The sequence below is a fragment of the Pedobacter sp. SYP-B3415 genome (assembly GCF_004138205.1).
Classification (GTDB): Bacteria; Bacteroidota; Bacteroidia; order Sphingobacteriales; family Sphingobacteriaceae; genus Pedobacter.
This window is the reverse complement of sequence record NZ_RXNQ01000036.1, coordinates 57,672-115,342: the sequence shown is the minus strand read 5'-3', so window position 1 is coordinate 115,342 and position 57,671 is coordinate 57,672. Positions and strand designations below refer to the sequence as shown.

Below are 57,671 nucleotides of genomic sequence, written 5' to 3'. Positions count from 1 at the left end.
GCCACTCATCACTGATGAAGGGTGCTACACTCGATTTTGACATGAAATCGGCGCCGAACAAACAGCGCGGAACAACAAAAGCAGACTTCCCTTATTCGATGTCTGACGGTAAATAACCCCACCTATTCACATAGACAGAAGCCCCTGAGATTTGATATTCAGGGGCTTTTTATTTAAAATTATGAACGAAATTTTACTCAAAATCGAACAAGGCAGCAGATCGCAGGTAAGTCTGAAATTCCAACTCGAGGCACACTACTTAAACGAAGACTGGATCGCAGAAAACGTAAACTCTCCGCTGCTAGAAAAACAGGTGTTAGAAGCGCTCAATGAAAATGAAGAGTTTTGGCATAATAAACTTAATTTACATCATCTGTCTGGAATCGTAAAAGGTGTACGGCTGGATATGGAAGAAATTGTAGCTTATAAAACCCCTGTAAATATCTTGTACGCGGAAATTGAATTTTCCTTTCTGTTTGATGTTGGTTATCCTGGTCCGGTTAGACGATGGGATGCAACCTATCCGGGTTCAGTAGTTTTGGCAATCCGCGTACAAAATAAAAGATTGATATCAGAGGGGATCAAATCGATATTTATTAAGATAGATACCTAAGATATTATTTGCGTACATCGCTTATTTAGATGTCGTCGGTCTACAAAAAACAGAAGTCCCGACCATATGCTGAAACAAATTGGACATAATTGACCGCCTAAAGATTCAATGGTAATATGTCTATAAGAGATAAAGTCTATTCTATGAAAGAGAGACTTCGCCTACGTGAAGCTTCATCGATCGACTGACCTTTATGTATTCTGTTCCTTTAACGTGCACTGGACTTATGGATATCTTATATCAGCCGCTATCTTTTTCATTAAGCGTGAAGAGGATAGTAGTTACTTAATAACCTCACTTACCAAAATTACCGGGGCGATATTTGTGTAATTCGCGAAGTCTGCCCGTATAGCATCTCTATGCGGGGCTATGGCAGCCTGGTAATCGCCTAAATTTTTCACATAAAACGTTCCGATGGCAGTAAACGGTAGCGGCTGATTCGGAATGCCGCTTGCGATGCCCTTTTCGATAGTATATCTGACAAGATTGTTTCCCAGATACCCGGCTACCATAGGCATATGTTTGCTTTGATAATAATTTATGTTGAAGGTTTTTCCCTCAGCATAGGGATACAGGACAGTGATTTTGATCAAACCTTTTTCAGCCGTCCTACCGGTGGGATTCTTTTGACTGAATGCCGCGAACGAAAGCGTTAAGAACAGGGCTGATAAAATGAATTTTTGTTTCATATCTGGGTGGTTTAAATAATGAAATGATTAATTTAAGTAAGACTTACTCAAATATTGGCATATCATGAGGGAAAGCAAAACGCTATTTTTCGATGATATCCATCGAAAAAACCGATTAATAAGCATGGAGCTGAGGCAGCTGAAATACTTTCTTAGAGCGAAGGAATTATTAAATTTCACTGAGGCTGCAAAAAGCCTGAACATTAGCCAGCGCACGCTTTCGCAGCAAATCGGGCAACTGGAAGCAGAGCTTGATGTTCCCTTATTTAACCGGGTTGGAAAAAGAATAACATTGACCGAGGCGGGGCATCTGTTTAGTGATTATGCGTTACAAAGTATAAGCCGGGCTAACGAGGGGTACCTGGTATTAAAGGATCTTAAGAACCTAAATACATGGAATCTTACAATCGGTGTGATTTACTCAATGCGTATTTTGTTCGCGAAAACGCTTATAGAATTTGCTGCACGCTTTCCTAAAATTAAGATCCGGGTCGTTTTTGGTACCACGAAAGATCTGCTGGAGAAACTCCAGTCGCATCAGTTTGATTTTATTCTGACTTTCCTGGGAGCGACAGAAGACCTGCATCTAAATATCAGACATTACTGCAGTCAAACATGGTCCTTGTTACGGCAAGAGATTCGGAGCTGGCAAGCCGCAAGCATATTTCGCTCGATGAGGTGGCTGGTTTGCCGCTGGCCCTGCCTTTTAGCGGCCAAAACAGTGTACAGTTTTTTGAGGAATCGTTTAGTCAGAGAAAGCTCTCGCCCAACATTTGCATGGAAATAAATGATATTTCGACATTATTCGAAATGGTCAGGAGCAGGCATTGGCATACCATATTAAGCGATACAAGTGTGAATGACCCCGAGGTTGTGGCTATCCCGATAGAAGGGGATAACATGAGACGGACTATCGTCATCATCTCCCTGAAACATGCCTATGAAAAACGCGCCATGAAGAAGTTTTGTGAGATGCTTGCTGCTGTTCAGGTGTAAAGCCAAGGAAATCGTACTGCTTCATCACGATTAAACGACAAAGGGTGAAACTCGCAACAGAGGTTTGCTGGACCAGGCTTAGAAAAGCTGTATGCGTAAAAAAGCCACTCACATAATTTTGTAAGTGGCTTTTTTTGTGTGGAGGATAACGGATTCGAACCGATGGCCTCTTGCATGCCATGCAAGCGCTCTACCAGCTGAGCTAATCCCCCTTTTCTGGTCACCGAAAGGAAGATCCTTTCAGGGTGGCAAAACTACTAAAAGATTCTTCAATTCAAAATTCCGGGATGAAAATTGTGAAAATAGGATCGCGGCCGGTTACAAAGATAGAAGTGAGCGATATTCTTTGAGAGGTGTTACAGCCCCTGATCAGATATATTTACAACTTTTGATCTTACCCAGACACACTGCGACTCCTGCAAAGTTGGTAACCTTTTGCAAAGTTACCAACTTTAAGTTAAAAAATAAATTAAAACGAAATAAAGTTATCATTTTAATAGTTGGTTGATCGGCGTTTGATTCTGCAAATATGCCGTGGGTGTAAGGCCGGTAAACCCCTTGAAATCGCGGATAAAATGCGACTGGTCAAAATAACCACAACTGTAGGCAATCGCCGTTAACGAATGTGAAGGATTGTTCAGCATCTTAAGACTCTGCTGAAAACGGTTGATCTTATCTAAAACTTTTGGCGACAGCCCGGTATGCTGATGAAGCAGCCGTTGCAGGTACCTCATTGTGATTCCGTGACGGCTGGCGATCTGGCTGATCCTACCCGTATTCAGATCGCCCATTAGACTATTCAGAATATCTGCAACCTTATCAATATTACTTGAGAAATTCTGCTGCTGCCGTAAACGCTGCAGGAGAAATGCTTCGATCAGAAAAATGCGTCGGGTGGTTTCTGGCGTGTCAAGAAGCCTTTGGTGCAGCGATTGTGCCGAGTGGCCAAGCACGTCTGTCAAATCAGTCACCACATTGTTAAAAGCTGCAATCTGATCCCGGAAGAAATAGGAAGCCGAATGCGTCAAAAAACGAATGCCAAGCATGACTTGGCAGCCCGCAGACCGAATGGCAAGCGGCGCGGTAATCTGACCCCATAATTCTATCGCCGGTGTTTTTTCGTATTGCCCGTTCACCATCCTTTCCCAGGTGCCGGAACCAAGATTGAAGATCACCTCCATTTCTCCACTCGGAAATACCACGTCATTGAAGGCTGTTCCTGCGATCGATCTGAATAAGAAATAATGCTTTACATAAGATTTAAGCGGTAGTGAAGGTTCAATAAAGCTGAATTCCATATAATCTGGCATCAGGTAGTATGCACCACAAACCTACCAGGGTGTAAGAGCAAAATATAGTATAAAAACGACATCAGCCAAAAAGCTCTTGCGTGACGAAGCGCCGGGCCTTCCCGCTAAAAATGAAGCATAATGTGAATGATCAGTAAAAAGTGCCAAATTTGGCGCGTAAAACACCAGAATTGCGTGGGTTTAATCAGTAACTTTGTACAATGAAAGTGCAGATTCCAAACTATGACATCAGTCATTTCGATGAGTACCGGCAGGATGGCCTGCTGGTAAGCAGGTTTGGGAGTTATGCACGCCGGCATCAGCATCTGCATCAGGCGCACCGGCATTCGTTTTATCATCTTGTTTTTTTTACCAGGGCATCCGGAAGCCATACGATAGATTTTGTAAACTATCCACTTAGCGATGGTGTTGTCTATTTTATGGCCCCCGGACAGGTGCATAGCTGGTCATTTGACGGTGAACCCGAAGGGTTTATTGTTAATTTTGCCTCAGATTATTACAGTCGTTTTTTGCAGAATCCGGCGTATCTCGAAAACTTCGGGATCTTCGATCCCGGTTCGGGTAAACAAGTTGTCGAAACCGACGAGGCGTTACGCAATAAACTGACAGTACTGTTCGAACAGATGTTGGACGAGTCAAAAGATACGCAGGTTTTTCATGCTGATCTTGTTCGTCTCCTGCTTCTTGAGATCTGTATCTGGGTATCGCGCGCGGCGGGTGCTGCGGTAGAGAACAACCCGTCTTACGGACAGCGGTTATTGAAAAACTTTCGTCAGTTAATTGATGCACATTTCCGTGAGCAGAAATTTCCGCATCAGTATGCGGCGCAACTTTATATTACGCCAAATCATCTCAATGCACTTTGTAATGAGCTGACCGGAAAATCTGCGGGTACGTTGATCCGCGAGCGTTGTCTGCTCGAAGCAAAACGTATGCTCGTTAATGCCGACTTAAGTATAGCAGGCATAGCTGCCGAATTACACTTCGCAGATCAGTCTTACTTTGGCCGTTTCTTCAAAAGACATGAAGGCGTTTCGCCAGAAAAATTCAGAAAACACTTACAACAACAAACCCATGGATAAGCAAACAGCAAAACCTCAACTTCATATATCGCAATGGTACGGCTTCCGGAACGCAAAGTGTCCGCGATGCAGGCGTGGAAATATATTTGAAGGCGCTGCCTATAGCTTCAAGGCACAAAAAATGAATGAGTTCTGCCCGCACTGCGGCCTTAAATTCGAACGTGAGCCGGGTTATTTTTATGTTTCCATGTTCGTCAGTTATGCCATGAGCGTAGCCGAGATCATTACCCTGTCTGTTGCATCTTATGTGCTCGGGCTGCGCCTCGAATATGAAAACCTCTGGTACTTCATCGGCATTATTCTTACCGGCGTATTGTTATTGTCGCCGTTTAATTTCAGGTATTCAAGGGTGATTTTACTATACTGGTTATCGCCGGGGCTTCATTACAATCCCGAGAAAAGTGCTGATCGCGAAGATCAGTCAGCTAAACAGACTGTGCACCGGTAAGGTTTCGCTACAGTTTGCTGTAACATATCGATGTCATACTTTGGTATGAAAGTTGAGCACGCCATATCTTTCGATTTAAATACTATCTTTGAATATGGTTAAAAGAATACATGTACTGGAAGATGACATTGATATCAGGTATATCATTGAATATCTTCTGAAAGACGAGGGATATGAATTGCAGCTTTCTTCGAACGTAGAGGAACTGAAACAAAAGCTTAACGATTCACTGCCCGACTTATTCATTATCGACGTGATGTTGCCTGACGGCAACGGGATCGATATCTGCAGGGACCTGAAAGAAGACATCTTTACCAAACATATTCCTGTAATTGTAATGTCTGCAAATCCGAGAAGTAAGGAGCTTAGCGTTGATGCTTATGCGGATGACTATATCAGCAAACCTTTTGATTTGGATTATGTTGTATCGCGTATCGATAAGCAGCTAAATAAAAACAAGGTTAAATAACATTCATCATCCGATGAAAAAACCGCATTCCATCCCGGATGCGGTTTTTTTGTGTTCAAAATGCTGAAAGGCCTTTTAAAAGATTATGTCCGTACTGGTTACCGTTCGTAGGCGTCCGGATTGACGAGATAGGGCAGGCGTTCATTCTTTCGGGCGGCGATGAGGTTCTGCACACAAAGCCCGGCCATACGTTTCCGCGTTTCGATAGTAGCTGAACCGATATGGGGTAATACCGCTACGTTTTCCATAAATAACAAAGGGTTTGTTGCATCCATGGGCTCTGGATTTGTGACGTCCAGGCCGGCTCCCCAGATCTGTCCCGACTCAAGGGCAGATGTCAATGCTTTTTCATCATGCATGGCACCTCTGGCGGTGTTAATGAAGATCGCATCTGGTTTCATCTTTCCAAACGCATCTGCATCAAACTTACCGGTTGTTTCCGTGGTTAGCGCAGCATGCAGCGAAAGAACATCGCTTTGCTGGAGCAATTCTTCAAATGAAACCCACCTCGCGCCAAGTTCCTCTTCCGCCTCTGGTTTTCGGTTTCGGTTATGATAGATAATGTGCATGCCAAAGGCGGCTTTGCAGCGCCTGGCCAGTTCGATGCCGATCTTACCCATACCAAAGATACCCAGGGTATTGCCGTCCAACTCCCGGCCGAGGTTAGCCATCGGCTCGAAAAAATTCCAGGAATTTTCAAGTATGCGCCTATAGTGAAAAAATGCTTTTCTTGATACCGAAAGCATAAGCAAAAAGGCCGTATCTGCAGTCGCCTTACTCAATACATCAGGTGTATTTCCTACCGGGATGCCGAGGTTGCTTGCAGCCGTTATGTCTACATGATCAAAACCTACCGAATGCAGAACAACAGCTTTCAGGTGGGGGCAAGACTCGAAGAATTGCTTATCAAGTTTCTGACCGCCAATACTCAACAATGCGTTATGGCTTTGGCAGTGGTTAATAAGTTCATCCCTGCTTAAACCGCGGCGTTCCTTCCAGATCGTTACCTCAATGCCTTCGCGTTCAAGTTCCTCGATTGCAGCAGCAAAAATTTTACGGGTCGCGAATACTCTCATGAAGGCGGATGCTTAGGGTGCTACGGTCTCAATTCCATGACCAGAGTCATCTTTTTTGCTTGTTTCTTCGTTTTCCGTATCCTGTTGCTGGCCTTCTTCGTCTGATTTCTGAGCATCATCAGCATTGTCAGACGTTGTGTTTTCAGATGCTTCATCTCCCGCCTTTTCCTCCTGGCTGATCTCGACCGCTTCGCGTTCTGATTTTTCGGGCCGCTCTGCTTCGGTTCCGGCAGAAGTCGGTGCTTCGCCCGCGCTTCCCGCATCTCGAGCTACACCCTTACTATGATCATCAGGTACGACCGTTTCAATTTCCAGCTGAAGGTCGTCAGACGGGTCAGGGTTCTTGAAAGGTTCCTCGACAGGGTGTTGCCCGTCTGTAGGGACATTATTTTCCTTACCGCTCAGTGAGTCGTTGTTTTCCGGGCTTGTATGCTGATCCTGGTTTTCCATTGTATGCAAGATTTGTTGTTACATACAAGTCGATGAGGCACTTTTTTGTTTTGATTAAGGGAAAAACGCCGATTAATAGACCTTATTTTATGTAAGATGTGCAAGAATATGCGCTGATATTTAAGAAGGGCAGCCGTGCAGGGCCTATTCTCATTCAACTAAATCAGCAAATGAAAACTGGTTTCAAAGTGGGAACCGGGACCGGGAAATATGCAAAAGTGTAACCAGCGACGACTCAGCACCAGGGAGGTGCTTTTAACCAACCGTATGGAAGCAGACCCTGCACCTCGGTTCATAACTTTCTTTTTCACCAAGCATAACCCTGGCATCATTTGCCACTTTACGGAATGAGTACATGGCCGGACTACCACAGCAGACACAGACGGCGTGAACCTTGGTTACGTGTTCGGCGATGGCCATAAGCGCGGGCACCGGACCAAACGGCTTGCCCTGAAAGTCCATGTCTAAGCCGGCAACGATAACACGTACGCCTTTTTGCGCGAGTTTGTTACACACATCAGGCAAATCAGCATCAAAAAACTGTGCCTCATCGATTCCGACGACCTGTGTATTTGCACCAAGCAATAGAATGGCCTGCGAATTCTGAACCGGCGTGGATTGAATAGAATTAAGGTCATGTGAAACCACGGCAATATCGTCATACCGCGTGTCTGTACTCGGCTTGAAGATTTCGACTTCCAGGCGTGCAATCTGGGCCCGCTTGAGGCGACGCAGCAGTTCTTCAGTCTTGCCTGAAAACATTGAACCGCAGATGACTTCAATGTTGCCGGTAAATTCCCCTCTTCTGGATTTCTGTTCGCTGAATAACATGAGTAGTGCCTGGTTCCGGCGGACAAATTTCGGAATTTTGTGCTATTTTTGGATAGCAAGTTACCAACAAATAAGGCCTACAGACGTTTATATATCATGATGAACCAACAGGAAATTTTTAGAAAACTCGGAACAATTCTCGACGAACTTAATGATCAATATGCGTACCTGGCTGAAAACCCTGATAAGCTGAGCGGGTTGGAAACAGAACTGTTTCTTGCAAACGCTGATTTCCTGGCTGATCACGCGGCAATCATTAAAAAAATGAACGAGAAAACCGCTGGTTCAGACATAGATCCGGCTGATAGGGCGCCGGTCGTATCGCGCCCGGAATCAGTTCCAGCACAGCTTGCCGATCCCGTTGTAACTGCTGCGGCCGTTCCTTTAGAACCTGAAACTGCTGCTCCCGGTAGCCGCTTCACAAGGGAAGAAAGTTCAGAAGCAGCTGATGAAATTCCTGCAGTAAGGGGAGAGTTTGAGCGTGACATCTTCAAACCGGATGATTCTAACCAGTCTTTCGAATTTATCATTAACGAACGCGAAGAGCGGGAGCAGACAACGGAAAACGACTGGCAACAGGATATTGAAGAGGAAGACGAGCAACTTGCAGACATAGCTACGGCTGAAGAAGATGAAGCGCGTATCGACATAGATCCGGAATTCGAAACAGATGCTGAAACAACTCAGCCGCAACCGACTGTTGAAAGAGTTCCTGAAGGCTGGGACACAGAGCCTGAAACATCAGAAGATGAAGACGAGATTGGTCCTGAGCCATTCCTGGTTGAAGGGGATAGTACGTCGCAGCAGAGCTGGCCTGAGCAACAAGAACCACTTAAAGGCGCTGATCTGAGAGGCGAAAGACAAGACAGTCTGCACGTACAGTCTGCACCGGCAAAGGGTCCGGTCGAGCTGACTCCTGAGCCTGCCCGTCAGGCTGAACGCCCGGACGCCGCCGCCGCCCCGATGCACACTAACATAACAGAACCTATAACAGCGCCAACCGAAGAAAAGAAACTGAATATTAACGAACTGTTTGCGCGCAACAGGGAAGCTGGGGAAAAGCAACAGGAGGGAGGCCAGGCGCCCATTTCTGATCTGAAACAAGCCATCAGTTTGAATGACAAGCTGCTGTTTATACGGGAGCTTTTCAACGGTTACAACCTTGCTTATTCTGAAGCGATCGATCTTACCAATAAGATGAACACTTTTGACCAGGCAGACGCATTTCTGCAAAAGAATTACGCTGCAAAAAATAACTGGGGTTCTAAACAGCTTACCGTAGATAAACTTTACGAACTGCTTCGGCGGCGGTTCCCCGCGTAAGGGCCCGGAAGAACCAGGGCGTTTGCGGGGGACTAACGTTGACAGGTGTACAGGTTAGGCCGGCTAAACCCGATGATCGTGGCAGCCCGGAGGAACGACGGCTATAACAGACAGCGGGACCGGAGCCATCCGAAGGTATGATGTCAGCGCTTTCCTTACAGGCTGCGTATTTCTCAGGCGAGCTCCGGGTTAGATAAAACCCATGCGGTTGGAGTCCAGTTTTAGGAAAATAAAAAGCAGGATTGTAAAGCTCCAAAGTGAGGAGCCTCCATAACTTATAAACGGCAGTGGTATACCAATCACCGGAACAATGCCGATCGTCATCCCGATGTTAATGAACACGTGAAAGAAGAAAATACAGGCAACGCCATAACCATATACACGGGAGAATGTTGACCGCTGTCTTTCGGCCAGATTTACCAGCCTTAGAAGCAGGAAGCAATAGAGCAGCAAAACAACGGTGCAGCCGGCAAATCCCCACTCTTCACCTACTGTCGAAAATATAAAATCGGTGCTTTTGGCCGGTACGTAACCATACTTGGCCTGTGTGCCCTGAAGAAAGCCGCGGCCCAGGGCCTGGCCCGAACCGATTGCAATCTTTGACTGAATAACGTTGTAACCAACACCTTTCGGATCGGTCTTTAAACCGAGTATAATTTCAATCCTTGAGCGCTGATGTGGCAAAAGGACATGGTCAAAGGCAAGCTTGACGAGGAACAGATAGGCTATAGCAACGAGCGTTACCAATATACCTGCAACCATGTTTTTTGGCCGCTTTCGGTTGAAGTATACAAATGCTGCCCCCGCCGCCACGATAATCGGAATCAGCACATTGGCGGACACCAGGAAATCTGCAACAAACAAGACAATCATCCCCAGGAAAACGAGAAGAAAATAGCCGGATAAGCCTTCCCTATACAGCGGGAACATAAAGGCCAGGAAAACGAGCGCAGAACCGGTATCAGGCTGCTTCATGATAAGCAGCAAAGGCAGTCCTACAATTGCAGCTGCAATGGCAATTGATTTCAGATCCCGGAATTTTGGGCTGAACGTGCTTATATACCTTGCGAGAAGCAGGGCGGTACCAAATTTAGCAAACTCTGAAGGCTGCAGCCTGAACGAGCCAATTGGGATCCATGCCTGGTTCCCGCCTACATTGCGGCCTACGAACAGAACGAGAATGAGCAAAATAATGGTGACCCCGTAAATAACAGGCGAAAAGATGTTAAAAAACTTACCGTCAAACAACAGGAGCGAAAATCCAAGGACAAGTCCGGAAATGATAAAGATGAGCTGGCGCCCGTAATTCGTTGTGAAATCGAAAACACCGGCTTTTTCCTCGTCATATACAGCTGCATAGATACTCACCCAGCCAATTGCACAAAGGGCCAGATAAAGTAAAACTGTTATCCAGTCTACATTAAAGAAAAACCGGTTTCCCTGCTGCGTTTTCATGGTTTTACTGCGACTATTTTTGGCTGTATACTTCTTTTTTGTGGAACTGTATCGGGCTTTTTGCCCGCGGTATCGATCTTTTTCTTCAGCGTGTCATGCCTGGCCGGTTTTGTTCTGCTTTTCAGTACTGGCAACAGGTTTTGTTCCATCATCCATTGCGCCTGAGCTTTCCTGCCGGGAGATATGCTGTCGGTCAGGTATTGTTCAACCATATAACTGGCTACCGGGGCAGCGTAAGAACCACCGTATCCGGCATTCTCAACCACTACTGCAATGGCGATCTTGGGATTATCACGGGGGGCAAAACCAATAAAAACAGCATGATTTTTTCCATGCGGATTTTGTACCGTACCCGTTTTACCGCATAACAATACATTTGGCACCCGAGATGCATAAGCAGTTCCGTATCCGGCATTAACGGCATCCTGCATGCCATCTATAACCGGCTCATAATACCGCGCATCTACGCCTGCGAAGTTTTTTGTCCGGTACTTTTCATCGATTGGCTGGCCATCGCCCACACCTTTAATAATATGCGGCTTATAATAATAACCGCGATTTGCAATGATTGCCATGGCGTTCGCCATCTGAAGCGGTGTAGAAGTAATCTCCCCCTGACCAATGGCAAGTGAGATCACCGTTGTATAACCCCATCGTTTGCCCCAGCGTTTGTTATATTCCTCTTCAGTGTAAAATATGCCGTTTTTTTCCCAGGGAAGGTCAATTTCAAGCTTATGCCCGAAACCGAACTTCCGGATCTTTTCCTCCCAGTCGCCATACATGGCACGCTGGTTTTTCATGCCTTTGCGCGTTAGCAGCTTCTGGAAGATATAACAGGCATATGTGTTACAACTGCGGGCCAGTCCGCGCCTGAGATTCGTGTTACCATCTACGTGTTCGCATCGTACCTTGTGGTTTCCGGCCTGATAGAAACCGGGACAGAAAAACGTAGTGTTCGGATCGATCACACCTTCCTGCATGCCGATGAGTGCATCGATAGGCTTGAATGCCGAGCCGGGCGAATACATGCCCTGGATAGGACGGCTGTTGAAAATACGGTAAGGGTTGGCGAACAGTTTCATGTAATTGTTGCCCCAGTCGCGGCCAACGGTAAGGTTCGGGTCATATGAGGGGCTGCTTACAAAGGCCAGGATCTCACCGGTTCCGGGCTCAAGCGCCACAATGGCACCAACCTTATTCTGCATGAGTTTTTCACCAAGTTTCTGCAATTTAATGTCGATGCCTGAGATAAGCTGGGCTCCCGATACGGCAAGGGTATCGAATTCACCGTTTGCATAACTTCCCTGTGCTACGTTCCGCGCATCGTAAATCATGCGCGTAATGCCGCGCTGACCACGAAGTACTTCTTCATAACTCATTTCCAGGCCGCTCTTACCGATATAATCACCCATACGGTAATAACCTGACGATTTTTCAATATCCTTTTCGCTTACCTCTTTTACATAGCCAAACAGCTGACCGCCTACACTGTCGGGATATTGTCTTACCGTACGTTTCTGAACGCGGAATCCGCGGTAGCGGCCCAGCTTTTCCTGTAGCCGGGCATAAACCTGCACCGAAAGTTGTTTTTCGAAGACGCTTTCGCGATACCTGCTTTGCGCCATTGCCTTACGCCAGCTCTTGTAAAAGCGTTTTTTATCAATACCAATGGTGCGGCACAGATCGAGCGTGTCAAAAGGTTTGACCTCGTTCGGCGTTACCATCAGATCATAAACCGGTTCGTTCTGAACGAGTACATGACCGTTGCGATCAAGAATGGCGCCCCGGGCGGGGTAGGTAAATATGTTTCGCAGGACGTTACTGTTGGCCGATATAAAATATTTATCGCTGGCTATCTGGATATAAAAAAGTTTGGCAACAAGGATCAACAGCACGACGATAAAGACACCTTGTACGATGTATTTCCTGTTGAAAAGATTATTCATTTACCGGGACTTTCTTTTATAAAAAATGAACTGGGCAAGAAGCACCAGGAATAAGGTAAATATACAACTTAACAGACATCTTACCAGCGTGTAACCGATCTCGTTGAGTCTGAAGGCTTCAAGAAAAAACACAACCAGATGATGAAAGAATATGCATAAGAGTGAATACAGCACGAACCATTTAAAGCCCATGCCGCTTAGTGATGGTTCTGGCTCATCAAAGCCGTCGCGGTTTACCGTAACCGAAATGAACGAGATGCGTACAAATGCCAGGACCGCGCAGGCGGTAGCGTGCACGCCAAGTGTATCATAAAATGCATCCATGACGATACCCGTGCCGAATGCCAGGATGTACAACAGGAGGTTTGGAATCCCGAAGGGAAGCGCCAGCACGAACAAAACATAAATAAACGGAGCAGACAGGTTGTAGAAACCTATGTTACGCAACAGGAAAACCTGCACAAAAAAAAGCAGTACCCAGCGTACAATATTTGAGATCACAACCCTGCTATTCATCGTTTTTGCTGTTTAACTCCAGCGCTTTTTGCTCGGCTGCGTATTTATTTTTAATTACGTAAACGTATTGAAGGTTGCTGAAGTCGTTGAACAATGTTATTTCGGCAGCCAGAAAATTATCGCCGGTGCTAACATTCGTTTTGCGTACGCGGCCAACCGGCACGCCGATGGGAAATTCGCCGGCGCCCGAAGTCACAATAGTATCGCCGACAGACATTTTAACGTGATTCGGAATATCGGTTACGAAAGCCTTCCGAATATCAAAATTCCTGTCGCCCCAGATCAGGGAACCAAGGGCATTATTTTTTTTAATAGCAACACTGATGCGGGTATCTTTATGAAGAAGCGACCGGATCGTAGCCAGATGATCAGAGACATCGCGTACCAGCCCGATCACCCCCTGCTGCGGAGAGATAACGGCCATATCAGGCTCAATGCCATCAAGTCTGCCTTTGTTGATCGTTATAATGTTGTTACGAAGGGTGAATGAGTTTTTGATCACTTTAGCCGGCAGGTATGTGTACTGCACATTGCGCAGTGTGTCTTTGACTGTAACGTCTTTTGCACTGTCAATACTTCTGAGCGCAAGAATTTCGGTTTTCAGCAATGCATTTTCTTTAGCAAGGCTGTCGTTTACCATGCCCAGGTTCAGGTACCGTTTTACTACATTCAGGTGTTCATAAGCTGCACCTACAAGTCCGTTTGTCGAATTCAGTGTCACGCTCCGCTGGTAAGCATTATTCCTTACCGTCAGGATAATTCCTGCCACAAAAAAGATGATCAAAAAAAAGAATGCGTTATATCTGTTTAAAAAAATCCAAAGGTTACGCATTTTTTAAAGTCTGGTCCCGCCAGGTGCGGTTGGTGTTGCCGTAAGCCGGGCCTTTGCCCGAGGTTAATTGACAAATCCGGCAGGCCGGGTGTAACGGCGCTGCCGGATTTGCTGCCTGAAGCAAATTACTGCATCAGGAATTTATAGTTTCCAATATTTTTCAAAGCGATACCGGTTCCGCGAACAACGGCGCGAAGCGGGTCTTCAGCAACGTGCACAGGTAACTTGGTTTTTGAAGCCACCCGTTTGTCCAGTCCGCGCAGCAGCGCACCGCCGCCGGTAAGGTAGATACCTGTCTGGTAAATATCGGCAGACAGTTCAGGCGGCGTAATTTCCAGCGCCTTTAAGATTGCTTCCTCGATCTTCGATATTGATTTGTCAAGGCAGTGTGCAATTTCAGTGTAAGATACCGTGATCTGCTTTGGAACACCTGTCATCAGGTCGCGGCCCTGAACGGCGAAGTCGGCAGGCGGATCCTGCAGTTCAGGCAATGATGCGCCAACTTCAATCTTGATCTTTTCTGCGGTACGGTCGCCGATCATGATGTTGTGCTGCCTGCGGATATAATTTACAATGTCTGAATCAAAATTATCGCCGGCAACACGAATAGACTGGTCGCAAACAATGCCTGAAAGGGCAATAACGGCAATCTCAGTCGTACCGCCGCCAATATCGATGATCATGTTGCCCATAGGCTCCTCGACATCGATACCGATACCTACGGCTGCTGCCATCGGTTCGTGAATCAGATAAACTTCTTTTGCTCCGGCAATTTCTGCAGAATCACGCACAGCACGTTTTTCTACTTCTGTAATTCCTGACGGAATGCAGATGACCATACGTAATGATGGAAACATCCAGCCCTTACCGCCGTTCAGCATACGGATCATACCTTTGATCATTGCTTCTGCGGCATTAAAATCGGCGATTACGCCGTCTTTCAGGGGCCTTACGGTTTTGATATTGTCGTGGGTTTTACCTTCCATCTGCATGGCCTGCCGGCCGATGGCAATTACTTTGTTCGTTGCACGATCAAAGGCAACGATTGAAGGTTCGTCTACTACGACCTTGTCATTATGTATTATCAAGGTGTTCGCGGTACCGAGGTCGATAGCGACTTCCTGCGTAAACCAGTTAAATAGACCCATTTATATGAAGGTAATATGTGATGTGAACAAATTTATATTAATCCTAATGTAAAACTAATCTTTTTATTGTGCATACGCATAAAAAGACTGCTGATTGTCATACATCCTGTCCGCCAGTTTTAGTGTTTAAAGTGCCTGATGCCGGTTGTAACCATTGCAATCCCTTTTTCGTTGGCTTTTGCAACCGAATCGGCATCTTTAATAGAGCCACCGGGCTGCAAAACTGCGGTGATGCCCGCACCTGCCGCAATCTCCACACAGTCAGGGAAGGGGAAGAATGCATCAGAAGCCATAACGGCACCCTGCACGCTGAAATTGAATGAAGCTGCTTTTTCTATAGCCTGGCGTAATGCATCTACACGCGAAGTCTGGCCAACGCCGCTTGATACGAGAACACCGTCTTTAACCAGCACAATGGTATTTGACTTGGTATGTTTTACGATTTTATTAGCAAAGTGCAGGTCTTCAAGTTCTGATGCGGTTGGGGCTTTTTCCGTTACAGTTGTCATCTGATCAGGCCCCTCGATAATCAGGTCTTTATCCTGCTCAATTACGCCATTCAATAGTGTTTTGAATTGTTTGGTGCTTAGTTCAACATTATTGCGTTTCAGGATAACGCGGTTTTTCTTCGTGCTGAACAGGTCGATCGCTTCCTGCTGGTAAGAAGGTGCAATGAGTACTTCAAAAAATAATTTATTGATTTCTTCTGCGGTAGCCAGGTCCACCTCGCGGTTTGTAATCAGCACGCCGCCAAAAGCAGAAACAGGATCACAGGCCAGCGCATCTGTCCATGCCTGAAGAACGCTGTCGCGCGATGCAATACCGCATGCATTGGTGTGTTTTAAAATAGCAAAGGTAGGTGCATCAAACTCATCGATCAGGCTTACTGCTGCATCTACATCAACCAGGTTGTTATAAGAAAGCTCTTTCCCGTTTAGTTTCGTGAACATGCTGTCCAGATCTCCGTAAAAAATGCCCTGCTGATGCGGGTTTTCACCATAACGGAGCGTTTTGGCCTGTTTTACGCTTTGTTTAAAAACCGGGAGCGGTTCTTCCGTATTGAAATAATTAAAAATAGCAGTATCGTAGTGCGAGGAAACGTGGAAGGCCTTTTTAGCATAGGCTTTACGTTGCGAAAGGGTGGTAGCGCCGTTCTGCGCTTCAAGCTGCTCAAGGAGACCGGCGTAATCATCTTTAGAAGCGATAATCACGACATCATTGAAGTTCTTGGCCGCCGCCCGAATCAGCGAGATGCCTCCGATATCAATTTTCTCGATAATTTCTTCAGGTGTGCCACCGGCAGATACGGTCTCCTCAAACGGATAGAGGTCAACAATCACCAGGTCAATTTCAGGAATCTCATACTGGCTGATCTGTTCCTGGTCCTGGTTAAGTGCCCGGCGATTCAAGATGCCGCCAAAAACCTTTGGATGAAGCGTTTTCACGCGACCGCCAAGTATAGAAGGGTACCCGGTTAAATCTTCAACTGCTGTTACAGGTAACTGGAGGTCCCGGATAAACTGCTCGGTGCCGCCCGTTGAAAACAACTGAACCCCATTGGCTGCAAGAAACTTTACCAGGGGCTCAAGGCCGTCTTTGTAATAAACTGAAATTAAAGCGTTTTTGATTTTAATCGGTTGACTCATTTGTTACTGAAATTTGAGTCGCAAAATTAGCGTTTTTACGCGATAAAATTGCATCAAAAAAGCATAAAGCCCGTTGCCTTAAAGGTATTAACTAAGGTTTTGATGCTCAGCTGCTTCTGTTCGTATGCTGACTACTTTTTGATCTTTTTTAACAAACCTTCAACTATCCGGGGGTAGTGCTGATGCTCAAGTTGCTGTCCTTTGAATTTTATCATTTCCAGACTATCACCTGTATCAATCTTGTAGCGGGCCTGATAAATATATTCACCCTCATCATAATGTTCATTCACATAATGAATGGTAATGCCACCTTCAGCGTCACCGGCAGCCAGGACGGCTTTATGGACATGATCTCCATACATGCCCTTTCCGCCGTGTTTGGGCAGGATAGCAGGATGAATATTTACGATACGGCCTGCATAGGCTGAGATCAGGCTTTGAGGAATGAGCCAGAGGAAGCCGGCAAGTACGATAAAGTCAATATCAAGATTTTTAAGAAGATCGATCACCTGATCGGTTTCGTAGAATTCGTGCCGGTCAAACACGTGCGAAGGAATCTCAAAATTGTCTGCACGTTGTAAAACGTAGGCATCCGGGTTATTGGAAAGAACGAGGGCGATCTCAGTATCTGTGCTTCTTTTAAAATGCTCCATCAGCTTTTGAGCATTTGATCCTGACCCTGAGGCGAATACCGCAATTCTTTTTTTCACGTGCAATGTTTTAGGTCAAAAATAGCATTTTGCGCTATATTTATGCCGGGCTTGATTTTTTTTTCGCTGCCCGCTGCCAAGCACCGGTTCTATGCAGCCATGCGGGCAGTCTAAAATATTTCTGTGTTATGTATTGCAAGTTAAAAACTTAAGTTCTATATTTGCAGTCCGAAAAAAACAGAAAAGACAAAAGGCTAAATTACAATGGCAAATCATAAATCAGCTTTAAAAAGAATCAGAGCTAACGCAGCAAAACGTTTACGCAACCGTTATCAGGCTAAAACCACCCGTACCTTTATCAAAAGGTTGCGTGCGGCTGAAGACAAAAAGACAGCGTCAGAACTGTTGCCGAAAGTAATTTCGATGTTGGATCGTTTGGCGAAGAAAAACGTTATTCACAAAAATAAAGCTGCCAACAACAAGTCTAAACTGACAAAATTCGTTAACGGCCTGAGCTAAGGTTCAGTTTACCATATTGAAGGGGATACACCGGGGTGTATCCCCTTTTTTTTGATGTAATTTTTATTTTCTTTTTGTGAAAATTTTTTTATTTAAAATAAATTCTGTATCTTAGGGTATGGGTTGCAGGGTAATAGATATAAAGCCTGCCGACGAACGAATCGGTATCAAGCACTGGGCTGAAGCAGACAGGCCAAGAGAGAAGTTAATGGGGCATGGAAGAAGGCATCTTACAGATGCGGAGCTAATTGCTATTCTTATTGGTTCCGGAAGCAGGAATGAGACAGCTGTAGATCTTAGCAAACGGATGCTTGCTGCCTACGGTCATGATCTGAACCAGCTCGGGATGCTTTCCGTCAGGGATCTTTGCCGGTTTAAGGGTATCGGCGAGGCCAAGGCTATGTCTGTGGTAGCTGCGCTTGAGCTGGGGCGCCGCCGTTCCGAACTTCCGGTACCTGAGTGCAGTAAACTGGAATGTTCCCGCGATGCGTACCGGGCCCTGCACCCTCATCTTTCAGATCTGGATCATGAGGAGTTCTGGATACTCATTCTCAACAGAGGCAATCTCATTAAAGGTCTCAAGCTGATCAGCCACGGCGGGCAGTCGGCAACGATCGCAGACCCGAAAATGATTTTCCGAACTGCGCTCGAGAACGGGGCCGCATACATTATCCTGGCCCATAACCACCCATCGGGCAGCGTCAAGCCGAGCTCAGAAGATATCGAGCTAACAAAAAGGCTTCGCAACGCAGGTCGTGTGCTAGGCGTTCCGGTCATTGATCATCTTATTATCGGTTCGGCAGGATATTGCAGTTTCCGTGATGAAGGCCTGCTCGACTGATCGAACCGGGTCTATCATACCGCTGTTCGAGCCAGAATATATGTCAAGATTAATGTTTCCTGGCCTTATGTGCCAGGCACTGTCACCAATGATTACCGGCAGTTTAAGGGGTAGATCATCACGAATGATTTACAAAGGATAAATTCTGTTTCCTTGTCTGCAGGCAGAAAAAACGTAATTTGCGGCGGTAAAACAGCACATATGAAATTCTTGTCTCATCTTTCGATTCTGTTCCTGCTCCTGACAGCGGCCCAAAATAATTTATCTGCCCAAAAACGGTCGGCGAGCCCTATAAACGTTCTGTCATACAATATCAGGCTTAATGTAGCGAGTGATGGCGTAAATGCATGGCCCAACAGAAAGGACAATGTAAAGGCGCTTGTTCGTTTTCATGACACCGATATTCTTTGCGTGCAGGAAGCCTTGCCTGAGCAATATGATGCCCTGCTCGAAGGAACAGGTTTTGACGCCGTAGGCGTTGGCCGCGAAGACGGCAAACGGAAGGGCGAATTTTCAGCAGTGTATTTTCGTAAAAGCAGGTTTGAAAAAAAGGACGGTGGAACTTTCTGGCTTTCTGAAACTCCTGATGTTCCGTCAAAAGGCTGGGACGCAGCGTTGAACCGCGTGTGCAGCTGGGCCAAACTATATGATAAATTCAATAAAAAGACATTCATCGTTTTTAATACGCATTATGACCATATTGGCGTAAAGGCCCGTATTGAATCTGCAAAACTGCTCAAACGGAAAATTCAGGAAATTGCGCCCGATCTGCCGGTAATTTTTACCGGCGATCTGAATGTAACGCCCGAAACTGAAGCTATAAGTACCATAACGTCATTTTTGCAGGATACAAAGGCCGTTTCAGCCGAACCTCCATATGGTCCGGAAGGGACTTTCAATGCCTTTAATTTTAATAGCCGTCTTGATAAAAAGATCGATTACATTTTTGTAAACAAAGGGTTTAAGGTGCAGAAATTTGCTGTGCTCAGCGATAGCAAAGACCAGCGCTATTATTCCGATCATTTGCCGGTGTTTGTTCGCCTGCATTTCTAAAAAGTTTTAATCATGATGCATGCCGGCCGGTGTCAAATTGGAACCGGCTGTATGCGCATTTACGCTTAAATACTATCTTTGCAGCTTATCTGCGGGCTCGCACAGCTTGCTACCGATTCAATTACACATGAAAATATCGTATAAGTGGCTTAAAAATTTTGTTGACACCACGCTGAGTCCGGAAGAAATATCGCTCGCACTTACAGGTATTGGCCTGGAAGTGGAAAGCCTTGAAAAAGTTCAGGCAATAGCCGGCGGATTGGAAGGGCTTGTGATCGGGGAAGTGCTTACCTGTGTTCCGCATCCAAATGCAGATCGACTGCGTGTTACTACGGTAAATGTAGGCGAAGCAGCGGCCTTGCAAATTGTCTGCGGTGCGCCGAATGTTGCAGCAGGGCAGAAGGTGATTGTTGCTACCGTTGGTACAACTGTCTATCCTTTATCAGGAGAGCCCTTCAGGATCAACAAATCAAAAATTCGCTCTGAACTGTCTGAAGGTATGATCTGTGCTGAAGATGAAATCGGGCTTGGCAAATCACATGATGGCATCATGGTGCTCCCTGAAGATACCATACCAGGTACCCTTGCAAAAGATTATTTCAAACTTGAAGATGATTTTGTTTTTGAGATCGGGCTTACGCCCAACCGGGCAGATGCTGCCTCTCATCTTGGTGTAGCCCGGGATCTGGCCGCCTACCTGCGTACAGCTTACCACTTGCCTGATCTGACGGCTTTTAAAGCCGGTGAGCAGCCAGGTATTGCGGTTGAAGTTGCAGATGCGGCATCCTGCCCGCGGTATTCTTCCCTGCTTATTACGGGTGTTTCTGTGAAGGATTCACCCGACTGGTTGAAGGAACAACTGACTGTAATTGGTATCCGGCCAATCAACAATATCGTCGATATTACGAATTATGTGCTTCATGGCCTTGGACAGCCGCTGCATGCTTTCGATGCAGCGAAGATTTCCGGCTCAAAAGTAATCGTCCGGAAAGCTGCAGAAGGAGAAAAATTTGTTACCCTTGACGGTGTAGAGCGCAAACTTTCTTCAGAAGATCTGATGATCTGTAATGATACGCAGCCCATGTGTATTGCCGGAGTGTTTGGGGGGATCGATTCAGGTATCACGGAGTCAACTACCAGTGTTTTCTTAGAAAGCGCCTACTTCAACCCTGTAAGCGTTCGCAAGACGGCTAAACGTCATACACTCAAGACTGATGCATCTTTCAGGTTCGAGCGCGGAACCGACCCGGAAATGACCTTGCCTGCCCTGCAATACGCGGCGCTGCTTATTACTGAAGTTGCGGGCGGAACGGTAGCTTCAGCCGTAAATGATCAATATCCCGAGCCTATCCAGCCATTCAATTTCCCTGTTTCCTATAAAAACATCAATAGGCTGATCGGTGCAGAGATTCCGGCGGCAGAGATCCGTTCGATCATCCAGGCGGTAGGTATAGAGATATTGTCTGAAAGTGAAGAGCAACTCGACCTGAGGGTGCCGGCATATAAAGTAGATGTAACCCGGGAAGTTGATGTCACTGAAGAAGTGTTACGCATCTATGGATATGACAACATAGCGATTCCGGCCAAGGTAAATGCTTCGCTGTCGTACAGCGCAAAACCGGATCCGGAAAATACACAACAGCTCATTGCCGACCTGCTGGCTGCAAACGGCTTTACAGAAATTCTCTGCAACTCGCTAACAAAGGGTGCCTATTCCCGGCAGCCGGAACAGGCTGTGCAGGTTCTGAACCCGTTGAGCAGTGACTTAAATGTCTTAAGACAGGAGCTGTTATTTCCTGCGCTGGAAAGTGTAGCCTACAACCAGAACCGAAAAAACGCTGATCTCAGGTTTTTCGAATTTGGGAAGACATATCATCTGATCAATGAAAAATATGTAGAACGGCCAAGGTTGCTTGTGCTGTTATCGGGGAATGCTCAGGCTGAGCAGTGGAACCAGAAAATTCAGCCTGTTGGTTTCTATCACCTGAAGGCCGTTGTAGACGGTGTTCTTAGCCGGCTCGGACTTTCAGGCTTTCAAACCGGCGAAGCTGCGCTAGAGCAATTCAGCTACGGTCTGAAATATTTCCGCGGCGAAAAGGTGCTGGTTAGTTTTGGTGAGGCATTGCCGGCAGACAGGAAGGTAACGGGAGTTGACAAAGCGGTCTTCTATGCCGACTTCGACTGGCAGGCTTTGTTGGACAGCAGCCGGAAAAACAAGATATTTAATAAGGATATTCCAAAATTTCCGTCTGTGCGTCGTGATTTGTCGTTGCTTATAGATAAGGCCGTGAATTTTGATGACCTGAAATCTGTTGTTTACAAAACTGAACGTAAGCTGGTTCGGGACATTCAGGTGTTTGACGTGTACCAGGGTGATAAACTTCCTGCGGGTAAGAAATCATATGCTATCAGCCTGACCTTGCAGGATGAGGAACAGACACTTACCGATCAGAAGATCGACGGATTGATGCAAAAGGTCATTGTTAATCTTGAAAAACAAACCGGGGCTGAGGTTAGAAAATAAGATCAAACATGCAATTTCTTCGGTATTCGAACGAAAGTTTCAACACTTTTAAATAACTTAGCCACTTAATTAATCGTACATGGCCACGGTTGCAGATCAATTAGATTCAGTACTGGATAAAACTGCACGACTCATTGAGTTGTGTCAGGCATTACAGGAAGAGAATGACCTGCTGAAACTTGAAAACCAGTCGTTAAAAGTTGCGCTCGATACTTCTAAGACAAAAATATCAGACCTGGATGAAAAACTTCGGGTTCTGAAAGTCGCCAAGAGCATTGAGGGTACGAGTGAGAAGACACTTGACATAAAGCAAAAAATTAACGAATTTGTGCGTGAAATAGATAGGTGTGTAGTATTGCTGAAGAAATAGAGGCAATCAGGTAGAAACTAAGCTAAACAATATGGGAGAAATCTCCATTAAGATAACTATCTCCGACCGCATTTACCCCTTAAAGGTAAATATGGAAGAAGAGGAAATTGTGAGGCGGGCAGCAAAGATGATCAACGAGCGCATAAAAGAATACCAGGAAAATTATGCGGTCAGAGATAAACAGGATTTACTTTCAATGGCGGTGTTGCACTATGCAACCGGCGTATTGAAGGCAGAAAATAAGGTCCAGGTACAGGACACAGCTGTCGCCGATAAGGTGGTGGAGTTGGATAGTTTATTAACAGATTTTTTCTCCAGATAGGGGTCGTTCTTTTTTAATGTGGCGCAAATGAATTGTCCGGACCGGATAAGGTGCTGCCAGAATAGCAACAAAAATATTAGCCGCAGCTAGATTTTTGAGTTTCACTATTTTTAAACTTAACACTTCAATATGTATGGGGTTAAGAAAGTGGATTTCATCTGCCAAGTGCACCTGAAAATGACTTAAATCCCAATTATGCTTAGTTGAGGTTTGAAATACATGAGACTCGATAGATCAGTTGCGGTTTTTTTTTAAAAACAAAAAAATGGAAATAGTTGGAATAATTGGATATGTTTTAGCCGGGCTCATAGCCGGCACCTTGCTGGGGAGGTATCTCCTGCGAAATTTGCTAAAGAATCAGGAGATCGCTGCTCAGACAAAAGTTAAAAAAATCTTAAAAGACGCTGAGAATAACGCAGAAATCCTGAAGAAGAATAAACTGCTCGAAGCCAAAGAAAAGTTTTTGCAGCTCAAGGCTGAGCATGAGCAGGAAGTAAATACACGTAACAATGCCGCTAATCAGCGTGAAAATACCCTCAAGCAAAAAGAACAATCCGTAAACCAACGCCTTGAAAATCTGAACCGGAAGGAACAGGAACTGGATAAGGTACGCACCAACCTCGAAAAACAAACGGATCTCGCTGTTAAAAAACAGGAAGAAGTTGAACAGCTGAAAAACCAGCATCTGAAGCAACTTGAAACTATTGCAGGTCTTTCTGCCGAAGAAGCGCGCAACCAGCTCGTTGAAAACCTGAAGCAGGAAGCCCGCACACAAGCCATGATACAGGTTAAAGACATTGTCGACGAGGCAAAGCTAACCGCTACCAAAGAAGCTAAAAAAGTCGTTATCCAGACTATTCAGCGCACCGCAGTTGAAGCGGCGATAGAAAACACGGTTTCTATCTTTCATATAGAAAGTGACGAGATCAAAGGCCGTGTAATCGGACGCGAGGGGCGCAATATCCGCGCTCTTGAGGCCGCCACAGGTATTGAGATTATTGTAGACGATACACCGGAAGCGATCATTCTCTCAGGTTTTGATCCGGTTCGTCGTGAGATTGCCCGTCTGGCCCTGCACCGTCTGGTTACAGATGGTCGTATTCACCCGGCCAGGATCGAAGAAATCGTTGCCAAAACAAAAAAACAGATCGAAGATGAAATCATCGAGATCGGAGAACGTACGGTGATCGATCTTGGTATTCACGGTCTGCATCCCGAACTGATCAGAATGGTTGGGCGTATGCGCTACCGCTCGTCATACGGGCAAAACCTGCTGCATCACTCGCGTGAGGTAGCAAATTTCTGTGCCACCATGGCTGCTGAACTTGGCTTGAATGCAAAGCTGGCAAAACGTGCAGGTTTGCTTCACGATATCGGAAAAGTTCCTGATGACAATCCGGAACTGCCGCACGCTATTCTCGGGATGCAACTGGCCGAGAAATACAAGGAACACCCCGAAGTTTGTAATGCGATCGGTGCTCACCATGACGAAATTGAAATGACCTCTCTGATCTCGCCAATCGTTCAGGCCTGCGATGCCATTTCTGGCGCACGGCCGGGTGCACGCCGCGAGGTTGTTGAAAGTTACATTAAACGCCTGAAAGAACTTGAAGAACTGGCACTGTCATATCCGGGGGTTGAAAAGACCTTCGCAATCCAGGCTGGCCGGGAGCTGCGGGTGGTTGTAGAGAGTGAACGCGTAACTGATGCCCAGGCAGAACTTCTTGCTGCAGATATTTCGAACCGCATACAGACGGAGATGACTTATCCGGGGCAAATTAAGGTGACCGTTATTCGCGAAACCCGCTCTGTATCTTACGCCAAATAACATTCAATATCCAGAATAGAAAAGCGATTGTCAGAACCAATCGCTTTTTTTATTTTTAACACCCATCAAACAGCACAGTTGAAAAAAGAAGAGTTTATGAAAACGCAGGCAAGACGTCCGGTTGACCGGGATTTCGACAAGTATGCCGAGAGTCACCAGAATGGTACCAATAAGATCATCCATTGGATCTGTGTGCCATTAATCTTTTTCAGCATTCTCGGACTGCTGTGGTCTATACCCTTTCCGCATATGGATTTTCTGGGCAGGTACAATGGTTACCTGAATTGGGCGTCGTTTGCCATTGCTTTTTCGGTATACTATTATTACCGCCTATCGCCGGTACTCTCTTATTTCATGCTGATCATTATTTTTATCATGGCGATGGGAATCGTGCAGCTGGAGAAGTGGCAGTTGGCAGGGGGGCCGTCCATATGGTCAGTTTGTCTGGTCATCTTCGTCGTTTCCTGGATCGGACAGTTTGCAGGGCACAAGATAGAAGGCAAAAAACCTTCGTTTCTTGATGATATTAAATTTTTGTTAATCGGTCCGATCTGGCTGCTGCACTTTATCTGCCGCAAACTGGGCATAAGGTATTGATTCTTTTGCGTGTTAACATTCGCTTAATAGTTAGCTAAACAAACCTTAATTAACACCTAACACGCGGCTAACATTGTGGTAATAGCTTTGCCTGAAAATAATTCAGGAAAGTGAAATCAACAAACTCATTCTCAAAAATCCTTCTCGCTCTATTTTTTGTGGTATCTGCGCTCTCAGCATATGCACAGACGGGCGGTAAAATTGCGGGTACCGTTACAGATAAGAAAACCGGCGAAGCGCTCATTGGTGTTTCGGTGCTGGTCAAAGGAGTAAATAAAGGTATAGCTACCGATGTAGATGGTAAGTATTTGATTGGCGGTTTGGCCGATGGAAAGTATGTACTTGCTATATCATACGTCGGCTACGCCACCAAGGAAGTATCTGATGTGGAAGTGAAGTCCGGCACGACTACAACTCTCAACACAATTTTGGAAGAAGCTGGTTCCAACCAGCTTAGCGATGTAGTTGTCAGGGCAAATTTCAAACAGGAATCTGTCAATGCGCTTCTTGCACAACAAAAAAATAGTCCAATCATTTCAAGTGGAATATCCGCTGAGATAATTCAACGATCACCTGATAAGAATACCTCCGAAGTACTGAAGCGCGTAAGCGGTGCAAGTATTCAAAATAACAAGTTTGTCGTTATTCGGGGATTGGCAGATCGTTATAATGTCACAATGCTTAATAATGCGATTATGCCGTCTACCGAACCGGATAAGAAGGCCTTTTCATTTGATATTATTCCCTCCAACCTTGTCGATAAAATTTTGATCAATAAAACTGCGTCAGCTGATCTTCCTGCCGACTTTGCTGGAGGTATTGTTCAGGTTGTAACTAAGGACGTGCCCGATCAGGATTATATTGCTTTTAGCACCAGTTGGGGATACAACACTCAATCGACTTTTAAAGACTTTACGTCTAACGAGCGTGCAAACCTTGCCTATCTTGGTTTCGGTCAAAGCGACAGAAAACTTCCGGCGTCATTTCCCTCATCTTTTCAAAAATATAATCCGCTTACCCCTGATCAAAAGGTCGGTTTAACAAAACAGCTTTCGAATCCATATGGGGAGCATACCTATGCGGCATTGCCAACCCAAAGTCACCAACTTACCTGGGGCAATCGAACTGATTTTGAGAATGGAGGTTCACTTGGAAGTATTGTATCCCTTTCTTATCGCAACGGACAAAACATCAATCCGGTTGAAAGGAATGATTACCAAAACAATTTCCAGGATATCTACTATGCTTATGATGACAGTCAATTTATATTTAATACAAGTGTAGGCCTGCTTGCCAACATAACCTATAAAAAAGGAAAGACTAAATTAAGCTTCAAGAACCTGCTAAATAACGTGTATGATGAAATTTATACCGACAGAACAGGTTTCAATACAAACATCGATGGTAATCTCCGTTTCAATAACAACGAACTCACTCAGAAATTCATATCAAATCATCAATTGGATGGAGAACATGCATTTGGTGCACGCGATCAGAAATTGAACTGGAATCTAAGCTATTCACTAACCAAGCGCGATCAACCGGATCTAAGATCTATATACTATCGTGAAAATGGTGCTGGGACAAAAGTCTATTCGGTAGTTGATCGCAATAGCCGGCGTTTTTTCTCAGATATGCATGAAGATAATTTTTCCGGGCAAGCAAATTATACACTACCATTTACTCTTAAAGGCAAAAAAAGCTCTTTCAAAGCCGGGGTTCTCTCAAACTATAAGACCCGGGATTTCAATGCCCGTATTTTTAACTACCTGTTCAATTCTACCGGATCGCCGAGCTTTGATGATCAAGTATTGACATTGCCTAAAGACCGAATTTTTGCATCCGAACAAATCAGGGCTACCGGTGGATTCTTTTTGACCGATTTCACAAGCAATACTGACTCCTATGACGCACAAACGTTTTTAAATGCTGGCTATGCTATGCTCGATAATCGTTTTGGCGAAAAATCACGATTGGTTTGGGGTGTCAGGCTCGAACAGTACTATCAGAATGTGGATTACATTGACCTAAGTGGCACCAGCAGAAGTATGGACCAACAATTCACTGACATACTTCCCTCAGCAAACTATACTTATACAATCTCTGACAAAAGCAACTTCCGTGTTTCTGCTTCAAGAACGGTTTCTCGTCCTGAACTTCGCGAACTTGCTCCGTTTGAATTTTATGATTTTGTAGCCCAAACAGCTACGTTAGGCAATCCGCAATTGAAGCGTGCGACAATTAACAACGCAGACCTCCGTTACGAAATCTATCCTGCAAGCGGGGAATCAATCACGGTATCTGCTTTCTATAAAGATTTTAATGATGCCATTGAGCAGGTTCTCGATGGAAGTGCTACACCAGAGCGGAGACAGGTAGGTTTTCAAAACATGTCGAAGGCGTATTCTTATGGCGCGGAACTGGAATTGAGAAAAAGATTAAACTTTATTAATCAATCCAGCTTTTTCAACGATTTGACCATGTTTGCTAATTTGAGTTATATAAAGTCTGAAGTGGAACAAGGAAGTGCGAATTTGCAATCACGTCCCCTGCAAGGCCAGTCACCATATCTTCTCAATGGTGGAATTCAATACGCAAACGATAAAAGCGGATGGAGCCTCACCGCACTTTATAACCGCGTAGGACAACGGATTGCTTTCGTTGGAAATAACCTCATTCCTAATATTTGGGAGAATGCACGAGACGTAGTAGATTTTCAAGTGAGTAAAAAACTCATTAATAATAAGGCTGAACTCAAACTCAACGTTGGAGATCTCTTGAATCAGCGAAGTATCTTTTACTTAAATATGGATGATAAAAACGTTTATGACGGTGGTGTTGACAAGCCCTACACATCTGCCAGATTTGGTACAAACATTTCACTTTCATTCACTTACAATTTCTCTTTAGGACAACGCTAGTTACTCATTAAGAAAAATTAACATATCTCTAAAGTTGAGGTAACACGTAAAACGGAATTTTACAGCAAAATCATAACAACATGAAATTAAAAAATGCTTTTTTAGCGATTTTATCTTTGGGTGTAGCTTTTACATCATGTAAGAAAAATGATGGCCCGGAAGGTCTTGAGGATACAGTAGTTATTACTAACGGTGGAACACTAACCGGTACATACAAAAGCGGACAACGTGTAGTCGTTAATAAAGGTACGGTAACTCTGAATGGGTATACTTATTTCGAGGAGGGATCTACGTTAACGATCGAACCTGGAACAGTAATTAAATCAAGCGTCGAAAACAAAGGGGCTTTGATCATTGAACGAGGTGCTAAAATTATCGCTGACGGAACTGCTTCAGCGCCAATCGTGTTCACCTCCGGCCGTGCCGCCGGTCAGCGTGCGCCTGGTGATTGGGGCGGAATAATTGTTTTGGGAAAGGCGACTACAAACCTTACCAATCCGACAATCGAAGGTGGCGTTGGAAGACAATATGGCGGTACTGTAGATACTGATAATTCAGGTATTCTACGTTACGTTAGGATTGAATACGCAGGTATAGCTGCTCAACCAGGCTCGGAAATTAACGGTTTAACCTTAGGTGGTGTTGGTTCAGGAACCGTCATCGACCATATCCAGGTTTCTTATGGAAACGATGATGCTTATGAGTTCTTCGGTGGTACCGTTAATGCGAAACACCTCATTGCTTTTGCTACCGCTGACGATGATTTTGACTTTGATAACGGCTACAGAGGTAAAATTCAATTTGCTGTAGCACTTCGTGACCCCGCATTTGTAGATGGGGGCGACGCTGGTAACGGCATCGAATGTGATAATAACGCGAACGGAACTGATGCTACGCCGCGCACACGCCCAAATATTTCTAATATGACCATTCTTGGTCCTAATGGTGCAGCAAACACGGCAGCTAACCATAATTTTGCTAACCGATTTAGAAGAGCCACTGCTTTCGTTTTAAACAACTCAGTGATGATCGGTCACCCTGATGGCGGGCTATCACTAGAATCTAACGGAACTTATTCATCCCTTATCGACGGGACATCGCAATTTAACAATAACGTAGTTTTCGCACTCGCTGCTCCATACAAACTCGGAAGTGACGTAACAGTTGCAGGTGCAACAGCAGCTGCGATCGAAGCAAAGGCAGCGGCTAGCGGTTCGGTGAAACTAACAACCTCTGCTGAAGCTGGGATAAATGGTGCATTTACCTTAAACGCCCCGAATTTCTTACCGTCTGCAGGTTCTATCCTGCTTGCAGGTGCTGCTTTCACAGGCGATCAAAATGATGCATTCTTCGAAAAAGTATCATATAAAGGTGCTTTTGGTGCGACTAACTGGACATCAGGCTGGGCAAGCTTTACACCACAAACAAACGCTTATTAGAATACATTTAGCATTGAAGCCGCCAGACCCGTCTGGCGGCTTCTTTTATTTATAGTCATGTTGCGCTACATCTTTATCACTTTCGGTTGCATCGTGCTCTTAAGTGGGTGTTCAAAGGACGAACCAGCCGTAACGCCTGAGATATTGGTAGATACTGCCGCATTGCAACCTTGCATGAGGGGAATGATATGTTATGGCTATCAAGGTGTTGTGCAGAGGCTCGATACAAATGGTAATGTGTTAAACTTGTGGAGCTTCTCCAAGGAAATCTGGACAGATACAAGTCGTACAGTTTTTCAAATTTTTGCGCCAATTCATGTAAGCCGTTTTCAATATGGACAGGAGGATTTTCTCTTTAATCGAGTGGTAAATGCTTCTTTTGTAAATTTCCGTACCGGGAAAATTGAAGTGCCTGAAGTGATTGATGGGCATATAGCAGGGGTATATATGTCCTCAGGACCGCGCACAGGTCAGTGGTTGATAGAAATGGATATCCAGGTTCAGTTTAATGAGAATTCTAGTTCACGGAGAAGATTCAAATCCAAGGAATTTCTTTAATACTACAAATAGCCGATTGTTTTCTCGAAGTGCAGAACACAGACCCACGGTGTGTTATAATTATTTTATTGTCAAGGCATCGCAACTATTTGTTTGGCGTATATTGATAAACAATTTCGTAATCAGTGTTCCGCAGCGCTGTCGTGACCTGGCCAAGTTTTAAGTTTTCCCTTTGCGGGGTCGCTTCACGGATCGTATAGGGCTTACCTTTATACATCACCGGTTTTCCAGCCGGCTTATCCAGTCCAACGGCCAACGTAATGTGTGTTGGGTACAATAAGGCAATCATAGGCAGGTCGTAGATTTCCTTAACCAGCATAAAAAACAGCGCGGCCCGGTCATCGCAGTCGCTGTAATCAGCAGACAAAGTCTGTTCAGGCGAGAGCCGTTTTTCCTTACCAAAGTGCTCGTCATCGCTCTGGTACAGAAAAGCATACCGAGTAAAACGCATCAGGTAATCAACGCCTTTTGACTGACTCATTCCGCGGGTATGCTTTCTTAACACAGGGATAAGTGACTGATATGTTTCATGGCTGAGCGGGATGTTAAAATAAGTTTCGAAATCGACACCGGGGTAATTGGCGAAAATAGCCGGAATTTCCCTGTTGACTTTAACACGAAAATGATATGCCTTGCTGCGGTACTGAAAGGCCAGCTCCTTTTCTTCGTAACTGTCGGGTGTAAAATCGGGCATTTGTGTTACCTTGTATGAAAAAGGCGCAACAGCTTCCGCAATGGCGATGTCGACCGGCTTATAGGTATTTTCGCGTTCAAACAATTTTCCGTAATCGTGATAATTCAGACAGGTGTACTTGTTGCCCTTATAATTGACATAGGGGATGTCAGAAATATCCTCCTCATTGCGAACATAAAAGATGATCTGGCCGCGACCAATGGCCAGACGGGCATCATAACCTGACTTGCAAAGCAGAAACCATTTGTACAAGGTGTAACGTGTATAATCATCATTCTTCGGACTAAGCTGTCCGGCAGTCTTGCGAATAAGCTGGTAATAGAGCCAGTCGCTCAACTTATGCTTTTCGCGAAAGGCCAGCAGCGAATCGATTATTGGCTTGTAGTTCCCGGCGTTCATCTGCCGGTAAAACCCCCTGACAGAAGCTGCGCTCAGGGGCGCCTCGACCGGAACAATACAACTGGAGTCTGCCGAAAAGTTTATAGTGCCATTGTAATAGGCAATACTGTGATTTTGCGCATGCAGGCGGCTGATGGGAAATGAGAATACGAGCAGCAGGCAAAGCCTTAAGCCCGCTCGCTGTAATCCGTTGTTCCACCTTATCTGCATCGTAGCATTCAATATACGAAAATCCCTGCATTTAAATGCGATACAGTTTCATACTGGCTGAGGGGCGGTGCGTTCTGTGTTGCAGTAACCCGGCCGGTTAAACCTGATGGTAGCGGCGGCCCTGAGGCACGAAGGCCACAGCAGACAGCAGGGCAGCAGTAGCCGAAACGTGCCGGAGCTTGCTTTCCACAAAGCTTCAAAATCAACTTTTAAAGACCTCTACAAAAAAACACAACCGTTAAAAAATGTTAAAGTAACTACGATTTAACAGCTTTTTAACAAGATCATTCTAGTTTTGCTGACGTAAATTATTTGGTTAAGATTTACAGTTTAGGTTTAGTTGATAACAAAAAACCCGGGTGGATGTCCGGGTTTTTGTTTTATGGTGATTTTCCTGGTTACAGGTTTTTTCCAAGTTTTTCGATGATCTCCATCGGTATGTTCTGCGTATCTACAACTAGGAATCCGTCAAGGCAATCGGAAAACTTGGGATCAATATTGAAACAGATAATCTTTGCATTCAGGTTCATGTATTGCCGCAACAGTACCGGAATTTTGATGTGTGTTGTTTCGATATCACCGATCAGTGAATCGAGATCTTTCAGTGATTCACTTCCTGCCACCAGCAAGTCTGTAGAAATAGGCAGCAGGTCTGCCTTAAATTTATTCTTTGGCTTGACGTATTTGGCCATTTCATAATCGAAGTGATTTCTGGTGATGTAGTCTACGATCAGTGCCTTTGAAAACTTCGAAAAACTATTGCTGATGCTCACCGGTCCGAACATGTAGCGGTACTGCGGGTTGTCGATCAGGTATTTCAGGATCCCCTTCCACAACAAAAACAGCGGCAGCGGCTTACCCTGATATTCTTTTCTGATCCACGAACGGCCGAGTTCAATGCCCTGACGCAACATCGGGTAAATCTGGTCTTTCAACTTAAACAGTTCCGAAAGATAAAAACCACGCCTTCCCATACTTTCAAGTATTTCATCACCCTTACCAATCCGGTAGGCGCCAACAATGTTTTCCAGGTTCGTGTCCCAGATAAACAGGTGGTGATAATATATATCGTAATTATCCAGGTCGATCTTTTTATTGGTTCCCTCGCCAACTTCACGGAAGGTAATTTCCCTCAGACGGCCGATTTCCCGCAAAATGTTGGGAATCTTCATTGTCGGTACAATGTAGACTTCGTAATTCTTTTCTTTCCATACTTTGAAGTCTTCAAGTGTGGCAACTTCTTCAGTGATCTCTTTACGCGATGTCTCCGGAATCACTGCTTCCGGGGTCTTCTTGCGTTTGAAAAGATTGATCGGGTTAAAGAGCTTTTTCTCCTGTTCCAGGCTTACCCCAAGTGCATAGGTACGGGCGCGCAGGAAGTCAAGCAGCTTGTTCGAGTTGTTGTTATACGAGATATCATTGATATCGATCGGTTTTCCAATCCGCACACGGATCGTTTTGCCCTGTTTGTTTAAAAATTCTGAGGGGAGTTTTGCCGTACGCAGCGTTGGATGTATAAAACTCAGAATATTGAACAGTACGCCGTTGTTGCCATGGAAATATACAGGCACAACCGGAACTTTTGCCTTGGCGATCAGCTTACCCACAACGGGGTGCCACATTCTGTCTGTAATCTGCTGGGCGTCGAGTTTGAAAGTAGAAACTTCACCGGCGGGGAAAATACCAAGTGGCACGCCGTTCTTCAGCAGGTCGAAGGTTGTTTTTAGCCCGCTGATGCTTGAAGAATGCTGTACATTTTCAAAGGGATTTACCGCAACGAAAAACTGATCAAGATTAGGGATTTTCTTCAGGATGAAATTAACCATTACCTTGGCCTCCGGCCGGACAGTGCACAGCAGTTTAACAAGCGCAAGCCCTTCCACACCGCCATAAGGGTGGTTAGCTATCGCGATGAAAGGACCGGTTTTGGGGATATTCCGAAGATCGTCTTCATCGAAAGATATAGAAACGCCTATAGTTTCCAGAACCTTATCAATAAATTCTATCCCTTCATAATGCTGATTTTTGGAGAAAACGTCATTGATGTCGTTCAGTTTCATGATCTCCATCATCAGGGCGGCAAGGCCGGGAACGCCTAGTTTATCGATTTTGGTAGCCTTCGCAAATTCTTGCGTCGTAATGATCTTCATGCAGGATAGTCGATTCGTTTGTTTTGTGTTTTGCGGAAGGCGTGCTGCGTGTAAGGTCGCTTCAATCTGCCGGCAGGAAAACCTGTATGCCGGCCGATCATCTCTGGTTGCGCATTGCCGCGAAATTTCAAAAATAAGATTTATATTTAAAAAAACTGTTACAAACCAATGATCAGAAAATGGCTGGAGCTCAATTTCAGCGTCAGCCGGCGCGAGTACAATGGCCTTGTTGCGCTGGCCGTGCTGATTCTGCTCATCCGAGTCGTATCGACGGCAATATCATGGTGGCAGCATGAACAAACGACTCCGGTTTCAGCGGCCGAACTGGTGATGATCAGGGAGCTGGAGTCTCTGCCAGAGCCACAAAGCCGTTTTTCCCCCTCCAAAAAGAACCGGCAGCAACACATGGCTTCATCGCAGCTTTTTCGCTTCGATCCCAATACAGCCAGTGTGCAGGACTGGCAACGCCTTGGTCTTTCTGCAAAGCAGGCGGCAGCTATCATCAGGTATCGGGAAAAGGGCGGAGTTTTCAGAAAAAAGTCAGATGTGGCCAGGATGTATACCATCCGCCCCGATTTGTATACCCGTCTTGAACCTTATATTGACATCGAAGAAATCGAAGTCAAGTCTGGCATTAATCAGCCGGTCGCAAAGCCGGTTGCACCCATCATTGCTTTGCATGATGCCGATTCGGCGATGCTGACCACAGTTCGCGGTCTTGGTCCGGCCTTCGCCTCGCGCATTATTCGTTATCGCGACCGGCTGGGCGGTTTTTACACCCTGCTTCAGCTGAAGGAAGTTTATGGAATGGATAGTATGAGGTTAGCACAGATTCTTCCGCAGTTAAGCCTGGACGCCGGTCGGATTAAACGCATTTTCATTAATAAGATTAATTTTGATGAGTTAAAAGGCCATCCATATCTCCGGTATAAACAAATCAGCGCGCTTATAGCCTACAGGAATCAGCATGGTCCGTTCAAAAGTGGCGAAGACTTAAAAAAAGTGGTTATTTTGCCGCCAGAAACTATCCAAAAACTGGAACCATACCTCAACTTTAATGATTGAAGACCGAATAAAAGCCGCTGTGCGCGATGTTGCAGATTTTCCAAAACCAGGTATCATTTTTAAAGACATCACACCTATCCTGAAAGACGCCATATTGTGTAAAGATATCACCGCCGCACTGGCCGAACAGGTCAGGGGGCTTGGCATCGATGTAGTTGCAGGTATAGAGAGCCGTGGCTTTTTGTTCGGCCTTGCCCTGGCTAATTACCTGGGCGTACCCTTTGTACCCATCCGGAAAGCGGGTAAGTTACCATACAAAACCATCAAACAGGAATATGCGCTTGAATATGGCACAGCTACGCTGGAACTGCATGCAGATGCACTTGAAACCGGTCAGCGCGTGCTGGTACACGACGATTTGCTGGCAACCGGCGGAACGGTTCTGGCGGCATCATCGCTCATCGGGCAGCTCGGGGCCGAAGTGGCAGGATATTCCTTCATCATCAGCCTTGATTTCCTGAACGGGCGGGAGCGTTTATCGCGGTTCAGCGATAAGATCTGGTCGCTCGCCGCCTGGGCCTGAGTGCAAAAAAAATAAAATTATTTTTCTGAGGTCTTTATGCTTGCATAATATTTTGTGTGCAGAAATTGAACTGAATACCGTTTTATTCTGTTTTCAGGCAAATAAATGATGCCCTGATCATACTGCTGAATGTTTATCATTGTGATGAAAACCAGTTCAGATATGGCAAAAGACACGATGTACACAGAAATGCAGGCCGATGCCGGCGGCGTTGAGGGTTTCGGCTTTTCCGAAACAGAAAACCAGATTCAGATCAGGCAAATGGTTCGCGATTTCGCAGAGAAGCACATTCGTCCGCACGTCATGGAATGGGATGAAGCACAGGTTTTTCCTGTAGAGCTGTTCAAAGAAATGGGTCAGCTTGGGCTGATGGGGGTGCTGGTTCCTGAAGAGTACGGCGGGTCGGGGCTGGGTTACCATGAATACGTCGATGTCATTGTGGAGGTTGCAAGGGTTTGCGGATCAATCGGTTTATCGCTGGCCGCACACAATTCGCTTTGCACCGGTCACATCCTGAACTTCGCAAATGAGGAACAAAAGCAGCGCTGGCTACCCAAACTGGCTACCGCAACATGCATCGGTGCCTGGGGCCTTACCGAAGCCGGCACGGGGTCTGATGCGCTGAGGATGCAAACCACAGCCCGGCTGGATGGCGATCACTATGTAATCAATGGTGCCAAAAACTGGATTACCCATGGTAAATCGGGAGATATCGCTGTTGTAATGGTGAGAACAGGAGAAACGGGGAAGGCTTCGGGAATTTCGGCAATTGTTGTTGAACGTGGTACGCCTGGTTTTGAAGCGGGTAAGAAGGAAAACAAACTGGGTATGCGGGCCTCAGAAACCACAGAAATGATCTTTGACAACTGCCGTGTGCCGAAAGAAAATTTGCTTGGCGCAGAAGGGGAGGGTTTCAAGCAGGCCATGAAAGTACTGGACGGCGGCCGGATTTCTATAGCAGCGCTTGCGCTTGGTATTGCAAAGGGTGCCTTTGACGCGGCGGTGAATTATGCAAAAGAACGGCAGCAATTCGGGCAGCCTATTGCGAATTTTCAAGGCATTAGCTTCAAACTGGCAGATATGGCTACAGAGATCGAGGCAGCAACCCTGTTGATCCGACAGGCCTCCGACCTGAAAAATCGTCAACTGCCGGTTACAAAAGTATCTGCCATGGCCAAATATTATGCCTCAGAGGTGTCGGTACGTACGGCGACCGAGGCGGTGCAAATCTTCGGGGGCTACGGCTATACAAAAGACTTCCCCGTCGAAAAATACTATCGCGACGCCAAACTTTGCACAATTGGCGAAGGGACCTCCGAAATTCAGAAGATCGTTATTGCGCGCGAGGTCCTTAACTTATAATTGTCCATTCTAACCAAATATTCATATGAGCGATCCGGCAGCCATTCAGGTGCCGGATTTTTTTTGGAAGTGCTCCTTCATGAAGATAACTTACAGTCGAAAACCCCGGGCGGCTGAAAGGCCGTGATTAGCCTTGCACATTCTGCCATGGATTTGTTGATTCAGCCTTCCATTTTCGGTTGGGCAGAGGCGCCGGACAATCAGTTATAGCGCCTGATCCATATGCTGTTCGGCCGGAGGCGGGGTGCCCAGGACTTCTATCTATATTTCAAATCAGTACTTGCAAAATAACTAATTAACCGTATATTTGCAGTCCTTAAAAAACGAAAGGAGGTATCAACGTTATGATCATTATCAACATTAAAGACGGCGAATCATTGGATAAAGCCTTGAAACGCTTCAAAAAGAAATTTGAAAAAACAGGTGTATTAAGAGAGCTTCGCAGTCGTCAGGCATATGAGAAACGTTCCGTAACCCGTCGTACACAGGTTAAACACGCTATCTACAAACAGGGCTTGCAACAGGAAGCCGGTCTTTAAGACTACTGTTCTATCATATTCTGAGCCCCTTGCAATTTTTTGCAAGGGGCTTCTTTTTTGATTTGGACCAAACTTTATGCGACCGAAAGTGTAGCCATGTTGGCGCCTGGTTATGAAAAGGCGGCCGCACCCTTTTGTTATCTTAAAACTATTTGTAAATTGACTTTTGCAACAGCGCGCGATCATATGTATACCGAGGCATTTCTAAGTTACCTTCAGTACGAAAAACGATACGCCGTACATACGCTCACTGCCTACAGGAAAGATCTGGATGACTACTGTCTGTATCTTCAGGAGGCATTTGACCTTACGGCAGAGGCTGCGCTGCACAATGAAATCAGGAGTTATGTAGTTTCATTGATGGATGCAAAGCGATCGGCAGTTACCATTAACCGCAAATTGTCTGCTTTGCGTTCGTTTTATAAATTTCTCCTGGCATCGGGCCGTATTGCCAAAAACCCGATGTTGCTTGTTAAAGCGCCGGTGGTGCCGAAAAAATTACCTGTCTTTGTAGATGACCGGAAGATGGACCAGTTGCTTGATGGAACAGATATCTTCGATGATACGTTTGCCGCCAGGCGAGACCGGCTTGTGCTCGAACTGCTGTTTGGTACAGGCATGCGTCTGAGCGAACTGACCGGACTGAATGAAAACAGCGCAGACCTGAAGAATGGCATGATCCGCGTATTGGGAAAAAGAAGTAAGGAGCGGCTGATCCCGCTTACCCCGGCGCTTGCAGTTGAACTGGAGAAATACCTTGCTGAGAAATCAATGCAAAATTTCGACAACAAATCGAATGCACTAATCGTTACAAATACAGGTACACGGGCTTATGCCCGGTTGGTTTACCGGATCGTAAACCGATATCTGTCTTATGTGTCTACGCACGATAAAAAAAGCCCGCACGTACTGCGGCACTCGTTTGCAACGGGACTGTTAAACAGGGGGGCTGATTTAAATGCGATAAAAGAGCTGCTCGGGCATTCAAGTCTGGCGGCGACCCAGGTGTATACGCATAATTCAGTTGAAAGACTTAAATCAATTTATAAACAAGCCCATCCGAAGGCTTAAAAAAAGGAGGAAACATGAAAATCAGAGTTCAGTCGATCCATTTCAGCGCTGATCAGAAATTGTTGAGCTTTATTCAGAAGAAGGTAGACAAACTTGATCAGTTTTTTGATCACATCATCAGCGGAGAAGTTTATCTGAAGCTTGAAAATGTAGAAGATGAGTCGAACAAGATCAGTGAGATTAAATTGATCGTACCTGGCGGAACGTTGTTTGCGAAAGAACAGTGCAAATCGTTTGAAGAGGCAACCGACCTGGCAATTGAGTCCTTACGGAAGCAGGTTAATAAACATAAAGATAAAACACGTGCAAAATTAAGTGAGCACAAAACGATCCTTACCGGCGACGAAGTTGCTGACTATTAGGGAGCTACTTTCCGGTAAGTAAGAATACGTGTTCGGCGGCTGAAAAGTCGCCGAATTTTTTTTCTAAAATTATTTGCGGGTGTATGATTTTGTTGTAGATTTGCATTCCATTTCGGAAGGGGCATGAGGCCAGAAACGAAGTGGTTTGTTCTCTGAATGATGAAATACTTAAACATTGTTTGTCTGAAAAGACAGCGATGATCCACATAAGCCTCCTTAGCTCAGCTGGTAGAGCAACTGACTTGTAATCAGTAGGTCATTGGTTCGATCCCGATAGGAGGCTCTTTTTATGTATGCCGGGTTATATGCCCGGCATCATAATCGGGGGGAGATACCAGAGTGGCCAAATGGGACAGACTGTAACTCTGTTGTCGCAAGACTTCGAAGGTTCGAATCCTTCTCTCCCCACCAACCCAATGAGTGTAGGTTTGAGTGAATACATGAACGGGCGGTCTGCGTTCGTTTTTATGAAACAACCAATCTATTCGATCATTACGCGGAAGTAGCTCAATTGGTAGAGCGATAGCCTTCCAAGCTATAGGTTGCGGGTTCGAGACCCGTCTTCCGCTCCAGTACATTTACGTTTACGATGCACATTCGGTAATCGTTGCAGGTTAAACTAACCTGGCGTAAATTGAAAGCCGAAGTAGCTCAGCGGTAGAGCACTTCCTTGGTAAGGAAGAGGTCGTGGGTTCAAGTCCCATCTTTGGCTCATGATCAAACGGCTTTGTTAAATCATCCGGCAGGTATGGTTGAACAAGGTTTTTTGTATTGCAATTGTATAGAACAACAGTAATAAAATAAAAAAGTTAACCTACTAATTAGTTATAAAAAATGGCAAAAGAAAAATTTGACCGGAGTAAACCGCACTTGAACATCGGTACAATCGGTCACGTTGACCACGGTAAAACCACTCTGACTGCAGCTATTACAAAAGTACTGTCTGACGCAGGTTTATCTGAGGCCCGTTCATTCGATTCAATTGACTCAGCTCCTGAGGAAAAAGAAAGAGGTATCACCATCAATACTGCTCACGTTGAGTACTCAACTGCTAACCGTCACTATGCACACGTTGACTGTCCAGGTCACGCGGATTATGTGAAAAACATGGTTACAGGTGCTGCACAGATGGACGGTGCGATCATCGTGGTTGCGTCTACAGACGGTCCGATGCCGCAAACTCGCGAGCACATCCTTTTGGCTCGTCAGGTAGGTGTACCTTCATTGGTTGTGTTCATGAACAAAGTGGACATGGTTGATGACCCTGAATTGTTAGACCTTGTTGAAATGGAAGTTCGTGAACTTCTTTCATTCTACGAATTCCCTGGTGATGATATCCCTGTTATCCGTGGTTCTGCCCTTGGTGGTTTGAATGGCGAGCCTCAGTGGGTTGAAAAAATCATGGAACTGATGAACGCTGTTGACAGCTACATCCCAATTCCTCCACGTCTGACTGACCTTCCTTTCCTGATGCCAGTAGAGGACGTATTCTCAATCACTGGTCGTGGTACAGTTGCTACCGGTCGTATCGAGCGTGGTCAGATCAACTCTGGTGATCCTGTTGAGATCCTGGGTATGGGTGCTGAAAACCTGAAATCAACCGTAACTGGTGTGGAAATGTTCCGCAAAATCCTTGACTACGGTGAAGCAGGTGATAACGTAGGTCTGTTGCTGCGTGGTATTGAGAAAACTGATATCCGTCGTGGTATGGTAATCTGTAAACCAGGTTCAGTAACTCCTCACACTGATTTCAAAGCTGAGATCTATGTATTGTCTAAAGCAGAAGGTGGCCGTCACACTCCATTCTTCAACAAATACCGTCCTCAGTTCTATTTCCGTACCACAGACGTAACCGGCGAGATCTCTCTTGCAGAAGGTACTGAAATGGTTATGCCTGGCGATAACGTTACCATCACTGTAAAGCTGATCAACGCAATCGCAATGGAAAAAGGTCTTCGTTTCGCTATCCGTGAAGGTGGCAGAACCGTAGGTGCAGGTCAGGTAACTGAAATCTTGAAGTAACAATAGTTGGTACAACGTATTTAGTATCATAGCAGGTCACTGCCAGATACTAAATACAAAGTGCCAAGTATAACAATAAGTAGTTGGTAAAGGGTATTTAGTACTTAGGCGGCTTACCGAACAGGTGCTAAATACCATACTACCAAATACTTACAATACACGGGAATAGTTCAATGGTAGAATAGAGGTCTCCAAAACCTTTGATCAGGGTTCGAATCCTTGTTCCCGTGCAAAAAACTAAATATGGCTAAGGTAGTTGATTTTGTAAAAGAATCGTACGATGAAATGACCCAGAAGGTGACCTGGCCTTCATGGGGAGAATTGCAGAGCTCTGCTATTCTTGTGCTGGTTGCGTCTCTTATCATTGCGTTGTTGATCTTCGCTATGGATAAAGGCTCTACTTTCGTTCTGGATACGTTTTATAAATCACTTTCAAATTAATACAGGCTCATGAGCGATCAGTTGAAATGGTATGTAGTACGGGCCGTTAGTGGTAAAGAGAAAAAGGTTAAACAATATATCGACGCAGAAATCGGCCGTTTAGGACTTTCTCACCTCGTTCCGCAGGTATTGATCCCGATGGAGAAATACTATCAGATGCGCGACGGAAAAAAAATCGCCAAAGAACGTAACTACTATCCAGGCTATGTATTGATCGAAGCTGCCCTTGACGGTGAGCTTGAGCACGTGATCAAAAATATTAATAGCGTAATCGGTTTCCTTGGCGACAAGGCCGGCAATGCTATCCCGATGCGCCAGGCAGAAGTTAACCGTATTCTTGGTAAGGTTGACGAGATGAGTGAGCAGGGCGAAATGATGAACGTACCTTATTACGTTGGTGAGAACATCAAAGTAATGGACGGACCATTCAACGGTTTCAGTGGCGTGATCGAAGAAGTGAACGAAGAGAAGAAAAAACTGAAAGTAATGGTCAAGATCTTCGGACGAAAAACGCCGCTCGAACTTAACTACATGCAGGTAGAGAAAGAGTAGATCGATACATCATAATTTGATAAGAGGTCCTTTTAGTCTGATGGTTTTGCCCGCAGGTTAAAAGGATTTTTTGTTTAAGTTATTGGGCTGCCCGTAGATATATCATCGGGACTTGAATAGCAAAAAGCGCTGGTCGGCAAGAAATGACAGCTTAGCTACAATTTGTTTACTTTAGTTATTCCAGCTGTATTCCGTTTATGACGGGGCTGTAAAATACAGGCCGAGACACTGGAAACGGCGATGATAGGGATCTGAGGGGGGAAGCGCCAGGAATATTGACAGCGGGCTGTCAGCCACTGAAAGCGGCGATCAGCCACTGCAGAAAATCCTGAAATATAATTTGTTAATACCTTTTGCATTTATGTAAGAATACTTATATCTTTGCAGTCCCTTTATTTTTAAGGAGATAGAGGATTCTTAAATGTTACATGCTTCCAAATTTAACATTGAGTTTTAAATAAATAACACAAAATGGCAAAAGAAGTCAGTGCACTGATAAAATTACAGATCAAAGGTGGAGCTGCAAACCCGTCGCCACCCGTTGGCCCTGCATTAGGTGCTAAAGGGGTAAATATCATGGAGTTTTGCAAACAGTACAATGCTCGTACCCAAGATAAGCCAGGTAAAGTACTACCAGTTGTAATTACTGTTTATGCTGATAAGTCATTCGAGTTTATCATCAAAACCCCTCCTGTAGCTGTGCAGCTGAAAGATGCTACAAAATTGCAGAGTGGTTCTGCTGAGCCCAACCGTAAAAAAGTTGGATCGGTGACCTGGGATCAGATCAAGGCGATTGCTGAAGACAAAATGCCGGATCTCAATGCATTCACGCTGGAGTCGGCAATGAGTATGGTTGCCGGAACAGCACGCAGTATGGGTATCACTGTAACAGGTGACTCGCCCTTGAACAATTAATTCACAAAAACAGTTTACAACAGTGGCGAAATTAACAAAAAATCAAAAGAAAGCACATGCGAAGATCGAGGCTGGTAAAGCCTACACGCTTCAGGATGCGGCTGCTTTGGTGAAAGATATCACGACCACTAAATTCGATGCTTCAGTTGATATTGACATCAGTTTAGGGGTAGACCCGCGTAAAGCGAACCAGATGGTTCGTGGTATTGCTACGCTTCCTCACGGCACGGGTAAAACCGTTCGTGTTCTTGCCCTGGTTACACCAGACAAAGAAGAAGAGGCGAAAGCAGCCGGCGCAGACTTCGTTGGCTTAGACGAATACGTGTCTAAAATTGAAGGTGGCTGGACCGATGTTGACATTATCATCACTACTCCTGCATGTATGGCGAAAGTAGGTAAACTGGGCCGCGTTCTTGGTCCAAGAAACCTTATGCCAAACCCTAAATCAGGTACGGTAACCAATGAAGTTGGTAAAGCTGTAACCGAAGTTAAGGCAGGTAAGATCGATTTTAAAGTAGACAAAACAGGTATCATACACGCTTCAATCGGGAAAGTATCATTCCCTGCAGACAAGATTTATGAGAATGCACTTGAAGTGATTCAGGTTATTTCTAAATTGAAACCGTCTGCAGCAAAAGGAACTTATTTTAAGAGCATTCACATGTCTTCTACAATGAGTCCCGGAATTGCAATTGAAACTAAATCAGTAGCGGGGATCTAATCATGAACAGAGAAGAAAAACACGAAGTAGTTTCAGAGCTTCAGCAGCAAATGCAGGAGTATGGTAACTTTTATGTAACCGATACTTCAAGCCTGTCTGTTGAGCAGGTGAATAACATCCGTCGCAAATGTTTTGAAAGCGGTATCGTGATGAAAGTTGCCAAGAACAAACTGATCCGTAAAGCGATCGAAGGTCTTGATAACGCAGACGACGCAGCAGAACTTTATCCCGCACTGAAAGGCTCATCATCACTTTTGTTCGCAAAAACCGGTAATGGTCCGGCCAAGCTGATCAAAGCGCTGAGAAAAACATCAGACAAACCCGTTTTAAAAGCGGCATTTATAGATTCAACAGTATTTGTTGGTGACAACCAGCTTGATACTTTGGTAAGCCTGAAATCAAGAGAAGAGCTTATCGGAGACATCATCGGCTTGCTTCAGTCGCCTGCTAAAAACGTTGTTTCTGCCCTTAAATCGAGCGGTGGTAAAATTGCAGGTATTGTTAAAACTCTCCAGGAGAGAGAAGGGTAACGAATTCCCTTTATACAAATTCGTATTAAACTAATTATTAAAACGTAAATTTTTAAAATCTTATAAAAATGGCAGATTTGAAATCGTTTGCTGAGCAATTGGTAAACTTGACAGTTAAGGAAGTTAATGAGTTAGCTCAAATTTTGAAAGACGAGTACGGCATCGAGCCTGCTGCAGCTGCGGTTGCGGTAGCTGGTCCTGCTGCTGGTGGCGACGCTCCTGCTGCTGCTGAGGAAAAAACAGCTTTCGACGTAATCCTGAAAGAAGCTGGTGGTCAGAAACTTGCAGTTGTTAAACTTGTAAAAGACCTGACTGGCCTTGGTTTGAAAGAAGCAAAAGACCTTGTTGACGGTGCACCAAAAGAACTGAAAACCGGTGTTGCTAAAGACGAAGCTGAAGCCCTGAAAAAACAATTAGAAGAAGCAGGAGCTGTAGTTGAAATTAAGTAATCACTTAATTTCCGGCAAACGCTAAAAATTCTCAGACTCCGACTGAAAATGTCGGAGTCTTTACCCGTTTATAAGCAGCTCATTTTGTTTGGTTGATGAGCAGCTTTCACAAAAGCCAAACAAGTAGTTTATTCTTAAACTAAAAAAACTTTTAGTCCATTGGCAAATAAAGTCGAACAAAGAGTAAATTTTGCAACAAGTAAACACATCATTGATTATCCTGATTTTCTTGATGTGCAGTTGCAATCCTTCAGGGAATTCTTTCAGATCGAAACGACTTCAGACGACCGCCACCAGGAAGGTCTCTTTAAGGTTTTCGCCGAAAATTTTCCGATCACAGATTCAAGAAACATCTTCGTTTTAGAATTTCTTGACTATTTTATTGATCCGCCACGGTACGACATCCAGGAGTGTATTGAAAGGGGACTCACTTACAATGTTCCGCTAAAGGCAAAGCTTAAGCTCTCCTGTAACGATGAGGAGCATGAAGACTTTGAGACCATTATCCAGGACGTTTACCTGGGTACCATCCCATACATGACTCCCAAAGGTACTTTTGTGATCAATGGAGCAGAACGCGTAATCGTGTCACAGTTGCACCGCTCACCTGGTGTATTCTTTGGCCAAAGCCGCCACACCAACGGTACCAAGCTCTATTCGGCCCGTGTTATTCCTTTCAAAGGTTCATGGATTGAGTTTGCTACAGACGTGAACAACGTCATGTACGCTTATATTGACCGGAAGAAAAAATTCCCGGTTACTACCCTGTTGCGTGCCATCGGTTACGATTCTGACAAAGATATTCTCGAACTGTTTGACCTTGCGGACGAAGTTAAGGTTAGCAAATCAGGACTCAAAAAGTACATTGGCCGTAAACTTGCCGCCAGAGTACTCAGAAAATGGGTGGAAGATTTCGTAGACGAGGATACCGGCGAAGTGGTATCTATTGACCGTAACGAAGTCATCCTCGAACGGGAAACCATCCTTGAAGACGAACACATCGATATGGTTATCGATGCCGGCGTTAAAAGTATCATCCTGTCTAAAGACGATGGTGCCAGCCAGGCAGATTATACCATTATCTATAATACATTACAAAAGGATACATCCAACTCTGAGAAAGAGGCTGTTGAGAACATCTACCGTGCGCTGCGTAACGCAGAACCACCTGATGAGGAAACGGCAAGAGGTATCATTGACCGTCTGTTCTTCTCAGACAAACGGTATGACCTGGGGGATGTGGGCCGTTACCGCATCAACCGCAAACTAAAAATGGATACACCAGATGATGTAAAGGTATTGACGAAAGCCGATATCATTGCCATCGTGAAGTATCTGATCAAACTGATCAACTCGAAAGAAGAAGTCGATGATATCGATCACCTGTCTAACCGTCGTGTACGTACGGTAGGTGAGCAGCTGTATGCGCAGTTTGGCGTAGGTCTGGCCCGTATGGCCCGTACCATCCGCGAGCGTATGAACATTCGTGATAACGAGGTGTTCACGCCTACAGACCTGATCAACGCGCGTACACTTTCGTCAGTGATCAACTCATTCTTTGGTACCAACCAGCTTTCGCAGTTTATGGACCAGACCAACCCGTTGGCTGAGATTACCCATAAACGTCGTCTGTCTGCGCTTGGGCCAGGTGGTCTTTCGCGTGAACGTGCCGGCTTTGAGGTTCGTGACGTTCACTACACGCACTATGGCCGTCTGTGTACCATCGAAACACCTGAGGGACCAAACATCGGTCTGATCTCCTCTCTTTGTGTTCACGCCAAGATCAACAACCTTGGTTTCATCGAAACGCCGTACAAGCGGGTCGTAGATGGCAAAGTTGTGGTAGATGAGCCGGTAATTTATCTGTCTGCAGAAGATGAGGATGGAAAAACCATTGCTCAGGCCAATGCAGAGTATGACGACAAAGGTGTGTTTAACACCCCACGTGTAAAAGCACGTTACGAAGGTGACTTCCCGATCATTGAGCCTGAGAAACTTGACCTGATGGACATTGCTCCAAACCAGATCACTTCAATCGCGGCTTCGCTGATCCCGTTCCTTGAGCATGATGACGCCAACCGTGCGCTCATGGGCTCGAACATGCAACGCCAGGCGGTTCCTTTGCTGCGTCCGGAGTCTCCGATTGTTGGTACCGGTCTTGAAGGCCGCGTAGCCCGCGATTCGCGTACACTGATCAACGCAGAAGGCGACGGTGTGGTAGAGTATGTGGATGCGAATGAGATCACCATCAAATATGAAAGAACTGATGACGACCGTCTCGTTTCTTTTGAAGGTGACAGCAAAACATACAGACTGATCAAGTTTAAGAAAACTAACCAGAATACCTGTATCAACCTGAAGCCTATCGTGAAGAAAGGCCAGAAGGTGAGCAAAGGTCAGGTTCTTTGCGAAGGTTACGCAACACAGGATGGTGAACTGGCACTTGGCCGTAACCTGAAGGTGGCGTTCATGCCTTGGCAGGGCTTCAACTTTGAGGATGCGATTGTAATCAATGAGCGGATTGTTCGTGATGACATCTTTACATCACTTCATATTGAAGAGTTTGAACTTGAGGTACGTGATACAAAACGTGGTGAGGAAGAACTTACACCTGATATTCCTAACGTATCTGAAGAAGCTACCAAAGACCTTGACGAAAACGGTATCATCCGTATAGGCGCTGAGGTTAAGGAAGGCGATATCCTGATCGGTAAGATTACCCCTAAAGGCGAATCTGATCCTTCACCGGAGGAAAAACTGCTCCGCGCCATCTTTGGTGATAAAGCTGGAGACGTGAAAGATGCGTCTTTGAAAACGCCGCCTTCTATTCAGGGTGTGGTTATCGATACCAAGCTGTTCTCGCGCGCCAAGAAAACCTCGAAAGCTGAAGAGAAATCGCAGCTTGAAAAACTTGACACGAAGTACAACCGCGCAGTTGAAAAACTTAAATCGGAACTTGTAGACAAGCTGTTCCATATTGTAAACGGAAAGACCTCACAAGGGGTATTTAACATCTACAAGGAACTACTGGTAGCCAAAGGTGCTAAGTTCACCCAGAAAATTCTGGCCGACCTGGACTATAACCACATCAGCCCGAACAAATGGACTACTGACGATGATAAAAACGAGCTTATCAAACAGCTGCTGCATAACTACGGCATTCGTGTAAACGAAGAGCTGGGTGCATACAAACGTGATAAGTTTGCAATCAGCGTGGGTGACGAACTTCCATCAGGTATCGTTCAGATGGCTAAAGTATACGTAGCTAAGAAACGTAAACTGAAAGTTGGTGATAAAATGGCAGGTCGCCACGGTAACAAAGGTATTGTTGCACGCATCGTTCGCGATGAAGACATGCCATTCCTTGCTGACGGATCGCCGGTTGACATCGTGCTGAACCCACTGGGTGTACCATCACGTATGAACCTTGGTCAGATCTATGAAACCGTTCTGGGCTGGGCCGGTAAAGAACTGGGTGTGAAATTCGCTACCCCGATCTTTGATGGTGCTTCGCACGACGAGGTTGAAGAGTGGATCGCTAAGGCTGGGGTTCCGGCCTCAGGCAGAACCTATCTGCACAACGGTCTTACAGGTGAGCGCTTTGACCAGCCGACAACAGTAGGTATTATCTACATGCTGAAACTCGGTCACATGGTTGATGACAAGATGCACGCACGTTCAATCGGACCATACTCGCTCATTACACAACAGCCTCTGGGTGGTAAAGCCCAGTTCGGTGGTCAGCGTTTTGGTGAGATGGAGGTTTGGGCACTCGAGGCATTCGGTGCAGCGAACATCCTGCAGGAGATCCTGACTGTGAAGTCTGACGACGTGATCGGAAGGGCTAAGACCTACGAAGCGATCGTTAAAGGTGAAAACCTGCCAACTCCGGGTGTACCTGAGTCATTCAATGTACTTGTACATGAATTACGCGGCTTAGGTCTGGATATTACGTTAGACTAAGTACAAGACAAAGTTGAATTCAGCTCCGGCTGTTTTCAACTTTGACTTACCACTTCAATAAAAAGAGATATGTCTTACAAAAAGGATAATAAATTAAAAAGCAATTTCACCTCGATCACGATCAGCCTGGCTTCTCCGGAATCCATTCTTGAGCGTTCGAGCGGTGAAGTGTTGAAACCCGAAACCATTAATTACCGTACCTACAAACCCGAACGCGACGGTTTGTTCTGCGAGCGTATTTTTGGTCCGGTAAAAGATTACGAGTGCCATTGCGGTAAATACAAACGTATTCGCTACAAAGGCATTGTCTGCGATCGTTGCGGTGTGGAAGTAACAGAGAAAAAGGTTCGCCGCGAGCGCATGGGACACATCAACCTGGTGGTTCCTGTAGCACACATCTGGTATTTCCGTTCGTTGCCAAATAAAATCGGTTACCTGCTTGGCCTGCCAACCAAAAAACTTGACCTTATCATTTATTATGAGCGGTATGTAGTTATTCAGGCTGGCCTGATGGGCGAAGAAGGTATCCAGTACATGGACTTCCTGACAGAAGAAGAGTACCTGGATATCCTGGATAAACTGCCAAAAGAAAATCAATACCTGGACGATAAGGATCCAAATAAATTCATCGCTAAGATGGGTGCTGAGGCACTCGAAGACCTGTTGAAGCGTATTGATCTGGATACTTTGTCTTATGACCTGCGTCACCAGGCTGCAAATGAAACTTCACAGCAACGTAAAAACGAAGCCTTGAAACGCCTTCAGGTTGTTGAGGCTTTCCGTGGTGCAAATACCCGGATTGAGAACAACCCAGAATGGATGATCGTGAAGATTGTTCCTGTAATTCCGCCGGAACTTCGTCCGCTTGTGCCATTGGAAGGTGGTCGCTTCGCAACATCCGATCTGAATGACCTTTACCGCCGTGTAATCATTCGTAACAACCGTCTGAAAAGACTGATCGAGATCAAAGCGCCTGAAGTGATCTTACGTAACGAAAAACGTATGCTTCAGGAAGCTGTAGACTCGTTGTTCGATAACTCACGTAAAGTCAATGCGGTTAAAACCGAAGGTAACCGTGCCTTGAAATCACTTTCAGACATCCTGAAAGGTAAACAAGGCCGTTTCCGTCAGAACCTTCTTGGTAAACGTGTCGATTACTCTGCACGTTCGGTAATTGTTGTAGGTCCAAACCTTAAACTCCATGAGTGCGGTTTGCCGAAAGACATGGCCGCCGAGTTATTCAAACCGTTTATCATCCGTAAGATGATTGAGCGTGGTGTGGTTAAAACGGTAAAATCTGCTAAAAAGATTGTAGACCGTAAAGACCCGCTGGTTTGGGACATTCTTGAAAATGTATTAAAAGGTCACCCGGTTCTCCTTAACCGTGCTCCTACGCTGCACCGTCTGGGTATCCAGGCATTCCAGCCGAAACTTGTAGAAGGAAAAGCAATCCAGCTTCACCCGCTTGTGTGTACTGCGTTCAACGCCGACTTTGACGGTGACCAGATGGCTGTTCACCTTCCGCTTGGCAACGCTGCAATTCTTGAGGCGCAGGTATTGATGCTGGCTGCACATAACATTCTGAACCCTGCCAATGGTACGCCAATTACGGTTCCTTCTCAGGACATGGTTCTGGGTCTGTACTATATCACAAAAGGCCGTCGCACAGACGAAACCCGCGTGGTTAAAGGTCAGGATGCCGTATTCTATTCGCCTGAAGAGGTCATCATTGCTTACAATGAAAAACAAGTGGACCTGCATGCTTTCATTCGTGTAAAAGTGAATGTGAAAGAAAATGACGGAACCACCGTAAATAAACTGATCGAAACTACCGTTGGCCGCGTACTGTTTAACCAAATGGTGCCGGAAGAGGTAGGTTACATCAACGAACTGCTTACCAAAAAATCACTCCGCGACATTATCGGCGAGGTAGTGAAAATTACGGGTATGGCACGTGCGTCAAAATTCCTTGACGATATTAAAGAACTCGGATTCCAGATGGCTTTCCGCGGCGGACTGTCGTTCAACCTCCAGGATGTTAACATTCCGGTTGAGAAACATACGTTGCTTGAGCAGGCTGCAGCAGAAGTTGAAGAGGTGCGGAACAACTATAACATGGGTTTCATCACCAACAACGAGCGCTACAACCAGATCATCGATATCTGGACCCGTATCAACAACAGGCTTACATCATATGTAATGACCCAGTTGTCTAATGACAACCAGGGCTTCAACTCGGTGTACATGATGCTTGATTCAGGTGCCCGTGGTTCGAAAGAGCAGATTCGTCAGCTCTGCGGCATGAGGGGTCTGATGGCCAAACCTCAGAAATCAGGTTCAGGCGGCGAGATCATCGAGAACCCGATCCTTTCAAACTTTAAAGAAGGTCTGTCGGTACTCGAGTACTTTATCTCTACCCACGGTGCCCGTAAAGGTCTTGCGGATACGGCTCTGAAAACAGCGGATGCCGGTTACCTGACCCGCCGTTTGCATGATGTTGCACAAGACATGATCGTGAACGACGAGGACTGCGGAACACTGCGTGGTATTTACACAACTGCACTGAAAGACAATGAAGATATCGTTGAGCCATTGTACGAGCGTATTCTCGGTCGTACTTCGCTGCACGATGTTTACAACCCGCTTAACGGCGAATTGATGGTAGGTGCTGGTGAAGACATCACTGAAGAGATCGGTAAAGCAATCGAGGAATCACCTGTTGAAGGTGTTGAGATCCGCTCAGTACTGACCTGCGAAGCCAAACGTGGTGTGTGTGCACTTTGTTACGGACGTAACCTGGCAACAGGTAAACGCGTTCAGCGCGGTGAAGCTGTCGGTGTAATCGCTGCACAGTCTATCGGTGAGCCGGGTACACAGCTTACACTTCGTACCTTCCACGTGGGTGGTACCGCATCGAACATTGCTGCAGAATCGCAGATCAATGCTAAGTTCGACGGTGTAATCGAATTTGAAAACATCCGTACGGTTGATACCGAAACTGAAGATGGAAACATCCAGGTGGTTCTAGGCCGTTCAGGTGAGTTCAGGATTGTTGAGCCTGGAAGTGGCCGTGTAATCATGACGAATAATATTCCTTATGGTGCCTACCTGTATGTTAAAGAGGGTGATCAGGTTACCAAAGGTGATAAGATCTGTTCATGGGACCCTTATAATGCCGTTATCATCTCAGAATTTGCGGGTAAAGCAGAATTCGATGCCATTATCGAAGGCGTTACCTTCCGTGAAGAGTCTGATGAGCAAACCGGTCACCGTGAAAAAGTAATTATCGATACCCGCGATAAAACCAAGAACCCGTCTATCCGTATCGTTGACAAGAAAGGCGATATGGTAAAAGGTTACAACATTCCTGTTGGTGCGCACATCGCGATCGACGAGGGCGAAGCAATCAAGACAGGTAAGGTTATTGCAAAAATTCCAAGAGCAACCGGAAAAACCCGGGATATTACCGGTGGTCTTCCGCGTGTAACCGAGCTTTTCGAAGCACGTAACCCGTCTAACCCGGCTGTAGTGACCGAGATTGATGGTGTGGTAACACTTGGCGGTATCAAACGTGGTAACCGTGAGATCACAATCGAATCGAAAGATGGCGAAGTAAAAAAATATCTTGTTCCATTGTCTAAACACATCCTTGTACAGGATAATGACTTTGTGAAGGCAGGTATGCCGCTTTCAGACGGTTCAATCTCACCGGCAGACATTCTTGCAATCAAAGGACCTGCTGCAGTTCAGGAGTACCTGGTAAATGGTATTCAGGAAGTTTATCGTCTGCAGGGCGTGAAAATCAATGACAAACACTTCGAGGTCATTGTTCACCAGATGATGCAGAAAGTTCATATCGAAGATCCGGGTGATACCCGTTTCCTTGAAAATGAGTCTGTAGACCGTTGGGACTTTACCGAAGAGAACGACTCGATTTACGATCAGAAAGTGGTTGTAGACGCGGGAGATTCTACCGCCGTGAAACCTGGCCAGATCCTGTCGCTGCGTAAACTGCGTGATGAAAATTCACAGCTGAAACGCAAAGACATGAAACAGATCGAAGTTCGTGACGCACGTCCGGCTACGGCCAGTTCTATGCTGCAGGGTATTACCCGTGCATCACTGGGTACAAAATCGTTTATCTCGGCGGCATCCTTCCAGGAGACCACCAAGGTTCTGAACGAAGCTGCAATCGCAGGAAAACGCGACAGCATGCTTGGTCTGAAAGAAAACGTGATTGTGGGTCACCTGATCCCGTCTGGTACCGGTGTACGCGGTTACGAACGCATCATCGTTGGTTCGCAGGAAGAGTACGACAAACTACTTGCTTCAAAACAGGAAGAAGTCGAAGCATAAGCTTTTCTTCTGATAGATATAATCCCGGTCTGGTTGCAGACCGGGATTTTTTGTTTATGATCAGGGTGGACACGGAGCTCGTTAGAAGGTCTTTTATTATAAACTTGTTTGTTCAGTTTCCGACCTTTAACTTTAGACTTTCAACTTTTCACTTTAAACTTTTCACTTTAGACTTTACACTTTACACTTTTAACTTTTCACTTTAAGAGGTATGCAGGAAGAACAACCACAAGACAACCAGCTTAACATAGAACTTTCAGAGGAGATAGCAGAAGGGATTTTTTCTAACCTGGCCATCATAACGCATTCAAATACTGAGTTTGTGCTCGATTTTATCCGGGTAATGCCTGGTATTCCCAAAGCAAAGGTGAAGTCGCGCATTATCCTTACGCCCGAACACGCCAAACGGCTTATGCAGGCCATGCAAGACAACATAGAAAAATTTGAGGCCATAAATGGCCGGATAAAAATGCAGGATGAACCGCCGTTTCCGATGAATTTTGGGGGGCCGACGGCTCAGGCCTGATCTTCTGCCAGGGTCTGACTAATAAGTTGTTCAATTTTTGGATACGCATCGGGCTCAAACCAATGCATGTCAGAATCTTTTCTGAACCAGGTGAGCTGACGCTTGGCAAAACGACGGGTGTTCTGTTTGATGCGGTCTACAGCTTCCTCAAGGCTGCTTTCTCCATCGAGATAATTGAAAAGTTCGGAATAACCCACCGTTTGTAAGGCGTTGAGCTCCCGGTATGGAAGGAGAGAGCGCACTTCATCAAGCAGTCCTGCAGACATCATCATGTCTACCCGGTTGTTGATGCGATTATACAATACAGCCCGGTCTGTGTTCAGGGCAATGCGGAGAATCTTAAATGGCCGGATCTTACGACGCTGTGTGCGCATGGCAGAAAGCTTCTGGCCTGTAGAATAAAAAACCTCCAGGCCCCTGATCATACGCTGAGGATTGTTCAGGTCTACGATCGCAGCATATTCCGGATCAACCTCCTTTAAACGCGCTCTGATTGTGTCGATACCTTCTTCCTCATGCAAGCGATTCATCTGCGCGCGTATATCCAGATTGATCTCCGGCATATCATCCAGGCCATTACATAACGCATTTATATAAAGCCCTGAGCCACCCACAGCAATTACGATCTGATATTTTTTAAATAACTCATCCAGCTTTGATAGCGCCGCCGCTTCGAAGTCGCCCGTACTGAATAAGGTGGAGATGCTGTGTGAGTTGATAAAATGGTGTGGCGCGGCCGCTAACTCATCTGCATCAGGTTTAGCAGTTCCGATCTCCATTTCCCGGAAAAGTTGCCTGGAATCAGCCGAAATGATTTCCGTGCGAAAATGACGCGCAAGCCTCACGGCAAGGGCCGTTTTACCGATAGCGGTCGGTCCGGCTATCACTACAAGTAACTTCCGGCTTACAGGGGTTGATGCCATTCAAAAAGTATCTGCAAGCCGCAGGCCGGTCTCGCCGCTGCTAGTAATCGTTTTTCCTGTCGTCGTCGTCGTAATTCCCGTTGTCTGAAAACTCATCTGAGAATTCATCGCCTTCGCTTTCCTCTTCCGAATCTTCTTCCTCACGTTCCTGTTCGTTGATACCCATATCGCCCATGGCCTCCAGTTCGTCTGTATCTTCGGGAACGAAGTCCATATCATTAAGGAAGTCAAATTCGTCAGATTTCGATGTTTCTGCGGCAGCCGCCGGAAGATTTTTGTCAAATATCTTCGGCGCATCGCCCACGCTTTTTGCAAGAAAAGGATATTCAATGTTCGGATCAGCGTCAAGAATAATGCGAATCAATTCAACGTGAAAATCGTACGGGCGTTCGAAATTGTAGGTATAATAAAACTTCTGATGCGGGTCTTCAATAAAGGCGCTGAGCTTGGATTTCTCCATTAGGGCTACACCCTGGTCCTCTTTCCGTTTATTTGGCAGGTAGGCAATTTCATCACCCTTGATCCAGTTGTCTGTACTTACATAGAATGAAGACGACTTGTCAGGAGCATAACCCGTTGAACGGTGAATAGCCCTGTGCAGATCTTCAAAAGTCTGGTTTGATTTGATGTCGATTTCACGCGAAATCTCATCATAGTCTTCGAAAGTGATTTTAAATTTATAAATAGCCATATACCAATCCGCCTGACGGCGCCGCCCTTTTTTTGTCTATGCCTAAACAGCAGAGAAAACGCAAAGTTTATAATAAGTGTAAAATTAAAAATAATTATTTAATACCTGATCAATGGATGTACCCTGTGCCTATCCTCATTATTTTGCCTGCAGTCCCATCTTCCCGGCAGTCTGCAACATAAACTGAATCGCTTCTTCACGGTCATTCCTTATTTCGCCTTCCAGAATGGCCTCGCGAATTGCATTTTTTATGAGGCCGACTTCTCTGCCAGGTGCCAGGCCAAATGTATCCATGATATCTGTGCCGCTAATAGGAGGCTGCCAGTTTCTAATCTGGTCGCGTTCTTCCACATCTTTAAGCTTTTGTTGAACCAGCTCGAAGTTGCTGCGGTACTTTTTGATCTTGTATTCGTTTTTCGTTGTGATATCCGCGTTGCATAAGAGCATCAGCGCCTCAATGTCTTCACCGGCATCAAAGAGCAGGCGTCTGACGGCCGAGTCGGTAACAACTTCCTGGGCAAGTACAATAGGCCGTAAATGGAGCTGTACCATCTTTTGAACGAATTTCATATGTTCATTAAGCGGCAGTTTCAGTTGCGCGAATATTTTTGGCACCATGCGCGCTCCTTTGTCTTCATGCCCATGGAATGTCCATCCATGACCTTCTTCAAAACGTTTGGTTGCCGGTTTTGCAATATCATGCAGAATTGCGGCCCAGCGAAGCCAAAGATCTTCAGAATAGAGACTCAGGTTATCAAGCACCTGTAAGGTGTGATAGAAGTTGTCCTTATGCCCCTTACCCTTAATTACATCAACGCCATATAACTGCGCCATCTGCGGAAAAATGAGCTGCAGAAGACCGGTATCAAACAGGTAATTAAAACCAACAGAGGGTTCAGGAGATAAAATGATTTTATTTAATTCGTCTGTTATCCGTTCTTTTGAAACGATGCTGATGCGCTCTTTCTGTGTTTCAATTGCGGTGACTGCTTTCTGGTCTATTTTAAAGTTCAGCTGCGACGCAAAGCGGATCGCACGCATCATGCGAAGCGGATCGTCTGAAAACGTAAGCTCAGGGTCAAGAGGTGTCCGGATCAGCCGGTTTTCCATGTCTTCAAGACCGCCGAAGGGGTCAACGAGCTGACCGTATGTTCCCGCGTTCAGGGAAATCGCCAGCGCATTGATGGTGAAATCACGACGTTGTTGGTCATCTTCCAGGCTGCCATTCTCTACAATAGGTTTCCTCGAATCGCTGCGGTAAGATTCTTTTCTCGCCCCTACAAATTCTACCTCAAGATCCTGATGCCGAAGCATAGCCGTGCCGAAATTTTTAAATACCGACACCTTCGTGTGAAGTTTTTTGCCCGCCTTTTCTGCAAAGTCGATTCCGTTTCCAAGAACAACAATGTCAATGTCTTTTGAAGAGCGGTGAAGGAAAATATCGCGCACAAAACCACCGATCACAAATGCCTGTACATTTTCTTCTGCGGCAACGCGCGCCAGGGTTTCAAACACAGGATGTGACAGGTATTGTTCCAAATTTTCTCGGGTTATATGAACCGGCCGCGCCGGGGGCCACAAAAATAAGAAATCTTATTTTCTGATAAAGGAAAATTGACCGCCAGCACCAAGTTTCATGATCGTTGAAGGTGTTTTAGGTGCGCGCAGCTCCTGTTCGAAATCTACGACGAGATCTACAGCTGATAAAATTTCTTCAGAAATGTCATCGAATGTGGCAGGAGAGGGCTGGCCACTCAGATTTGCCGAGGTTGAAACGACTGGCTTACGAAAGCGTTGCACCAGTGCCGTGCAAAAATCGTGTTTTACAATTCGGATGCCCACAGACCCGTCTGCATTGATTACTTCAGGTGCCAGATTTTTAGCGCCGTCAAAAATAAGCGTCAGTGGCTTCTCCGCATATTCGATCAGGTCGTAAGCAACATCGGGAATGTCGTTTACATAGGCAGCTAGTTTGTTGTCTGTATCAAGCAAAATAATCAGGCTTTTCTCAGCTGGGCGCCTTTTTATGTCGAGCAACTTCTTTACTGCCGTGCTGTTTGTGGCATCACAACCAAGTCCCCAGATGGTATCAGTAGGGTAGAGGATTACACCCCCGTCTCTGAGCACTTCAAGTGCCTTATCAATCTCTTGTGTTAGCATGGTCTGACATGTTAAGATAACAATTCATTAGTTGTGAAGCAAGGAGATCATCTTCGAAACGCTGTACATAAGCCGCTCCTGCAGCTACCATCTGCTGCCTGATATCTTCGTTTGCAACAATTTTATTTACGGCCGCCGCCAGCGCCTGCGGATCATCAGGCGATACATAAATACTTTCGGGTCCGCCGGCTTCCTCAAGGCAAGAGCCTGTAGCCGCAACCACCGGGATCTCACTGTGCAACGCTTCGACCAGTGGAATGCCAAAACCTTCGTACCTGGACGGATAAACGAACAGCTCTGCCGCCTGGTAAATGCCCGGCAGATCTGAAAAGGGTACCCTTGGCAGAAAGTGCACCCGACTGCTGAGCCGAAGTCGGGTTACTGCCGCCTCCACCTCTTTAAAATAGGTCGTTTTTTTACCAACCACAACAAGGTGTACATCCGCATCAATGGCTGGAAGGGCCTCGACAGCGAGTAACAGGTTTTTACGCGTTTCTATGGTCCCGACATTTAATATGTAACGCGCAGGCAGTTGATACCGGGAACGAATTGCTGAAAGATGGCTTTCCTTAAGCCTGTTTTTGAAAACCGGGTC

General features: G+C 45.6%; 52 protein-coding genes, 6 tRNA genes and 1 pseudogene (2 of these 59 cut by a window edge). 39 read left to right on the top strand and 20 right to left on the bottom strand.

The window, feature by feature from the left end:
• Positions 1–116 carry the 3' portion of a GH92 family glycosyl hydrolase gene (locus EJV45_RS17870; RefSeq protein ID WP_129717917.1) on the top strand. Its footprint begins 2,176 nt before the window's first position, so only the last 116 of its 2,292 coding nucleotides appear in the window; its start codon lies off the left edge, out of view; the stop codon is at positions 114–116.
• 65 nt (positions 117–181) lie between these two features.
• Positions 182–613, top strand: coding sequence for a hypothetical protein (locus EJV45_RS17865; RefSeq protein ID WP_129717915.1), 432 nt, complete (start codon positions 182–184; stop codon positions 611–613).
• A gap of 281 nt (positions 614–894) precedes the next feature.
• Here the strand turns inward: EJV45_RS17865 and EJV45_RS17860 are convergent, their stop codons facing one another.
• Positions 895–1,302: an EthD family reductase gene (locus tag EJV45_RS17860; protein WP_129717913.1), complete on the bottom strand. Its 408-nt coding sequence runs from the start codon at positions 1,300–1,302 to the stop codon at positions 895–897.
• Between the two features lie 64 nt (positions 1,303–1,366).
• Here EJV45_RS17860 and EJV45_RS19785 point away from each other — a divergent pair.
• Positions 1,367–2,298 (top strand): annotated as a pseudogene (locus EJV45_RS19785) (LysR family transcriptional regulator).
• Positions 2,299–2,437: 139 nt separating this feature from the next.
• Here EJV45_RS19785 and EJV45_RS17850 read toward each other — a convergent pair.
• Positions 2,438–2,510, bottom strand: a tRNA-Ala gene (locus tag EJV45_RS17850).
• Positions 2,511–2,786: 276 nt separating this feature from the next.
• Complete coding sequence (locus EJV45_RS17845; RefSeq protein ID WP_165305099.1) at positions 2,787–3,596, bottom strand: helix-turn-helix domain-containing protein; 810 nt, start codon at positions 3,594–3,596, stop codon at positions 2,787–2,789.
• Positions 3,597–3,808: 212 nt separating this feature from the next.
• On the opposite strand from EJV45_RS17845, the gene EJV45_RS17840 reads away from it, so the two are divergent.
• The 3 genes from EJV45_RS17840 (at position 3,809) to EJV45_RS17830 (ending at position 5,607) form a co-directional block, all read left to right on the top strand.
• The gene (locus EJV45_RS17840; RefSeq protein WP_129717909.1) at positions 3,809–4,690 is read left to right on the top strand and encodes an AraC family transcriptional regulator; all 882 of its coding nucleotides are present in this window, start codon (positions 3,809–3,811) and stop codon (positions 4,688–4,690) included.
• Positions 4,683–5,138, top strand: a complete 456-nt coding sequence (locus tag EJV45_RS17835) for a DUF983 domain-containing protein (protein ID WP_205942422.1) — start codon at positions 4,683–4,685, stop codon at positions 5,136–5,138. Before EJV45_RS17840 ends, EJV45_RS17835 begins: the two co-directional genes overlap by 8 nt.
• A gap of 94 nt (positions 5,139–5,232) precedes the next feature.
• Positions 5,233–5,607, top strand: a complete 375-nt coding sequence (locus EJV45_RS17830; protein ID WP_129717907.1) for a response regulator transcription factor — start codon at positions 5,233–5,235, stop codon at positions 5,605–5,607.
• Between the two features lie 98 nt (positions 5,608–5,705).
• Here EJV45_RS17830 and EJV45_RS17825 read toward each other — a convergent pair whose 3' ends face one another.
• From EJV45_RS17825 to EJV45_RS17815, 3 genes are all read right to left on the bottom strand, one after another.
• Entirely contained in the window at positions 5,706–6,683 is a 978-nt protein-coding gene (locus tag EJV45_RS17825; protein ID WP_129717905.1) for a D-glycerate dehydrogenase, read from the bottom strand.
• Between the two features lie 12 nt (positions 6,684–6,695).
• A complete protein-coding gene (locus EJV45_RS17820; RefSeq protein WP_129717903.1) occupies positions 6,696–7,133 on the bottom strand; it encodes a hypothetical protein in 438 nt (145 codons plus the stop codon).
• A gap of 255 nt (positions 7,134–7,388) precedes the next feature.
• Positions 7,389–7,964 (bottom strand): thymidine kinase, encoded by a 576-nt coding sequence (locus EJV45_RS17815; RefSeq protein WP_129717901.1) that lies wholly within the window; start codon positions 7,962–7,964, stop codon positions 7,389–7,391.
• Positions 7,965–8,060: 96 nt separating this feature from the next.
• On the opposite strand from EJV45_RS17815, the gene EJV45_RS17810 reads away from it, so the two are divergent.
• Complete coding sequence (locus EJV45_RS17810; RefSeq protein WP_129717899.1) at positions 8,061–9,287, top strand: hypothetical protein; 1,227 nt, start codon at positions 8,061–8,063, stop codon at positions 9,285–9,287.
• A 189-nt stretch (positions 9,288–9,476) separates the two neighbouring features.
• On the opposite strand, the gene rodA is transcribed toward EJV45_RS17810, so the two are convergent.
• From rodA to purN, 7 genes are all read right to left on the bottom strand, one after another.
• Positions 9,477–10,742, bottom strand: a complete 1,266-nt coding sequence (rodA, locus tag EJV45_RS17805; RefSeq protein WP_129717897.1) for a rod shape-determining protein RodA — start codon at positions 10,740–10,742, stop codon at positions 9,477–9,479.
• Positions 10,739–12,688: a penicillin-binding protein 2 gene (gene mrdA, locus EJV45_RS17800; RefSeq protein ID WP_129717895.1), complete on the bottom strand. Its 1,950-nt coding sequence runs from the start codon at positions 12,686–12,688 to the stop codon at positions 10,739–10,741. The genes rodA and mrdA overlap by 4 nt, the downstream gene beginning before the upstream one ends.
• Positions 12,689–13,204: a rod shape-determining protein MreD gene (locus tag EJV45_RS17795; RefSeq protein WP_129717893.1), complete on the bottom strand. Its 516-nt coding sequence runs from the start codon at positions 13,202–13,204 to the stop codon at positions 12,689–12,691.
• Positions 13,197–14,036 (bottom strand): rod shape-determining protein MreC, encoded by an 840-nt coding sequence (gene mreC / locus EJV45_RS17790; protein WP_129717891.1) that lies wholly within the window; start codon positions 14,034–14,036, stop codon positions 13,197–13,199. Before mreC ends, EJV45_RS17795 begins: the two co-directional genes overlap by 8 nt.
• Before the next feature lie 125 nt (positions 14,037–14,161).
• A complete protein-coding gene (locus tag EJV45_RS17785) occupies positions 14,162–15,184 on the bottom strand; it encodes a rod shape-determining protein (protein ID WP_107216548.1) in 1,023 nt (340 codons plus the stop codon).
• A 119-nt stretch (positions 15,185–15,303) separates the two neighbouring features.
• Positions 15,304–16,830 (bottom strand): bifunctional phosphoribosylaminoimidazolecarboxamide formyltransferase/IMP cyclohydrolase, encoded by a 1,527-nt coding sequence (purH, locus tag EJV45_RS17780; protein ID WP_129717889.1) that lies wholly within the window; start codon positions 16,828–16,830, stop codon positions 15,304–15,306.
• Between the two features lie 131 nt (positions 16,831–16,961).
• Positions 16,962–17,540, bottom strand: a complete 579-nt coding sequence (gene purN / locus EJV45_RS17775) for a phosphoribosylglycinamide formyltransferase (protein ID WP_129717886.1) — start codon at positions 17,538–17,540, stop codon at positions 16,962–16,964.
• 204 nt (positions 17,541–17,744) lie between these two features.
• On the opposite strand from purN, the gene rpsT reads away from it, so the two are divergent.
• The 11 genes from rpsT to EJV45_RS17720 all read left to right on the top strand — a co-directional run bounded on the left by rpsT (position 17,745) and on the right by EJV45_RS17720 (position 30,452).
• Positions 17,745–17,999 carry a 30S ribosomal protein S20 gene (rpsT, locus tag EJV45_RS17770; protein ID WP_129717884.1) on the top strand — a complete coding sequence of 85 codons (255 nt, stop codon included), beginning with the start codon at positions 17,745–17,747 and terminating at the stop codon, positions 17,997–17,999.
• A 118-nt stretch (positions 18,000–18,117) separates the two neighbouring features.
• On the top strand, positions 18,118–18,840 hold the full coding sequence (radC, locus tag EJV45_RS17765) for a DNA repair protein RadC (protein ID WP_165305098.1): 723 nt from the start codon (positions 18,118–18,120) through the stop codon (positions 18,838–18,840).
• A 201-nt stretch (positions 18,841–19,041) separates the two neighbouring features.
• Positions 19,042–19,893 (top strand): endonuclease/exonuclease/phosphatase family protein, encoded by an 852-nt coding sequence (locus EJV45_RS17760; RefSeq protein WP_129717882.1) that lies wholly within the window; start codon positions 19,042–19,044, stop codon positions 19,891–19,893.
• A gap of 127 nt (positions 19,894–20,020) precedes the next feature.
• Positions 20,021–22,417 (top strand): phenylalanine--tRNA ligase subunit beta, encoded by a 2,397-nt coding sequence (gene pheT, locus EJV45_RS17755; protein ID WP_129717880.1) that lies wholly within the window; start codon positions 20,021–20,023, stop codon positions 22,415–22,417.
• Between the two features lie 79 nt (positions 22,418–22,496).
• Positions 22,497–22,787, top strand: coding sequence for a hypothetical protein (locus tag EJV45_RS17750; RefSeq protein ID WP_129717878.1), 291 nt, complete (start codon positions 22,497–22,499; stop codon positions 22,785–22,787).
• Between the two features lie 31 nt (positions 22,788–22,818).
• Positions 22,819–23,109 (top strand): cell division protein ZapA, encoded by a 291-nt coding sequence (locus tag EJV45_RS17745; RefSeq protein WP_129717876.1) that lies wholly within the window; start codon positions 22,819–22,821, stop codon positions 23,107–23,109.
• Positions 23,110–23,374: 265 nt separating this feature from the next.
• Entirely contained in the window at positions 23,375–24,937 is a 1,563-nt protein-coding gene (gene rny / locus EJV45_RS17740; RefSeq protein WP_129717874.1) for a ribonuclease Y, read from the top strand.
• A gap of 96 nt (positions 24,938–25,033) precedes the next feature.
• Positions 25,034–25,534: a DUF962 domain-containing protein gene (locus EJV45_RS17735; RefSeq protein ID WP_129717872.1), complete on the top strand. Its 501-nt coding sequence runs from the start codon at positions 25,034–25,036 to the stop codon at positions 25,532–25,534.
• Between the two features lie 110 nt (positions 25,535–25,644).
• A complete protein-coding gene (locus EJV45_RS17730) occupies positions 25,645–28,455 on the top strand; it encodes a TonB-dependent receptor (protein WP_129717870.1) in 2,811 nt (936 codons plus the stop codon).
• A gap of 80 nt (positions 28,456–28,535) precedes the next feature.
• Positions 28,536–29,894, top strand: a complete 1,359-nt coding sequence (locus EJV45_RS17725; RefSeq protein WP_129717868.1) for a T9SS C-terminal target domain-containing protein — start codon at positions 28,536–28,538, stop codon at positions 29,892–29,894.
• A 57-nt stretch (positions 29,895–29,951) separates the two neighbouring features.
• Entirely contained in the window at positions 29,952–30,452 is a 501-nt protein-coding gene (locus EJV45_RS17720; RefSeq protein WP_129717866.1) for a hypothetical protein, read from the top strand.
• A gap of 85 nt (positions 30,453–30,537) precedes the next feature.
• On the opposite strand, the gene EJV45_RS17715 is transcribed toward EJV45_RS17720, so the two are convergent.
• Entirely contained in the window at positions 30,538–31,755 is a 1,218-nt protein-coding gene (locus EJV45_RS17715; RefSeq protein ID WP_240755334.1) for a hypothetical protein, read from the bottom strand.
• A gap of 398 nt (positions 31,756–32,153) precedes the next feature.
• Positions 32,154–33,905 carry a lysophospholipid acyltransferase family protein gene (locus tag EJV45_RS17710; protein WP_129717864.1) on the bottom strand — a complete coding sequence of 584 codons (1,752 nt, stop codon included), beginning with the start codon at positions 33,903–33,905 and terminating at the stop codon, positions 32,154–32,156.
• Between the two features lie 168 nt (positions 33,906–34,073).
• On the opposite strand from EJV45_RS17710, the gene EJV45_RS17705 reads away from it, so the two are divergent.
• The 21 genes from EJV45_RS17705 (at position 34,074) to EJV45_RS17605 (ending at position 53,302) form a co-directional block, all read left to right on the top strand.
• Positions 34,074–34,970, top strand: coding sequence for a ComEA family DNA-binding protein (locus tag EJV45_RS17705; RefSeq protein WP_129717862.1), 897 nt, complete (start codon positions 34,074–34,076; stop codon positions 34,968–34,970).
• A complete protein-coding gene (locus tag EJV45_RS17700; RefSeq protein WP_129717860.1) occupies positions 34,963–35,493 on the top strand; it encodes an adenine phosphoribosyltransferase in 531 nt (176 codons plus the stop codon). Before EJV45_RS17705 ends, EJV45_RS17700 begins: the two co-directional genes overlap by 8 nt.
• 189 nt (positions 35,494–35,682) lie before the next feature.
• On the top strand, positions 35,683–36,855 hold the full coding sequence (locus EJV45_RS17695; RefSeq protein WP_129718098.1) for an acyl-CoA dehydrogenase: 1,173 nt from the start codon (positions 35,683–35,685) through the stop codon (positions 36,853–36,855).
• 344 nt (positions 36,856–37,199) lie between these two features.
• Positions 37,200–37,394, top strand: a complete 195-nt coding sequence (gene rpsU, locus EJV45_RS17690; protein WP_107216518.1) for a 30S ribosomal protein S21 — start codon at positions 37,200–37,202, stop codon at positions 37,392–37,394.
• 159 nt (positions 37,395–37,553) lie between these two features.
• Positions 37,554–38,465 (top strand): tyrosine-type recombinase/integrase, encoded by a 912-nt coding sequence (locus EJV45_RS17685; protein WP_370291493.1) that lies wholly within the window; start codon positions 37,554–37,556, stop codon positions 38,463–38,465.
• 14 nt (positions 38,466–38,479) lie between these two features.
• Positions 38,480–38,827, top strand: coding sequence for a ribosome hibernation-promoting factor, HPF/YfiA family (hpf, locus tag EJV45_RS17680; RefSeq protein ID WP_129717858.1), 348 nt, complete (start codon positions 38,480–38,482; stop codon positions 38,825–38,827).
• Positions 38,828–39,037: 210 nt separating this feature from the next.
• Positions 39,038–39,110, top strand: a tRNA-Thr gene (locus EJV45_RS17675).
• A gap of 42 nt (positions 39,111–39,152) precedes the next feature.
• A tRNA-Tyr gene (locus tag EJV45_RS17670) sits at positions 39,153–39,238 on the top strand.
• Between the two features lie 85 nt (positions 39,239–39,323).
• A tRNA-Gly gene (locus tag EJV45_RS17665) sits at positions 39,324–39,399 on the top strand.
• 68 nt (positions 39,400–39,467) lie between these two features.
• Positions 39,468–39,539, top strand: a tRNA-Thr gene (locus EJV45_RS17660).
• Between the two features lie 122 nt (positions 39,540–39,661).
• Positions 39,662–40,849, top strand: coding sequence for an elongation factor Tu (gene tuf, locus EJV45_RS17655; protein ID WP_129717856.1), 1,188 nt, complete (start codon positions 39,662–39,664; stop codon positions 40,847–40,849).
• Positions 40,850–41,008: 159 nt separating this feature from the next.
• A tRNA-Trp gene (locus EJV45_RS17650) sits at positions 41,009–41,079 on the top strand.
• 13 nt (positions 41,080–41,092) lie between these two features.
• Positions 41,093–41,290, top strand: a complete 198-nt coding sequence (gene secE / locus EJV45_RS17645; protein ID WP_129717854.1) for a preprotein translocase subunit SecE — start codon at positions 41,093–41,095, stop codon at positions 41,288–41,290.
• A 9-nt stretch (positions 41,291–41,299) separates the two neighbouring features.
• Positions 41,300–41,842, top strand: coding sequence for a transcription termination/antitermination protein NusG (nusG, locus tag EJV45_RS17640; RefSeq protein ID WP_129717852.1), 543 nt, complete (start codon positions 41,300–41,302; stop codon positions 41,840–41,842).
• A gap of 471 nt (positions 41,843–42,313) precedes the next feature.
• Positions 42,314–42,757 carry a 50S ribosomal protein L11 gene (rplK, locus tag EJV45_RS17635; protein ID WP_129717850.1) on the top strand — a complete coding sequence of 148 codons (444 nt, stop codon included), beginning with the start codon at positions 42,314–42,316 and terminating at the stop codon, positions 42,755–42,757.
• Between the two features lie 22 nt (positions 42,758–42,779).
• Positions 42,780–43,478, top strand: a complete 699-nt coding sequence (rplA, locus tag EJV45_RS17630; RefSeq protein WP_129717848.1) for a 50S ribosomal protein L1 — start codon at positions 42,780–42,782, stop codon at positions 43,476–43,478.
• 2 nt (positions 43,479–43,480) lie between these two features.
• Positions 43,481–44,008 (top strand): 50S ribosomal protein L10, encoded by a 528-nt coding sequence (rplJ, locus tag EJV45_RS17625; protein ID WP_129717846.1) that lies wholly within the window; start codon positions 43,481–43,483, stop codon positions 44,006–44,008.
• A gap of 68 nt (positions 44,009–44,076) precedes the next feature.
• Positions 44,077–44,457 (top strand): 50S ribosomal protein L7/L12, encoded by a 381-nt coding sequence (rplL, locus tag EJV45_RS17620; protein WP_129717844.1) that lies wholly within the window; start codon positions 44,077–44,079, stop codon positions 44,455–44,457.
• A 159-nt stretch (positions 44,458–44,616) separates the two neighbouring features.
• Positions 44,617–48,420: a DNA-directed RNA polymerase subunit beta gene (gene rpoB, locus EJV45_RS17615; RefSeq protein ID WP_129717842.1), complete on the top strand. Its 3,804-nt coding sequence runs from the start codon at positions 44,617–44,619 to the stop codon at positions 48,418–48,420.
• Between the two features lie 69 nt (positions 48,421–48,489).
• A complete protein-coding gene (gene rpoC, locus EJV45_RS17610; RefSeq protein ID WP_129717840.1) occupies positions 48,490–52,776 on the top strand; it encodes a DNA-directed RNA polymerase subunit beta' in 4,287 nt (1,428 codons plus the stop codon).
• Between the two features lie 211 nt (positions 52,777–52,987).
• On the top strand, positions 52,988–53,302 hold the full coding sequence (locus EJV45_RS17605; RefSeq protein WP_129717838.1) for a DUF3467 domain-containing protein: 315 nt from the start codon (positions 52,988–52,990) through the stop codon (positions 53,300–53,302).
• Here EJV45_RS17605 and miaA read toward each other — a convergent pair.
• The 5 genes from miaA to EJV45_RS17580 form a co-directional block, all read right to left on the bottom strand.
• The gene (gene miaA / locus EJV45_RS17600; protein ID WP_129717836.1) at positions 53,293–54,225 is read right to left on the bottom strand and encodes a tRNA (adenosine(37)-N6)-dimethylallyltransferase MiaA; all 933 of its coding nucleotides are present in this window, start codon (positions 54,223–54,225) and stop codon (positions 53,293–53,295) included. The two genes, EJV45_RS17605 and miaA, sit on opposite strands and share 10 nt — an antisense overlap.
• 40 nt (positions 54,226–54,265) lie before the next feature.
• Positions 54,266–54,916 (bottom strand): hypothetical protein, encoded by a 651-nt coding sequence (locus EJV45_RS17595; protein ID WP_129717834.1) that lies wholly within the window; start codon positions 54,914–54,916, stop codon positions 54,266–54,268.
• 138 nt (positions 54,917–55,054) lie between these two features.
• Complete coding sequence (locus EJV45_RS17590) at positions 55,055–56,455, bottom strand: CCA tRNA nucleotidyltransferase (protein WP_129717832.1); 1,401 nt, start codon at positions 56,453–56,455, stop codon at positions 55,055–55,057.
• A 54-nt stretch (positions 56,456–56,509) separates the two neighbouring features.
• Positions 56,510–57,076 carry an L-threonylcarbamoyladenylate synthase gene (locus EJV45_RS17585; protein WP_129717830.1) on the bottom strand — a complete coding sequence of 189 codons (567 nt, stop codon included), beginning with the start codon at positions 57,074–57,076 and terminating at the stop codon, positions 56,510–56,512.
• A protein-coding gene (locus EJV45_RS17580) for a glycosyltransferase family 1 protein (protein ID WP_240755333.1) crosses the window boundary here: on the bottom strand, positions 57,057–57,671 show its 3' portion. Its footprint extends 600 nt past the window's final position; the window shows 615 of its 1,215 coding nt (coding positions 601–1,215); its start codon lies beyond the right edge, outside the window; it ends in the stop codon at positions 57,057–57,059. Before EJV45_RS17580 ends, EJV45_RS17585 begins: the two co-directional genes overlap by 20 nt.

Bases quoted from the DNA above. Each gene is read 5' to 3' on its own strand.
- EJV45_RS17865 (WP_129717915.1), top strand. From the start codon at position 182: ATGAACGAAATTTTACTCAAAATCGAACAAGGCAGCAGATCGCAGGTA.
- EJV45_RS17860 (WP_129717913.1), bottom strand. From the start codon at position 1,302: ATGAAACAAAAATTCATTTTATCAGCCCTGTTCTTAACGCTTTCGTTC.
- EJV45_RS17845 (WP_165305099.1), bottom strand. From the start codon at position 3,596: ATGGAATTCAGCTTTATTGAACCTTCACTACCGCTTAAATCTTATGTA.
- EJV45_RS17840 (WP_129717909.1), top strand. From the start codon at position 3,809: ATGAAAGTGCAGATTCCAAACTATGACATCAGTCATTTCGATGAGTAC.
- EJV45_RS17835 (WP_205942422.1), top strand. From the start codon at position 4,683: ATGGATAAGCAAACAGCAAAACCTCAACTTCATATATCGCAATGGTAC.
- EJV45_RS17830 (WP_129717907.1), top strand. From the start codon at position 5,233: ATGGTTAAAAGAATACATGTACTGGAAGATGACATTGATATCAGGTAT.
- EJV45_RS17825 (WP_129717905.1), bottom strand. From the start codon at position 6,683: ATGAGAGTATTCGCGACCCGTAAAATTTTTGCTGCTGCAATCGAGGAA.
- EJV45_RS17820 (WP_129717903.1), bottom strand. From the start codon at position 7,133: ATGGAAAACCAGGATCAGCATACAAGCCCGGAAAACAACGACTCACTG.
- EJV45_RS17815 (WP_129717901.1), bottom strand. From the start codon at position 7,964: ATGTTATTCAGCGAACAGAAATCCAGAAGAGGGGAATTTACCGGCAAC.
- EJV45_RS17810 (WP_129717899.1), top strand. From the start codon at position 8,061: ATGATGAACCAACAGGAAATTTTTAGAAAACTCGGAACAATTCTCGAC.
- rodA (WP_129717897.1), bottom strand. From the start codon at position 10,742: ATGAAAACGCAGCAGGGAAACCGGTTTTTCTTTAATGTAGACTGGATA.
- mrdA (WP_129717895.1), bottom strand. From the start codon at position 12,688: ATGAATAATCTTTTCAACAGGAAATACATCGTACAAGGTGTCTTTATC.
- EJV45_RS17795 (WP_129717893.1), bottom strand. From the start codon at position 13,204: ATGAATAGCAGGGTTGTGATCTCAAATATTGTACGCTGGGTACTGCTT.
- mreC (WP_129717891.1), bottom strand. From the start codon at position 14,036: ATGCGTAACCTTTGGATTTTTTTAAACAGATATAACGCATTCTTTTTT.
- EJV45_RS17785 (WP_107216548.1), bottom strand. From the start codon at position 15,184: ATGGGTCTATTTAACTGGTTTACGCAGGAAGTCGCTATCGACCTCGGT.
- purH (WP_129717889.1), bottom strand. From the start codon at position 16,830: ATGAGTCAACCGATTAAAATCAAAAACGCTTTAATTTCAGTTTATTAC.
- rpsT (WP_129717884.1), top strand. From the start codon at position 17,745: ATGGCAAATCATAAATCAGCTTTAAAAAGAATCAGAGCTAACGCAGCA.
- radC (WP_165305098.1), top strand. From the start codon at position 18,118: ATGGGTTGCAGGGTAATAGATATAAAGCCTGCCGACGAACGAATCGGT.
- EJV45_RS17760 (WP_129717882.1), top strand. From the start codon at position 19,042: ATGAAATTCTTGTCTCATCTTTCGATTCTGTTCCTGCTCCTGACAGCG.
- pheT (WP_129717880.1), top strand. From the start codon at position 20,021: ATGAAAATATCGTATAAGTGGCTTAAAAATTTTGTTGACACCACGCTG.
- EJV45_RS17750 (WP_129717878.1), top strand. From the start codon at position 22,497: ATGGCCACGGTTGCAGATCAATTAGATTCAGTACTGGATAAAACTGCA.
- EJV45_RS17745 (WP_129717876.1), top strand. From the start codon at position 22,819: ATGGGAGAAATCTCCATTAAGATAACTATCTCCGACCGCATTTACCCC.
- rny (WP_129717874.1), top strand. From the start codon at position 23,375: ATGGAAATAGTTGGAATAATTGGATATGTTTTAGCCGGGCTCATAGCC.
- EJV45_RS17735 (WP_129717872.1), top strand. From the start codon at position 25,034: ATGAAAACGCAGGCAAGACGTCCGGTTGACCGGGATTTCGACAAGTAT.
- EJV45_RS17725 (WP_129717868.1), top strand. From the start codon at position 28,536: ATGAAATTAAAAAATGCTTTTTTAGCGATTTTATCTTTGGGTGTAGCT.
- EJV45_RS17720 (WP_129717866.1), top strand. From the start codon at position 29,952: ATGTTGCGCTACATCTTTATCACTTTCGGTTGCATCGTGCTCTTAAGT.
- EJV45_RS17715 (WP_240755334.1), bottom strand. From the start codon at position 31,755: ATGCAGATAAGGTGGAACAACGGATTACAGCGAGCGGGCTTAAGGCTT.
- EJV45_RS17710 (WP_129717864.1), bottom strand. From the start codon at position 33,905: ATGAAGATCATTACGACGCAAGAATTTGCGAAGGCTACCAAAATCGAT.
- EJV45_RS17705 (WP_129717862.1), top strand. From the start codon at position 34,074: ATGATCAGAAAATGGCTGGAGCTCAATTTCAGCGTCAGCCGGCGCGAG.
- EJV45_RS17700 (WP_129717860.1), top strand. From the start codon at position 34,963: ATGATTGAAGACCGAATAAAAGCCGCTGTGCGCGATGTTGCAGATTTT.
- EJV45_RS17695 (WP_129718098.1), top strand. From the start codon at position 35,683: ATGCAGGCCGATGCCGGCGGCGTTGAGGGTTTCGGCTTTTCCGAAACA.
- rpsU (WP_107216518.1), top strand. From the start codon at position 37,200: ATGATCATTATCAACATTAAAGACGGCGAATCATTGGATAAAGCCTTG.
- hpf (WP_129717858.1), top strand. From the start codon at position 38,480: ATGAAAATCAGAGTTCAGTCGATCCATTTCAGCGCTGATCAGAAATTG.
- tuf (WP_129717856.1), top strand. From the start codon at position 39,662: ATGGCAAAAGAAAAATTTGACCGGAGTAAACCGCACTTGAACATCGGT.
- secE (WP_129717854.1), top strand. From the start codon at position 41,093: ATGGCTAAGGTAGTTGATTTTGTAAAAGAATCGTACGATGAAATGACC.
- nusG (WP_129717852.1), top strand. From the start codon at position 41,300: ATGAGCGATCAGTTGAAATGGTATGTAGTACGGGCCGTTAGTGGTAAA.
- rplK (WP_129717850.1), top strand. From the start codon at position 42,314: ATGGCAAAAGAAGTCAGTGCACTGATAAAATTACAGATCAAAGGTGGA.
- rplJ (WP_129717846.1), top strand. From the start codon at position 43,481: ATGAACAGAGAAGAAAAACACGAAGTAGTTTCAGAGCTTCAGCAGCAA.
- rplL (WP_129717844.1), top strand. From the start codon at position 44,077: ATGGCAGATTTGAAATCGTTTGCTGAGCAATTGGTAAACTTGACAGTT.
- rpoC (WP_129717840.1), top strand. From the start codon at position 48,490: ATGTCTTACAAAAAGGATAATAAATTAAAAAGCAATTTCACCTCGATC.
- EJV45_RS17605 (WP_129717838.1), top strand. From the start codon at position 52,988: ATGCAGGAAGAACAACCACAAGACAACCAGCTTAACATAGAACTTTCA.
- miaA (WP_129717836.1), bottom strand. From the start codon at position 54,225: ATGGCATCAACCCCTGTAAGCCGGAAGTTACTTGTAGTGATAGCCGGA.
- EJV45_RS17595 (WP_129717834.1), bottom strand. From the start codon at position 54,916: ATGGCTATTTATAAATTTAAAATCACTTTCGAAGACTATGATGAGATT.
- EJV45_RS17585 (WP_129717830.1), bottom strand. From the start codon at position 57,076: ATGCTAACACAAGAGATTGATAAGGCACTTGAAGTGCTCAGAGACGGG.